Source organism: Staphylococcus sp. GDB9P120P (genome assembly GCF_017893435.1).
GTDB classification, from domain to species: Bacteria; Bacillota; Bacilli; order Staphylococcales; family Staphylococcaceae; genus Staphylococcus; species Staphylococcus cohnii.
On the sequence record NZ_JAESNB010000002.1, the window covers coordinates 652,428 to 710,098 of the forward strand.

Consider the following 57,671-nt stretch of genomic DNA (forward strand, 5'->3'; position numbering starts at 1 on the left):
TGTAGGGGCAGCAGGTGTATTGCTAATGGTTGGTACGTTTCAATCTTTAGATATTAAGGTGAATGCCATTGATCTTGTATTAGCGTCATTACCTATAGCTGTTATTGTCTTTTTCATTGTGTGGATAAATAATATCAGATTTGATAAATATTTAGATCGGAAATACGGTAAAAAGCAGGTGGATAGACATGAGTGAGCAAACATTAAATCAAATTTTAGAACTATTTTACATATTAATTGGTTTACAATTACTTTATACCGCATATCGCGTGTTAAAAGCATCAACAAATAGCAAAAAATATGGTACAGCTTTATTTTGGATTTTATTAGCCATTTTATTTATTGCGGGTCCATATATCCCCAATGTTATCAACGGTATATTTATCATAGTTATGGGTATACTGACACTTTGTAAACAAGTGGTTATTAAAAATATTATAGATGTTAACGAAGAGCAAGGTAATGATGGTTCACAAAAATATGGGAATAAATTATTTATACCAGCTATTGTTTTAGCTGTAGCGGCGATTATCGTTTCTAACTGGACGCCACTAGGTGGGGCAATAGGTTTAGGTGTTTCTTCGATATTAGGCTTACTTGCCGCATATATCGTCATTAAGCCAAATGGTAAATATATACTTTACGATAGCGACCGTCTAACACAACAAATTGGAACAGTTGGTATATTGCCACAATTTCTTGCTGCGCTAGGTGTACTTTTTACAGTAAGTGGTGTGGGTGACGTCATTTCGAAAGGCATATCTTCTTTTTTACCAGAGGGCAATCATCTTATAGGTGCAGCTGCATATGTCATTGGCATGGTACTTTTTACAATGTTAATGGGTAATGCATTTGCTGCATTTACAGTTATCACGGCGAGTATCGGTATCCCATTTGTTATCGCTCAAGGTGGGGACCCTGTTATAGCTGGTGCGCTTGCTATGACTGGTGGATTTTGTGGTACGTTATTGACACCTATGGCAGCTAATTTTAATACTTTACCAGTTGCGTTATTAGAAATGAAAAGAGAATTCGGCGTGATCAAAGCCCAAGCGCCAATTGCACTTATATTAATTTTGGTACATATAGGATTAATGTATGTTTGGGCGTTTTAAAGCATAAAAAGTATGTCTTAAATAAAATGAAAAGGGGATGTTAATGATGAAAATTTTAGTAACAGGATTTGATCCTTTTGGTGGAGAGAAGATTAATCCAGCACTGGAAGCCGTTAAATTATTGCCGAATGAAATTGAATCACATCAGATTGTGAAGTTAGAAATACCTACAGTTTTTAATAAAAGCAAAGAAACTATAGTTAATAAATTAAAACAAGAACAGTATGATGTTGTATTAGCAATTGGACAAGCTGGTGGAAGATTTGAATTGACGCCAGAACGTGTAGGCATAAATATTGATGATGCACGTATACCTGATAATGAGGGTAATCAGCCGATAGATGAAGTTATTCAATCATCAGGTGATGCAGCTTATTTTTCAAACTTACCAGTTAAACGCATGACAGAAGCAATTAAGTCTGCAGGTGTACCAGCGAGGTTGTCTAATACAGCAGGTACCTTTGTATGTAATCATATTTTGTATCAACTTGGATTTTTACAAGCAACACAATTTCCAAACATTAAATTTGGTTTTATACATGTGCCTTTTATTCCGCAACAAGTAACAGATAAACCTGAAAAACCATCTATGTCTATTCAAACTATTGCAGAAGGTTTGGAAGCTGCGCTCAAAGCGATTATAGAATCAGATGAGGACATCAAAATTGCTTTAGGTGAAACACATTAAGTTACTTATAGAATAGTGCATTGAAATGAAAAAGCAGTGACATGCTATGATGATAGCTGGTATCACTGCTTTTTTAGCGCATAAAACTGTGCTTATGTTTCATTGATTTTTTAATAATCATGCTCATTTCTTGAATAATTCATACGAACTTCATAATAAGTTTTTCCGAAATAAGTAGCTTGTTTATCATTGCTCATTTTAAATCCAATTTGTTCATAAAAATGGATTGCATTTTTATTTTCTTCGACTACCCATAGGGTTACATTATCAGGATAAGATAATTCCAAAGCGCGCTGTGTAAGTGCATAACCAATCATATGACGCTGATAATCTTCCAGTAAATAAAGTGCGAATATTTCGCTCCAGTCGTCAGAAGAAGATGAGGATTCTGTTTTACCATAAGATATGAAACCTACTACTTCGTTTTCAACAAGCGCAACTAATGTTGGAACATCGTGTAAATAAGACTTCCTGATAAACTGCACTTTGTCTAGGTTTTCTAAGTAATTATTTTTTGATAAATGATCATAAGTTTCTAACCAACTTTCATAATGGACAAGTGCTTTACCGTATTTATCTGCTTCAGTTAATGTTCTTATCGTAAATTCCATACATCTTCCCCCTTTGTTTATCAAATTGTAAATATTATAGCATCTAATTATGCGTAAAAGAAATTTTTGAATTCAAATCAGGTAAATGAAAGTTTTACAAAATTCAATATAACGACATGACTAATTGTTTAGTTCAGTGTTAGCTTTATCGAGAGAATGCTCTAATTTTAAAGCTTCTTGTTTTGCTTGTTTAGAGTAATATGAATGGGCAAAATGCATTTGTAAAATTAAAAATAACCCACTAAATGTCCAATATAAACCAAGTGCTGCTGCAGAATGTAAGGATATGTAAGTTATAAAAATAGGTGACAATATCATCATTATATAATATGTTTTGCGCTGATTTTTAGGGTAATGCATTGCATTTACAAGAGGTTGTATGAAATAAATAACAGCTGCAATTAATGATATCCATAGATCTGGTTTTGTTAAATTGAACCATAAAAAATGGGGGAATTGATCTATTCCACCACTGCTAGGAAATTTAAGTGTCACGATTAAACCAAATAATATAGGCAATTGTATTAAAATTGGTAAACAACCGATAACACTATTAATTGGATTAATATCATAACGTTTATAAATAGTCATCAAAGCCTTATTAGCTTCACGCTTTTCTTCCTGTGTTTGTGCATCACTTACGCGTTGTTTTATATTATCAATTTGTGGTTGTACTATTTTTGTTTTTTCTCTCATCAGATGCATGTTTTTAACTTGTATTAACATAAACGGCATCAAAATAAGGCGAATCGTCAGTACAATCGTGATGATTGCTAAGCCATAATTATTACCAAATAACTGTCCTAAACCATGCAAAAACATATCAATAGGTTTTACAAATATATAATAAAATAAGCCATTTCTATCCTCTTGTTTTGAATAATCACAAGCAGTTAAAATTAAAGGTAGAAATATTAAAACAATCCATTTTTTATTCATGTATTATTTCCTCCTGCTCGAATTGTGAACAATGTAACTTTAACATATTGCATACAATGTTTAAATATTATTTAATTTGTTTTAAAAAACATTTATATGAAGCGTATACATGCATTAAGACAAATCATTTATTGAGTGATATTTAAATGAATACAAGCTGAACATTTAATGAATAAATTGAAGTTATGTCATAATGAAATTGTTAAAAGAGAAGAGGAAAGTGATAAATATGTTAATAGGCATGATTTCAGATTTACATATCGATAGACATAATAAGCTGACGCCTAAAGATTATGAGCAAGCACTAGTTGCAGTTATTAAGCAACAAAAAATTGAATTATTACTTATTGCCGGTGACGTTTCAAATCATTATAAATTAACGCAATCATTTGTGAAGGAAATCGAGATGCAAACAAAGATAAAAGTACTCTTTATACCAGGAAATCATGACTTTTGGTCAATGGATACTGACGCGACTTCTTCTGAGATTTTAGATACTTATATCGAAATGGATAATTGCTTAATTGATGAACCGTATGTCATTAATGATGAGTGGGCGATTGTAGGTAATACAGGCTGGTATGACTATACTTATGCGCATTCTAAATTCTCTTTAGAACGCATTGCGCGCAGGAAGTATTATGGTGCAACATGGCAAGATAAAGTGAAAATAGATTGGGAGATTGAAGACAAAAAATTGTCAATGATAGCTGCCAAACAGGCGATGAAAGATATTGAAAAAGTAAAAGACAAAAAAATTATATTAATGACACATATCGTGACACATCGTAAATTTGCGGTACCAATGCCACATAGAATATTTGATTATTTTAATGCATTTATAGGTACTTCAGATTTTGATGAAATTTATACGCGATATGATATTAAATATAGTATTATGGGGCATGTTCATTTTCGAAATGCTTTTGAAGAAAATGGAGTGACATATATTTGTCCGTGTCTAGGTTATCAACGAGAGTGGCGTACACCATATATAGAACAGGAAATTAACCATGCGTTACATAAAATAGAAATTAATTAATCACTCTTGAAAATGAATACTCATGCGCCCAGGTGCATTATAACTGTTTTCTAATTTCTGTTTTTTAATTTTTATAATTTGATATTTATTTGGAAAAACAGCAGGTAGAACAATTGATTTTCCTAAATTAGACCATAATGGATCGATATAATAATAATGCTTGTCATCATAACCAATAAGCACTGTAACATGAATATTTGATACTAGTTGATGATGTGTATTATCAATTTTAAATGTTTTGCTAAAAGGTTTTTGTCCTAAAACAGTGTGATAAATGATGACAGGTTGGTCTTTATCAATGATGTCACATAATGCATTTAGTGATTTTCCAGTACTATTAACAATACGTTTATCATACGTTTGTAAATAAGGTACTAAGGCAGTAGGGAAAATTGTTTGATGGTGACCCCATTTCACCCATAAGTGATGACCTACATAGCCTTTGTATGGATTATTCGCATGTTTAGGCCAGTGTTTCATGATATGTGTTGCTGGTATATTGTGATTATTGAATTGTAATATCATTGCACTTGCAATGCCTTCGCATCCCATAATCATGGGAATCGGAAATAATTGACTGATTGGTTTAACGGATAATATTTTTTTGTTCATAGGTAGAGACTCCTGTATCAATTAGTAAGAAAGATTAACATTAATTAATACGTTTATTATATATCTATATCAGTTTAAGTACCTACAAAGATGCTTGAATTATAGTTAATATTAGATATAATTTTATGAAATTGGTTATAATGTGCGAAAGGGGTTGAAAACATGGATTATAGAATAGAAACATTATCTGAAAGACCAGTACCAGTTGTAGGGGTAAAAAAGAAATATGCAACTGGACAAAAAGCACAAGAAAATATTTTTAAGTTTTGGATGGAATTTGAAGCAATGGGCTACAAAGATCGCTTGATATCACAAAGCAATCAATATCTAGAGGGGTTATTAGGTGTTTGTTTACCTAAAGAAAATGGTGAAATGCATTATTTAATAGGTGTGACAAGTGATGAACAGCAAAGTGAGTGGGAACAAGTTGATTTAGTAGAGGGTAGATATTTAGTATTTGATGCTAAAGGCCCTGTTCCGGAATCGATTAAACAAGCAATGCAAACTATTCATAGAAATATCTTACATACTTTAGATTATGAATTGCGGAGTGCTCTTTTTTTGAATTATATAAACCAGGTGAACTACATTCAAACGACTATATCACTGAAATTTGGTTCCCAATAAAATAGTAAAGAATAAATTTTAAAACTAAAATATAAAAAATATCGCTAGTAATGCATAAACGTCCATCTCTATAACAATTCAAATAGGAATGGACGTTTTTTGCGTTTATAGAATTTTATAAATCGATAAGCTGAAGCAACCTAAGATAAAGAAACCTCTAAATGTATGCTTGGACACGCATTTAGAGGCTTCTATATTAGGGGAGAATTCAAGTTCATACACTACTTATTCATTTGTTAGTATTGATAACGGTATGAATTGTATTTTTTAACAGTGATTCATGTTATTCGCTTATTTATAAGAATAGACTTTAACACGATTTCTAACACAATGATTAGTACAGCAGTAATAATCAAAATAATTGTATATGGTAAGATGCTGTATTCACCTTGTAATCCCACTAATGGTGACATGATACCACCAAGTATAAATTGAAATAGACCTAGTAAACTTGAGGCATTGCCACTACCGCCAGTACGAGATTCCATCGCTAATGCAAAACTTAATGGTCCGATACCAGTTACAGGGCATACATTTAAAAAGAATGCGATAACTAATACCCATAATGGTAAATGAAGCATTAATGTCACAATAATTAGCACAACGCCCATTAATTGAATGATTGTTAAAATAATTAGCAAAAAGTATCTATTCATATATGCGACAAGTTTGGCTGTAAGTTGACTCATAATAATAAGACCAATACCGTTAAAGGCAAACAAATAACTAAATTGTTGAGGTGTCATGTCATAAATTTTTTGCGTAATGAACGGTGCCGCAGATGAGAAACTAAATAGCATTACGTAAGTTAAACCTTGTAAAATCATTGGAATAATAAATGCAGGTCTTTTTAATAAATGAGCAAAATCTTTAAAAATAACTTTAAAATTGAGTTTAGCTCGATTTGGTGTATGCGTTTCTTCTAAATAGCGGATTGATAAAAATAAAATAATAACACTTACGATTGTCAAAATTACAAATATTGCTTTCCAATTAGATATCGTTAATGCATAGCCGCCTATGATTGGTGCAATAATGGTAATGATTCCGTTGATTACGAGTAAAGATGCTAGTCCTTTAGCTAACGCTTTACCTTCATGTTGATCTCCCATAGTAGCTTTAGCAATTACTATAGCACCTCCGCCAGTTAAACCTTGAACTAGACGCAAAGTGAGTAATATACTCATGGAAGCAGTGAAAACCGCCAGTAAAGAAGCTAGTGCATAGATTGAAATGATAAATAATGCCACTTTTTTGCGTCCATATGCGTCTGACAAAGGACCGAAAATAAATTGACCAATAGCAAGACCAATCATTGCAAACGATAAAGTAAGCTGTGATTCAGATACAGATGTATTAAAGTCATGTTGCACATTGGGTAATGATGGCACATACATATCTATGGTTAAAGGGCCAAATGTAGTCATGATACCCAACACAATAATGACCATAGTTGGTAGTTGGCGGTTTGAAATCTTGTCCATGTGTGAAACTCCTTTAAAATTCTCTCTAATGTTTAATTATAAACATGTTATCTCGTTTTGTAATTACAAATGAAACTAATATGTTAATTACCATGTATTTTAGAAAAATAGAGCAATTAAATTTAGCTACTTTTAATTATTTATATAATACAAAACATACATATATATGATAAAGTATTATACTAGATATAGCGCATTAATTATATGTTTTTTGATAGTAATCATATAAAATTATATGGGATTTTACTAAGGAGTAAAAAATGAATTTAACTAAAACACACTATGAAGTGATTAAATTTGTGATTGTAGGCGGTATGAATACTTTAAATTATTACATTGTCTATCTTTGTTTATTGAAGTTATTAGAAGTGAATTATTTAGTTAGTCATATCAGTGGATTTATCATTAGTTTTGTCATTTCTTACTATTTAAATTGTTACTTTGTTTATAAAGTGACACCAACTTGGCGTAAATTCTTAAAGTTTCCATTAACTCAAGTTGTCAATATGGGCATGCAAACGTTATTATTGTATATTTTTGTACAATGGTTTGGTATATCAACTGTGATAGCACCTTTTGCAGGGCTTATCATTACAATACCTATAACATTTGTCCTTTCTAAATATATCCTAAGAGATTAGTAAAATTTTTAATAAACCCACATTTTAAATATATTTATTTTATGAGAGCAAGTTTCAGAATCAAAAATATGATTTGATTCAAACTTGGTCTCTTATTTTTGCTCAATTTTATAATTAATATTAGGATTGGCTAAAAAAATAATTAGTTTATTTATATTAAATAATTTTTGAATAAAAATCGTTGTAAATATGTTTGTGATGAGTCATAATAAGTATTCAATCATACTGAAGGTGGAAAGTAAGATGAGTCAAAAAGAAAAATTGGAAACAGCGCAAAAAGGTGCTTTTTTAAGTTTAATCGTCTACATCATATTATCGGTGACTAAATTTATCGTAGGGTATTTATATAATTCTGCAGCTGTAAAAGCAGATAGTTTAAATAATATGACGGATATTATTGTTTCTTTGGCAGTAATTATTGGTTTGAAAATTTCTATTAAACCTGCAGATCAAAACCATCCATATGGACATTTGAAATCTGAAAATATTTCATCATTACTCGTGTCATTCATTATAATGTTTGTTGGTATTCAAGTCATTATAGAGAATGTTCCTGAATTATTCACAAATGAACATCATACCCCTAATATTATAAATATTTATGTCAGTGTCATCAGTGGTTTGATTATGCTAGTTGTATTTTATATTAATCAAAGCATTGCTAATCGTACGAAAAGTAGTTCATTGAACTCCGCAGCTAAAGATAATTTGTCAGATGCGTTAGTGAGTTTAGGTACTGCAATTGGTTTAATTTTTACACAATTTGGATTTCCAGTAATTGATACGATATTAGCCATTATATTAGGCTTACTCATTATATATACTGGTTTTGGTATCTTTAAAGAATCAATTTTTACATTAAGTGACGGTTTTAATGAGCAAGAATTAGAAGCTTATAAAAATTATGTGTTAGAAATTGAAGATGTAATCGAAGTACAAAATATTAAAGGTCGTTACCACGGAAGTAGTGTTTTTGTAGATGTAACGATTGTAGTAAAATCAGATTTATCTTTGGAAGAAGCACATCACATCTGCGACAAAGTAGAACAACATATGCACAGCAAAGGCATTTCTTCAGTTTATGTACATCCTGAACCACAGTCAATACAATAAATGCGATGTCGAGAAAGTATATGATTGTGATTATTATCATGGTTTTTATTTATATTAAACTAATAAACTATCAAATGATAACTTGAATTAAGGTATTTAATGAGTATTGATATACAAATATAATATGTTTCAGTTAAAATTTTATTAACTTATTTTAGAATAAAAAAGTCCGAGACATTTTTGTCTCGGACTTTTAAAATATAAAGCAAGTCAGAAGATGGTTGAAAGGCATATATGTTTTAACTCCTTCAAACCATCTATGTTTAATTTAATAATTTATAGCGAAATAGGTTAGCATCGTTTTTAAAAAGTGATTTCTAGCCTATTTTTTATCATACATTTTGGGTTAATGTATAAAATTAGTCTTACCACCAACCATTTGCAATACGGAATTCGATTGCTGCATCAATTGAGCCATAACGATCTTCAGCGTATTGGATCATACCTTTTGTTTGTTCAGTTACAGATCCAGTACCCCAAGCTTCTTTCGTTTGTCCTAAACCTCTATATCCTAATTCATTTACCGCATCTGGATTTCCACTTGATTCTGGCATTACAATGTTATCCCAAAGCGCTTTTGTACCACCAGCAGCAATAAATTCACTATACACGTCATTGTTTGCTTGAGTAGTTTCTGCAGCATCAGCTGTAGAAGTATTTGAAGTTAAACCAACACCAGCTGTAGCGATTGTTACTGATGCGAATGAAGCTAATAATAATTTTTTCATTTGAAAAATCCTCCTAATAATTGTTTGTTTTAAACAGTTTCAAATTGTATTTGTTAATTAGCATGGATGTTTTTAAAATATTTTTGTTTGTCTATCGTATTGCTCCGTTCATCAACGTTTACAACTATAACATCATTTTTTTATAGGTAGGTTACAGAAAAATAAAAATAAAAAGTCATTTATGAATAAATGAATACAATCATTTCAAAATCAAGTGTAAATTGTTATAATTTTAATGTATGGCATGAGAAATTATAGATAAAGTATTGTCGTAACAGGATTTATATCTGTGTATCACTGTAATATTTTTGTAAAAGTAGTGATAATATCATTTTATTCAATGGAAAGAAGGAATATTATGCCAAAACTAATTTTATGCAGACATGGTCAAAGTGTTTGGAATGCTGAAAATCTATTTACAGGTTGGGCTGATGTAGATTTATCAGAACAGGGAAGAACTGAGGCAGTGACGTCGGGAAAAAAATTAAAAGAACAGGGTATAGAGATAGATATCGTCTTTACATCTTTATTGCAACGCGCCATTAAAACTACGTTTCACTTATTAGATGAATCTCAACAGTTATTTATTCCAGTTATTAAATCTTGGCGCTTAAATGAGCGTCATTATGGTGGATTACAAGGTTTAAACAAAGATAAAGCTAGAGAAAAATTTGGTGAAGAACAAGTACATATATGGAGACGTTCATATGATATAGCACCACCTGCGCAAAGTGATGAACAAAGAAAAGATTACTTAAATGATAGAAAATATGAACATTTAGATAGAAGAGTTATGCCTGAATCAGAAAGTTTGAAAGATACTTTAATTAGGGTGATTCCTTATTGGAACGACCAAATCTCACAACAGTTATTAGATGGAAAAACTGTGCTTGTTTCTGCGCATGGTAATTCATTGCGTGCATTAATTAAGTATATAGAAGATGTATCAGATGAAGATATTGTAGGATATGAAATCAAAACAGGGGCACCTTTAATATATGATTTAACGGATGATTTAAAAGTGATAGATAAATATTACTTATAATACTTTTATAACTGTACAAAAAATGAAATGACGTAGTAAAGTAATAAATAACTTAAATAAAATGATGGCTGATTCTGAAATATATAAATGTATATTTTCAGGAATCAGGCCACATCTTAGAAGTGATATGACAAAACCAAAGATAAAAAACATTTGGTTTTGAAGTATTACTTCTATTTTTATTTATTGCGCTTATGTTGTTGGATAATTTTGCGTGCACGCTTGCGTGTTTTGATATTAGGACTATTTAAATTACGGCGTGCTGTTTGTAAATCTAATTTCATGGTGATGACCTCCTTTATCTATAGATATTATGTAAGAAAAAACTTGGAATGTAAATAGTAATTATTACGATTTGTAACATTTTTTAAATCTTACAAAATAAAAGTTTAAAATATAACTAATATTTTAAGTATTTTTAATGATAAATTAAACTAAAATATGTATAATGCAGAAATGCGACTAAAAAGAGTTGATAAATTATAGAATACAGGAGTACAAAAATGGATCAAAAGACGAAAATTATAATGATTTTGATGATGTTGTGTGGTGGGTTTTTTGGATTATTAAATGAAACCTTATTAACAACAGCATTACCAAGCATAATGAAAGATTTTAAAATAGATTACACACAAGTACAATGGCTTACTACAGCCTTTTTATTGACTAATGGTGTAATTATTCCATTGTCAGCAATGATAATTCAAAGATATTCAACAAGAAAAGTATTTTTAACTGCAATATTTATCTTTTTTATAGGGACTTTAATCGCAGGATTTAGTCCAAACTTTTCTGTTTTATTAAGTGCACGAATTGTTCAAGCACTTGGTTCTGGTATTATGATGCCACTGATGATGACAACAATATTAGATATATTTGAACCTCATGAAAGAGGTAAATATATGGGGACATTTGGTTTGGTTATTGGTTTAGCACCGGCAATTGGACCGACACTATCAGGTTATTTAGTAGAGTATTTAGATTGGCGTTCATTATTCCATGTGGTTGCGCCAATTGCTGCACTTACTTTTATAGGTGCGCTTAAATTCGTCAAGAATGTCGGTACTAATCGAAAGACACGTATTGATATTTTATCAATTATCTTATCCGTGTTCGGTTTTGGTGGTTTGCTTTATGGTACAAGTTCAATTTCCCGTGATGGCTGGAACGATCCAATCGTATTGACTACTGTTATAGGTGGCATTATTTTAGTTGCGGCTTTTATTTTCCGTCAAACACGTTTAGAAAATCCACTCCTTGATTTTTCAGTGTTCAAAGATAGTCAATTTGCTGTAGGTATTATCATAATGGCTTTTACTATGATTTCAATGATTGGTTCTGAAACAGTGTTACCAATGTTTGTACAGAATATTATGAATGACTCAGCACTCCAATCAGGATTAATTTTATTACCTGGAGCTATCGTAATGGGGATTATGTCAGTGATTTCAGGTTTACTCTATGAGAAATATGGCGCTAAAATATTAGCATTTATTGGAATGTTTATTGTAGTTGTAACAACTTCTTATTTTGTAATCATGGATGAACATACCTCACCAGCGATATTAGCAACAGTATATGCCATTCGTATGATTGGTATCGCACTTGGTTTGATGCCATTAATGACACATACAATGAATCAGCTAGCACCGGAAATGAATGCACACGGTTCTTCGATGACAAACACTATACAACAAATATCTGCATCTATTGGTACAGCAGGTTTGATCACAATTATGAGTCAAGTTGCCAAGAATTACACACCAAATATGTCTGATTTTAAAGATATGAGTCAAAAACAAATGACAGCAGAAATTCAGCATCAAGCATTGCTAAGTGGATATCATGGTGCTTTTTGGTTTGCAGTCATCATATCTATTATCAGTTTAGTAAGTGTATTTATGTTGAAAAGCAAAAAACAACTTAAATTAGAGGAAGAAAATGCTAAATAATTAAAATTGAACATCATGTTAAGTCATGCGAAATTTTCTTGTAAAAGATATTAATATTATGATACTTTGATATCAATATAATAATAATGAATGGAGCGTATGTATTATAGAACACTCGATGCATTTAAATAACGAACCTTTTCAATTAATGAAAAACGAAGTAAAGACTATTGAAGTTAGATTGAATGATGAAAAAAGACAAGAAATTAAAAGTGGCGATTATATTGTATTCAAAAATATAAAGACTGAAGAAACATTAAAAGTGCAAGTTAAGGAAATTGTAGTGTTTTCATCGTTTCAGTCACTGATGAATCAATATACTAATGAAGAAATTGGCGCGAAAACAGACGATCAACTTTCTCAAAAATTAGCAGCTATATATCAAATTTATTCACAAACTGATGAACTTAATTACGGTGCATTAGCAATCAAAGTGGCACTAATATGATGAAAATGAAATTAATTGATTTATAGTTAGGATAAAGTTGTAGCATTGATGAAAATTTAATTTGCATACGGTAAATATGACACTTTCGTTAAATTCATTTATTAATGAATTTTTCGGAAGTGTTTTTATATAAATATAAAAATAATGTTATTGTTCTAGTACATCAAAGATTTTCGTTGTAAGATAAGAGTTATGGTTGAATAATATTAGATATGATAAGTAATATTAGGAGTGTAAATATGAAAAAATTAATGATGATGGTGTTCATTTCTATAATCATTATAGCTGGGTGTAGTAGTGGGAAATATGCTGATGAGATTGACAAAGCAGTGAATCAACAGAAAAAACAACAAAAGCTTTTAGCTGATAAGCAAAAGGGTGATGTGGAATCTAAGTTTGATAAAAAGAATGCGAATATCTATGTTTATGACAAAGGAAAATATGTGACTATTGCTTATAAACCATTAAAAGATGATGATGAAGTTCATTTTTATACATATAAAATAACTGATGATAAAGCACATTACTTAAAAAACTTTAATTCAAAATCATATTCACATGCCCATGATGCGGATTATAAAGAAGAAAATATGAACCTAGAAGAATAAAACAAGATAAGAAGGTGTGTTTTTAACAAATGAAGAAACGTTGGATAAGTTTGTTATTAATGGCAGTATTAATTTTTGTTTCCGCTTGTTCGAATGACAATCAAAATGTACATCAAGATGACAAATATGGAAAAGATGGCAAGATTAAAATTATTGAATACGGTGATTTTAAGTGCCCATATTGTAAAAAAGTAGAAGAAAATATTATGCCTAAATTAAAAAAAGAATATATTGATACGAAAAAAGTAGATTATCAGTTTGTTAATATGGCATTTTTAGGAAAGGATTCGATTATAGGTTCAAGGGCAGGTCATGCAGTAAAACAATATGCCCCTAAACAATATTTAAATTTCCAAAAATTAATGTTTAAGCAACAGCCGAAATCAGAGGAAAATTGGATCACCGAACAACTCGTTGATCAACAAATAAACCAATTGGAAATTTCAAATGATAAAAAAGAAAAGATAAAAACAAGCTATAAAACTAAAGAAAGTAAATCGTGGAAAGCAGCCGAACAAGATCATAAACAATATAAAGAAAACCATATTGAAACAGCGCCCACAGTTTTTATAGCAGGAAAAAAAGTAGAAGATCCATATAAATATAAGAATTATAAAAAAATACTTGAAGAAAGTTAACTTTCAAGGCATAGAGACAAAGTATAATATCATAAGCTCGTCACTGAATTTCTGAAAAAAACAGTGACGGGCTTTTTTAGTTAATAAAAAAAAGGATATCTTAACTTCTTAAATCGAAATAATTACGAAAAACCTGAAATAAGTATTGCGTATTTCAAAAAGTACGGTTATAATTTTAAATCGTAATCATTACTATTTGAGGAGGAGTAAGAATGAAAAAATCAATATACATACTGTCATTTGTCATTGTATTAGCGTTAATCGTTATTGGTTGTAGTGCTACAAAGTCAAACGAATCAAAAGGTAACGACAAGATAAAAATTAATACCACTGTATTTCCATTAAAATCGTTTGCCAATCAAATAGGCGGAAAGTATGTTTCAGTTAAATCTATTTATCCTAGTGGTGCAGATTTACATACATATGAACCAACACAAAAAGATATAATGAATGCGAGTAAAGCAGATATGTTCCTGTATACAGGTGACGATTTAGATCCTATTGCTAAAAAAGTGGCAGCAACAATTAAAAAGGATAATAAAAAGTTATCATTAGGAGATGAAATTGATAAAAGCGAATTATTAACTGATCAGCACGACGAAGAACATGAGGAACATGAACATCATCATGGACATCATCACGGAGGTTATGACCCTCATGTATGGTTAGACCCTAAATTTAACCAAGTATTTGCAAAAGAGATTAAAGATAAATTAATAAAGCAAGATCCTAAACACAAATCTTATTATGAAAAGAATTATAAAAAATTGAAAGAAGATTTGATGTCAATAGATCAAAAAATGAAAAACATTACTGAAGATAAGCAAGGCAATACCGTATATATATCACATGAATCTATTGGTTATCTTTCAGAAAGATATGGATTTGTCCAAAAAGGTATACAAAATATGAATGCTGAAGATCCGTCCCAAAAAGCATTAGCAAAAATTGTGAAAGAAATTAATGATTCAGGGGCCAAATTCATTTTGTATGAAGCAAATGTTTCTAATAAAGTCACTGATACGATTCGTAAAGAAACAAAAGCAAAACCGTTGAAGTTTAATAATATGGAGTCGTTATCAAAAGAACAAGCACAAGATAAAACATTGACATATCAATCCCTAATGGAAAAAAATATAAAACATCTTGATATGGCATTAAATGACAATATTAAAACAGATGATGAAAAAACGCATAACAAGCATGAAAAGGCAATCGCTGATGGCTATTTTAAAGATAATCAAGTGAAAGATAGAAAATTAACTGATTATCAAGGACATTGGCAATCAGTTTATCCATTTTTAAAAGATGGTACTTTAGATGACGTCATGAAACACAAAGCAAACGAAGATAATCAAATGACTGAAAAAGAATATAAAGATTATTATCAAAAAGGATATCAGACAAATATTAGTAATATTAATATTACACAGGATACGATTACTTTTAAAAAGGATGACAAAACATTAAAAGGTCAATACAAATACGATGGTAAAGATATCTTGAAATATGAAAAAGGTAATAGAGGCGTCAGATATTCATTTAAATTAGTAGGTGGAAATAAAGAGTTACCAAAATATGTACAATTTAGCGATCATAATATAGCACCTAAAAAAGCAGAACATTTCCATATATTTATGGGAGATAATAAACAAAAAGTATTGAAAGAATTAGATCATTGGCCAACATATTATCCAAAAGATTTAACTAAAGAACAAATAAAAAAAGAAATGTTGGCACATTAAAAGTTGAATCCATGTATTGTTTTAAATGATATAAATATTTTACATCGAAATGAGTAAAATTTTGTTTTACGGGAATATTTTTCATAGAAACACAAATATGAGCTTTTTCATTGATATATAAAATATACCTGATATAATAAATGTATCAATAGAAAGTTACAAATTTGGAGGTATGAATTTTTATGACAAAGTTTAATTTTGATCCAGCACATTCAGTAGTAGAATTTTCAGTTAAACACCTAGTGATTTCAAATATAAGAGGTAGATTTAATGACTTCGAAGCATCACTTGAAGGTGATTTAAATGATTTAAGCACAATTAAAGGTGGATTAACAATCAAAGCAGATTCAATTGACACTCGAGTTGGTGATCGTGATAACCACTTAAGAAGTGCTGATTTCTTAGATGTTGAAAACTATCCTGAAATTAAATTTGATGTAACAAAAGTAGATGGAAAATCAGTTACTGGTAATTTAACAATTAAAGATGTAACAGAAGAAGAAACTTTTGAATTATCATATGAAGGTCAAAGTAAGAACCCATTAAATGGTGCTACAACAGCAGGTTTCATTGCTAATGGTACAATTAACCGTGAAAAATATGGTGTTACGTTTAACCAACCACTTGAAACTGGTGGCGTAATGATTGGTAAGGATATAAACTTCCAAGTAAGCCTTGAATTTGCGTTAGAAGATTAATAATAAAAGCTATAAAAAAGGTCCAAGACATATAATTGTCTTGGGCCTTTTTCTAGTTATATAAAATTTAAAATATTTTTATGTGGGTATATAGTATTAAAAAGGGGGATTACAGTGGCAACAATGTTACCCAAAATAGGTCGTCCAGCAACGAATGCATTAGCATCGATTGGCATAAATTCTTTAGAACAATTATCAAAATATGAACGAACTACGATACTAGATACTCATGGCGTAGGACCTAAAGCGATAGGTATATTAGAGAATGCGTTGACAGAAGCAGGTCTATCATTTAAAAATGAAACAGCTTCAGAATTTCCATTTGAAATGGTTGGAGATTTAGGGTGTGATAATGCGCCCAAACGACGAATCATGTTAGATTTTCTAATAGGATCTGCATTAGCTGATAAAAACAAGTTATCACAAACAGTTGTGTCAAATTTTAAATGGCAAGTGCCCGGTGCTTTTGAATTGAACAGTTTAGATGAATTTTATAATGAAATTGAAGCACATAAAGTAGACATTAAAAGAATAGAAGTGACGCATAATTTAACACATGGAAAGTTTGGTGCAATGCATGGCACTCAGTTAAATAGTGATGGCACAGAAGTTTACTTCGCGGATTTTATTGAGTTTGAAAGCAATCGTAAAAATGCCAAAATTAAAACAGTTACATCTTATGTAATTATGAATGATGAATAAAAAGGAGCGTTTTAAGTGAGTATAGAAGTGAATGAAAACAAAATTATATTTAAAAGAGATTTTGAAGCAACTGTAGAAGAAATATTTAAAGCATATACTGAACAATCTTTATTTGAAAAATGGTTCCACCCTCAAGGCGCAACAACTGAAGTGTTCGAATTTAATATTGTGACTGGAGGTCAAGCGTTTTTTGCAATATATACTGACCAAGGTACGAGTTATACATTAACAAAGTATAATGAAGTAAAAGCACCTTATTTGATTGATTATAACGATTACTTTACTGATAAAGAAGGTAATATTGATAAAAATATGGCAAGTATGCGTAATGTGATTCAATTAGAACAAATAGATGAAGACTCAACGCGTATTATTTCTACTGCGGAACTGCCAGATCCTAAATCAGCACAACAACTACTTGATATGGGTGTAGAAGCGGGTATGAATAGCACATTTGATAATTTAGAAACGCTTTTAAAGAACAAAAAGTCATAGATATGTAAGAATTGAAACACTTGCACACTTTAGCTTTTAGTTATAATAAAAGTGAAGAGAGGTGAGTGTATTGAATAAACGCTATATTAAAGTATTAAGTTTATATACGATAAGTACGCTTGTACCAGCTATGATCTTAAATGAAAAATGTTTGAGTAGCAGTATATTTAAATGGTTATTACGTACTTTAACGGGCTATGGTATTTTTGCATATGGCCTACACATTTTAACAAAATTCAAAAAACAACAGTGAGCAGTGCGCTTAAGCTATCAGAATCGATGTTCAAATAAAAGCGTTAATCCACTATGAACTGCGCCTAAATATTTGGAGTAAAATAAAGACACTTTCGTTGAATTCATTTTAAAAAGAATTTATACGAAAGTGTTTTTTTATGTAAAATAGACGTATAACCTATTAAATTTGAATAAAAAACAATATAATTAATCTATAATTTTGTGATCCAAACATTTTAAAGGGAAGGGTGTCGATGTTGATAGAGAATAATAAAGCCATAAAAGATACATATATGTCAGATGAAACAATTAAAAACATTAATAATCAAGTTCAAATGAAGGATGTCATGTTTAACCAAACACCCGGACGTTATGCATTAAAATCAATCATGTCTGGATTTTTATTAGCCATTGTGACTGTTTTTATGCTTGCAATAAAAACACAATTTGTTGGTGCAAATGAAGGACTAATTAACTTATTAGGTGCCATTTCATTCAGTTTGGCCTTGGTATTGATCGTATTGACACATTCAGAATTATTAACGAGTAATTTTATGTATTTGACAGTTGGATGGTACTATAAGCTAATTGGCATGAATAAGGCTTTGATCATCATGTTAGTATGTTTCTTTTTTAATATTATTGGAGGATTTATTTTATTTGGTTTAATGAAATTTACTCCTATAATGACAACGGAAATGGTGACCAGTTTAACAACGCTTGTAAATGGTAAGACCATAGATTCGACATGGTATGCAGTATTAGTAAAAGCCATTTTCTGTAATTTTTTTATAAACATTGGTATTTACGTATCAATTCAATTTAAAGATAGTTTATCTAAAGCTTTTTTCATTGCATGTGGTGTTATTGTCTTTGTATTTATGGGCTATGAACACGTAGTATTTAATGCAGGTTTATATGCTGGTATGGTCTTTTATAATTTTGATGCTGTCGTGTGGGTGCATGTATTAAAAAATATTGTCTTTGCTTTTATAGGTAACTATATTGGTGGAGGTATATTTGTAGGATTAGTTTATGCTTATTTAAACGGCAAACGTGATAGTTTGCGAAACTAATATTAAGATAAAGTAAAAGACAATTCGGTTTCTACTATGAAATCAAATTGTCTTTTATTTTTATATATAAAACAAAAAAATTGACTCATTTATCAAGAAACCATATTGTATTACTGTAAATAATCTTTTAAATTTAATCAAATAATGCTATAAAAGATACGCTGAGGAGTGACAAAATGTCTGATTATAATATTAGAATCGCTGAAATAGATGATGCTGAAGCATTGCAAAAATTAATGTATGAAGCCTTTACACCTTTAAGAGAATTAGGTATTGATTGGCCATCCGTCAACGCTAGTGTTGAAATGGTCGAAAAGAATTTACAAACTGGTACGACTTTTGTCTTGGAAAATAACGCAGAAATCATTTCGACAATAACTGTACGTTATCCATGGGAGACGCAACGACGCATTTCTATTTACCCATTTGTATGGTGGTTTGCTACGAAACCATCATATGATGGACAAGGATTGGGTGGCAAGTTATTAAAATATGTTGAAGAAACATATCTTAGAGACACACTTAAGGTACCTGCCGTTACGCTAGGTACATCTGCGCGTAAGCATCCATGGCTATTAGATATATACAAAAGAAGGGGTTATGAAGTATACGCAGAACATGAAAGTAACGATGGTGATTTAGGTGTTATTATGAGAAAAGTATTAATTCCAGAACGTTTTGATGAAGAAGTATTAGGACAACCACCATTTTAGTTGATTATATATAAAATAGGGAATTCCTTTAGGTTATATCTAAGGGAATTCCCTATTTTTATAGTTTTATGTGAAAATATTCACAAAAACTAATGGAAATATATTACAATGCAAGGGTAAAGGGAGGGCGTCATTATGGGAGAAAATGTTCTCGTTGTACATGGTATGAGACGAGGTGTTCAGAATAAAGCTTTGAAATATTTTATATCTCAACTTTTTAAAAATAGTAATATCAACTATCAAATCGCATTTTTAGAAAGTGATACGAACGATTTCTATAACGTGATTTCGACTTTAGTAAAGCAAGGTAAATTTGAATTTAATATTGTACCGTTATTATTATTTTCAGCAAAACATTATTTAAAAGATATCCCAGAAATCTTACAGCATATTAAAGAAATGTTTCCACATATGAGATACCGTATTACACCACCACTAAGTACGCATCCTCATTTAATTAACATTATTGACGAAAAAATTAATGCGGCAATGTTCAATAGACCATCAATAAATAAAGTGATTTTTATTGCACATGGTAGTGAAAACTATGAACAACCTATTGTTCAACTTAAGCAACTAATTCAGCAATGTAATATTGTAAATAAATCAATTGATATGTTGACGCTATATGGTGAATATAATTATCAAAAAATATTGCCTAAGATATTAGAAGAAACACAGAACATATTGATTGTTCCTATCTTTTTATATGATGGTTATTTAGTTAATAAAATGAAAAGTAAAATTTCAAAAATGCGTATGGCGAATCATATTGAATATACTGAATCATTAAATTTTCATCCAATATTAGAAATGATAATCAAGGATCAAATTACACAATTGGAGGTGTATCGCAATGTATCCAGTCCAACTTAATTTAGCGAATAAACATCTTGTAATTATAGGTGGAGGTAAGGTTGCCTATCGAAAATTCCAACAGTTAAAGACTGAATCAATAGCTTCATTAACTATCGTAAGTCAGACATTTTTGCCAGAGTTTTTTCAAGCCAAACAATCAAATTTGAAATTAATAACAAAATGTTATGACCGAAATGATATTGAAAAGGCAGATATTATTATTATTGCTACGAATGACCCACATGTTAATAACCAAATAAAAAAGGATTCACGACCAACACAGCTTGTTAATCACACAGGAGATAAAACACAATCAGATTTTTATAATATGCCTGAAATTCAATATAAAAATATAAATATTTTATTCAGGTCAGATGGCAATGATTATAACAAAGTTAAAAAAATATCTCATGCAGTGGAAAATTTTTTGATAGAGGTATATAAGGAGGATTATCATGTCTAAAAAAAGGTTAGTTATGATTGGAAATGGAATGGCAGGTCTACGAACGATAGAAGAAATATTAGAAAGAGATACTGAACGTTATGAATTTACGATTATCGGTAAGGAACCTTATCCTAATTACAATAGAATTATGCTTTCGAATATTTTACAGAAAAAAATGACTGTTGATGAAACGATTATGAATAGTTATGAATGGTATGAGTCATATGGTATTAAGCTTATTGTAAATGATCCTGTCGTATCAGTGAATCGTGAGAACAATGAAATTGTAACAGAAAAAGGAAAGCATCTTAACTATGATATTTGTATTTTTGCAACAGGTTCAAGTGCATTTGTGTTACCAATACCGGGAGCTCAATTTAATAGTGTAATAGGTTGGAGAACAATAGAAGATACTGAACGCATGATTGAGATTGCACAGACTAAAAAACATGCCATCGTTATAGGTGGTGGATTATTAGGTTTAGAATGTGCACGTGGACTGATGGATCAAGGTATGGACGTAACTGTAATTCACCTTGCAAAATGGTTGATGGAAATGCAGTTAGATAAAAAAGCTGGTGAATTGCTTAAAGCAGATTTAGAAAAACAAGGTATGCACTTTAGGATGCAAGCACGTACTGAAGAAATCTTAGGTGAACAAGATGTAACAGGCATCAAATTGTCAGACGGTTCGATTTTAAAAGCAGACTTAGTGGTTATGGCTGTAGGTATTCGTCCATACACGCAAGTGGCACAAGCATCTGGACTTGAAGTCAATAAGGGGATCGTTGTAAATGATTTTATGCAGACAAGTGATAAGCATGTTTATGCAGTAGGAGAATGTGCTGAACATAAAGGGAAAACTTATGGGTTAGTAGCACCATTGTATGAACAAGGCAAAGTACTTGCAGATTATTTAACTGATAATCCTACTGAAGGATACCAAGGTTCTACTACATTTACGTCATTAAAAGTTTCGGGATGCGATTTATATAGTGCTGGTCTGATACATGAGAGTGATGAAGTAAAAGGTGTCGCAATCTTTGATAGCATGCATAAACATTATAAAAAAGTATTTCTTAAAGAAGGTCATATCGTTGGTGCGGTGTTATATGGGGATATAGAAGAAGGTTCTAGATTTTTTAATATGATGAAGAAAAAAGAAACCATACAAGACTACACGATCGCATCATTGCTGCACAAAGGTGGAGAATCAAGTGGTTTTGATGTCGCAGAAATGGCTGATGACGAAACTATTTGTGGCTGTAATGGTGTAAATAAAGGCACTATTGTTGAAGCGATAAAGCAAAATGGTTTAACGCGTATTGACGAAGTGACACAACTAACAAAAGCTGGTAATTCTTGTGGGAAATGTAAGGGACAAATAGGGCAAATCCTTGAACATACACTGGGTGATGATTTTATTGCAGCTAAACCTACAGGCATATGTGCATGTACAGATTTAACACGAGATCAAATTGTAACTCAAATTAGAGCGAAATCACTTAAAACTTCTAAAGAAGTTCGTCATGTTCTAAACTTTAAGGATAAAAATGGTTGTCCTAAATGTCGTCCTGCCATTAATTATTATCTTAATATGATTTATCCGTTCGAACATATTGATGAAATTGAATCAAGATTTGCGAATGAACGTTATCATGCTAATATCCAAAATGATGGCACCTTCTCTGTCATTCCTCAAATGAGAGGTGGCGTAACTGATGCAGAGCAACTTATAAAACTAGGTGAAGTAGCTAAAAAATATAACGTACCCCTAGTCAAAGTGACTGGTTCACAACGTATTGGATTTTATGGCATTGAGAAAGAATTATTGCCACAAATCTGGTCAGAATTGGGTATGCGTTCAGCATCAGCATATGGTAAAAAGACTCGATCCGTGAAGAGTTGTGTTGGTAAAGCTTTTTGTAGATTTGGAACACAAAATACGACAAGATTAGGAATCCGTTTAGAAGAAACATTTGAATATATTGATACACCACACAAGTTTAAGATGGGAGTTTCAGGATGTCCTAGAAGCTGTGTCGAATCAGGTGTTAAAGATTTTGGTGTTATTGGAGTAGAAAATGGATATCAAATTTATATTGGTGGTAACGGCGGTACAGAAGTTACAATTGGACAATATTTAACAACTGTAGAAACTGAAGCGGAAGTATTAAAACTTTGTGGCGCATTGATGCAATATTATAGAGAAACAGGTAACTATGCAGAACGTACTGCACCATGGTTAAATCGATTAGGATTTGAACATGTGAGTAGTATTTTGTTTGATAAAGCAAAACAAGATGTACTTTATGCACGAATTTTAGAAGCTAAATGCGCAGTGGAAAAAGAGCCATGGTCTGAGATTGTAAATAGTAAAAAAGAACAAAAAATATTTGAAGTGGAGAAGGTGTAAAATATGAGCGCTAAAAATAGGATTAAAGTAACGTCAATAGACACACTTACACCATTAGTCGGTAAAAAAATTAAATTACACAATAAAGAAATTGGTATTTTTTTAACGGAAGAAGGTAGTATTCATGCCATTCAAAATCGATGTCCTCACAAAGATGGTCCACTTTCAGAAGGGACAATGAGTGGTGATTATGTTTTTTGTCCATTACATGATCAAAAAATAGACTTGAATAGTGGTTTAGTACAAGCGCCAGATGAAGGTTGCGTTGAGGTGTTCAGAACAGAGGTACAGGATGGGGATGTGTATGTATGGGTTTGAATAAGGTTGGAAAAGTATACCTTATCGGTGCGGGTCCCGGCAATCCGGAATTATTAACGAGAAAAGCTGAACGTTTAATTCGAAAAGCAGATGTTATATTATATGATCGCCTTGTGAATCCATTTATCATTCAGATGGTTAGTCCAGGTGTAGAAATAATTGATGTTGGAAAAAAACCTTACCATAAACATATTCAACAAGAGGAAATCAATAAATTGCTTGTTGATGCAGCTTATTCACATCACTGCGTTGTACGGTTGAAGGGCGGAGATCCAGCTATTTTTGGAAGAACACATGAAGAAGTCTCAGCGCTAAATAAACAGAACATTGAGTGCGAAATCGTACCAGGTATTACTTCTGCTAGTGCAGCTGTTGCAAGCATGAAACAAGGGCTTACCGCTCGTCAGATTGCTACACATGTTACTTATACGACAGGACATTTTTGTAAAATGCATACTGATAAAGTAGAATTGGACAAATTATTATCAGGAGGCACATTAGCCATTTATATGGGTATTAGAAATTTAAAAACGATTATGCATGAAATATATCAACAAACCAAGAAAGATTATCCAGTTGTAGTGATATATAATGTATCTACTTATAAAGAGAAATTAATCCAAGGTACAGTAACAACGATTGACCAATTGATTGAAACACAAAGTTGTTCGTTTATGCCAGGTGTCGTTTTGGTAGGAGATTTAATGGCTGAATTACCTTGTGTTACTAGTTTAAGTCAGTCTCAAACTAAAAGCTATTTGATTACTGGTGAACATCAATCAGCTTTAGAAAAGGCATTATCGCTCTATAGTGAAGGTCATTTTTGTTTGATTGATGTTATAGATACATCTATTTATCATAAAACACAGATTGAATTTATGAACGATATTAAAGAACAATATTTATTTGATGAACATATTAAATTAATGTAATAATTTAATTTGCTGTACTAGAAAGTTTTTTCTTAATATGATTCAGAATCATTGATATCTTGACTATATAATGAGACTCGAACCATAATTTTAAGCAGCACGCCAATACCTTTAAAATTTTAATATTTTTATAAATAAAGGAACTAATCCGTTAAATATTTTTAATGGATTAGTTCTTTTTTGTATTAACAAAAATCTACCATAAACTGTGGCATATTACATATTTAAAATGAATTTTAGAAATAATTAGGGCTTTTTGATATTCAATTAGGTAAATCCCTAATATATAGAAAGGTTTAATAAACGTACAATTTAAGTAAGAAATGAAAAGTAATTACGACAAAGATGTTCATAGAATATATTTCTTATTTGTAATGATGTTGAGAGGATGTATAAAATGAAGAAATTTGGTATGAAATTTTTTAAACCAACTGAAAAATTCAATGGTAATTGGTCAGTGCTTGAAAGTAAAAGTAGAGAATGGGAAAAGATGTATCGCGAACGTTGGAGTCATGACAAAGTAGTGAGAACAACACATGGTGTTAACTGTACAGGGTCTTGTTCATGGAAAGTGTTTGTTAAAAATGGAGTGATTACTTGGGAAAATCAACAAATTGATTATCCAAGTTGTGGCCCAGATATGCCTGAATTTGAGCCGAGAGGTTGTCCGCGTGGTGCGTCATTTTCTTGGTATGAATACAGTCCCTTGAGAATTCGATATCCATATATTCGTGGTAAGTTATGGGAACTATGGATAGATGCATTAGAAAAGCATGATGACAATACTGTTGCAGCATGGGCATCTATAGTAGAAGACGAAGAAAAAGCTAAGATATACAAACAGGCTCGAGGAAAGGGTGGGCTTGTAAGAACGAACTGGAAAGATGTTTCCAAACTAATTTCGGCTCAAATTATATATACGATTAAAAAATTTGGTCCTGATAGAATAGCAGGATTCACACCAATTCCTGCTATGTCTATGCTGAGTTATGCTTCTGGTGCCCGTTTCATTAGCTTATTGGGAGGAGAAATGCTCAGTTTCTATGATTGGTACGCAGATTTACCACCAGCATCTCCGCAGATTTGGGGAGAACAAACAGACGTACCAGAATCAAGTGATTGGTATAATGCTTCATACATTATGATGTGGGGATCTAACGTGCCATTAACTAGAACACCAGATGCTCATTTTATGACAGAAGTACGTTATAAAGGTACGAAAGTCATTTCTGTTGCGCCTGATTATGCAGAAAATGTAAAGTTTGCAGATCATTGGTTGGCACCACATCCTGGGACAGATGCAGCAGTTGCGCAAGCAATGACACATGTGATTTTGCAAGAATATTATGTGAATCAGCCTAACGCTTATTTTATCAACTATTCTAAACAATATACAGATATGCCATTCATTATTATGTTAGATGAGGATGCTAATGGTTTGAAAGCAGGTCGCTTTTTAAGAGCAGAAGATTTAGGGGTAGATACACCAAATGGTGACTGGAAACCTGTTATTTTCGATAAAATACAACAACATTTAACCGTCCCTAATGGGACAATGGGTCAACGCTGGGAAGAAGGTAAACAATGGAATCTTAAACTAGAAGATGAACAAGGATTTAAAGTTGATCCAGCGCTAAGCCTTGCAGAAGATGAATATGAAATCAAACAAATTCAATTTCCTTATTTCAATAATGAAGGGAATGGCGTTTTTGAAAGACCTATTGCTGCTAAGAAAATTGAATTAGCTAACGGTGAACAAAAATATGTTGCGACTGTGTATGATTTGATGACGAGTCAATATGGTATACGACGTTTTGAACATAAATTAGAAGCACAAGGATACAACGATGCGTCCTCGTATTATACACCTGCTTGGCAAGAAAAAGTGACAAGTGTGAATGCCAATGTGGTGGTACAAGTTGCCAGAGAATTTGCACAGAATGCTATCGATACACAAGGTAAATCAATGATTATTATGGGTGCAGGCATAAATCATTGGTTTAACTCAGATACGATATATCGCGCTATTTTGAATCTTGTATTACTCTGCGGATGCCAAGGTGTTAATGGTGGCGGTTGGGCGCACTACGTAGGTCAAGAGAAATGTAGACCAATTGAAGGATGGAATACCATAGCTTTTGCTAAAGATTGGCAAGGACCACCACGCTTACAAAATGGTACAAGCTGGTTTTATTTTGCTACGGATCAATGGAAATATGAAGAATCAAACGTAGATAGTATTAAGTCACCTTTAGCAGAAAATATCAAGCATCAACATCCTGCAGATTATAACGTATTAGCAGCCAAATTAGGTTGGCTACCATCTTATCCACAATTTGATAAAAATAGTTTGTTATTTGGAGAAGAAGCAAAAGATGATGGCGCATTTAATAACGATGAAATTTTAAAACGAGCAATAGCATCTGTAAAATCAAGAGAAACTAAATTTGCAATTGAAGACCCAGACGCTAAGGAAAATCATCCAAAAACTTTGTTTTTATGGCGCTCTAATTTAATTTCAAGCTCAGCAAAAGGGCAAGAATATTTTATGAAACATTTACTAGGTGCTAAATCTGGTTTGATGGCCGAAGCAAATGAAGATACAAAACCAGAAGAAATCAAATGGAGAGATGATACAGAAGGCAAACTAGATTTACTCGTATCATTGGATTTCAGAATGACTTCTACTCCGTTATATTCGGATATTATCTTGCCTGCAGCAACTTGGTATGAAAAACACGATTTATCTTCGACAGATATGCATCCTTTTGTACATCCGTTTAATCCAGCCATTGATCCTTTATGGGAGTCTCGTTCAGATTGGGATATCTTTAAAACATTAAGTAAAACCTTATCCGAAACTGCTAAAACACACTTAAACGGCCTCTATAAAGATATTGTAACTACACCGCTAGCACATGATACTTCACAAGAAATCTCTAATGTGAATGGTCAAGTGAAAGATTGGACTAAAAATGAAATAGAGGCAATTCCCGGAAAGACTATGCCAGGATTTGCTGTGGTTGATAGGGATTATACAAAAATCTACGACAAGTTTGTTACGGTAGGACCTTTATTAGAAAAAGCTGAGATAGGTGCACATGGTGTGAGCTATACTGTGGCAGAGCAATATGAAGAACTTAAAAGCATGGTAGGTACGTGGCATGATGAAGATGAACATTCAATTAGAAATGAGCTTCCTAGAATAGATACCGCAAGACGTGCTGCAGATGTCGTATTAAATCTATCTTCAGCTACAAATGGTAAATTATCACAAAAATCTTATGCAGATTTGGAACGACAAACAGGAATGAAACTTAAAGATATTTCTAGTGAACGTGCATCTGAAAAAATAACATTTTTAAATATTACCGCACAACCGAGGGAAGTTATTCCAACAGCTGTTTTTCCTGGTTCTAATAAAAATGGTCAAAGGTATTCTCCGTTTACTACGAATATAGAACGTTTAGTGCCTTTTAGAACACTAACTGGGAGACAAAGTTATTATATTGATCATGAAATTTTTCAGCAATTTGGTGAAAATCTACCCGTTTATAAGCCGACTTTACCGCCGATGGTTTTTGGTTCACGTGATAAGAAAGTGCAGTTAGACGAAAGTACGCTTGTCTTACGGTACTTAACGCCACACGGTAAATGGAATATTCACTCTACTTATCAAGATAATCAACATATGTTGACATTATTCAGAGGTGGTCCGACGGTATGGATTTCATCTGAGGATGCAGCAGCACATGATATTCAAGATAATGAATGGCTAGAAGTTTATAATCGTAATGGTGTAGTTACAGCTAGAGCTGTAGTATCACATCGTATGCCTAGGGGAACGATGTTTATGTATCATGCTCAGGATAAGCACATTGAGACACCTGGGTCTCAACTGACAGACACACGTGGTGGTTCTCATAATGCACCTACACGCATTCATTTGAAACCAACACAACTTGTTGGAGGTTATGGTCAGATCAGTTATCACTTTAATTATTATGGACCAATAGGAAATCAAAGAGATGTTTATGTCGCAGTGAGAAAACTGAAGGAGGTTGACTGGCTTGAAGATTAAAGCACAAGTTGCAATGGTATTGAATTTAGATAAATGTATAGGATGTCATACGTGCAGTGTGACTTGTAAAAGTACCTGGACAAACCGTCCAGGTGCAGAATATATGTGGTTTAATAATGTTGAAACAAAACCAGGCATTGGTTATCCAAAAAGATGGGAGGACCAAGAACATTACAAAGGTGGCTGGTTTTTAAACAAAAAAGGTAAATTAGAACTAAAGTCTGGTAGTAAATGGTCAAAAATTGCTCTTGGTAAAATTTTCTATAATCCAGATATGCCTGTAATTAAAGATTATTATGAACCATGGACATATAATTATGAACACTTAACTCAGGCTAAAGCAGGAAATCATTTACCAGTAGCAAAAGCACATTCCATTATTTCTGGTGATAAATTAGATTTAAAGTGGGGGCCAAATTGGGAAGATGATTTGGCAGGTGGTCATGTTACAGGGCCTGAAGACCCAAATATTCAACGTATTGAAGAGGACATTAAGTTTAAATTCGATCAAACTTTTATGATGTATTTACCAAGATTATGTGAGCATTGTTTGAATCCAAGCTGTGTTGCCTCATGTCCCTCAGGAGCGATGTATAAACGCGACGAAGATGGCATTGTGTTAGTTGACCAAGAAGCGTGTAGAGGTTGGAGGTACTGCATGACAGGTTGTCCATACAAAAAAGTATACTTTAATTGGAAGACAAATAAAGCAGAGAAATGTACTTTTTGTTTCCCAAGAATTGAAGCGGGATTACCGACAGTATGTTCTGAAACATGTACTGGACGTATGAGATATTTGGGTGTTCTGTTATATGACGCGGATAGAGTTGAAGAAGCTGCTACAGCCGAAAACGAACAAGATTTATATGAAAAACAGTTAGATTTATTTTTAAATCCATATGATGAAAGTGTCATTGAACAAGCACAAAAAGATGGTGTATCTATGGAATGGATAGAAGCAGCTCAAAATTCACCTATATATAAATTAGCCATTGAATATAAACTTGCATTTCCGTTACATCCAGAATATCGTACAATGCCTATGGTATGGTATTGCCCACCTTTGAGTCCAATCATGAGTTATTTCGAAGGTAAAACCGCTATAGATGCTAATAGAAATCCAGATATGATATTCCCTGCAATAGAAGAAATGCGTTTGCCAATACAGTATTTAGCTAGCTTATTTACTGCTGGAAAGACAGAACCGGTCAAAGCAGCATTGCAAAAAATGGCTATGATGCGAAGCTATATGAGGGCTCAAGTGACAAATAAACCTTTTGATGAAGATAAATTAGCGAGATTGAGTCTGACTGAACGTCAAACAAAAGATATGTATCGTTTATTAGCAATTGCAAAACATGAAGACAGATTTGTAATTCCAACTTCGCATAAGGAAGCGTATATGGATACGTATCGTGCACAAGGTAGTCAAGGCTACGGTGGAGAGTATTTTGGTGCAAATTGTGAAGGATGTGGGGTTCCAGTAGGAACGACTTCTGAAAAGTCAGGGCAAGCAATATACAATGATAATTTCTATGGAGGGATATTCCGTGATTAACATAGAACAGTTTAAATCATTTCAAGAAACACTGGGATATTTTGCGCAACAATTGGAATTTCCAAAAAAGATGACTTTGCATTCTAATATTTTTGAAAGCATCATTCATAATCAACACCCAGCTTATAAGGATCTTATGACATATCGTCAGCAGGTACATGAGTATACATTTTTAGAATTTCAACAATTATATTCTAATACATTTGATTTTAATAAAAATGCCCCCTTGTATATGACTTATAACAAATTTGATACACAAAAAGAACGAGGACAATTATTAGCGAAATTGAAAGTTTTATATGAAATGTTTGGACTTAAAATGGCAGACAATGAACTATCTGATTTTTTACCATTGATGCTAGAGTTTTTATATGTTGCACAATGGCAAAATGATCCAAGAGCAAAAGGAAACATTGAATTTGTCATCATGATTATTGAAGACGGTACTTATGCTATGGCAAATCATTTAGCAGAACGAAATAGTCCTTATTATTATTTAATTAAAGCGTTAAGAGAGACATTAAAAGTATGTATTGAGCCAACAAATGAGGTGAAAGCGAATGTTTAACCAATTTTTATGGGTCATATTCCCTTATTTATGTGTTGCAATATTTTTCCTAGGACATATTGCAAGATTTAAATTCGATAAATTTTCATGGACTGCAAAATCAAGTGAATTCATAGAGAAAAAAAGATTACAATGGGGAAGTTTAATGTTTCACCTGGGAATTATTCCAGTAGCAATGGGACATTTTGTTGGTTTAGTCATACCTGCTTCTTGGTTACGAACGTTAGGTGTTAATGACCACTTATATCACATTGGTGCAGTGTATATTGGTAGCATATTTGGTATAATAACATTGATAGGTATGCTGTTGTTAACCACACGACGCATTACACAGAAAAACATTAGAAAACTAAGCTCAGCCTCAGATATTATTGTGAATTTTTTATTGTTAATCATTGTTTGCATGGGTTGTTATGCGACTTTAGTGACCAATGCAGTTACACCAGATTTTGATTATCGGACATCAATATCTATTTGGTTTAGAGATTTATTTGTCTTTTCACCTGACGCAACATTAATGGCTAATGTACCTATAACATTTAAAATTCACGTGTTGTTAGGCTTTACCATTATGGCATTGTGGCCATTTACGCGACTGGTTCACGTGTGGAGCGTACCGTTAACATATGTGAGTAGAAGTTATATCATTTATCGTAAACATAAGGTGTGAAAGGAGGTCATGCATTGGGTTCATTGCCTTTAAATAAAAAAATTGATTATCAAGCAGCTTTAAATTTAATACGTACAAGAGAAGGTTTTGACTTTGCAGGTTTAGCATTTTATGAGCAAGAAAATCAAGTATCACCGATTAAATGGCATTATGTTTCTGGCAATTTAAATAATAGATATAAGTTAATAGTCTTAAGAAAAGGTAAAGGACTCGCGGGCAATGTTATGAAAACGGGTAAACGCATGATCATTGAAGATGTAAATCAAATTTTATTACCCTCAGAAAAACATAAATATCCTATTGTTTTAACTGAATTACTAACTGCCATGGTGGCTATACCTTTGTGGTATAACAGACAAGTTTACGGTGTTTTGTTATTAGGTCAGAGGGATGGAAATCCATTACCTTTAGCACATGGTGACATTTCGATAGCTGATGTTTTAGGAATTTTTAAAGAAGAAGATTAGGTGATGATCGTGCAAGTAAATCAAATGGAAGATATGACTGAATTATTATTGCAGTATTTCAATAATACAAGAGAAAAAATAGTGTTTGTTGATAATAAGGGGAAAGTTATTGCTAAGAATCAAGCTGCAAAAGATATCATTTCCAATGATGAGGACTATCGAGATATGACTAATGTGATTTGTAATCGATGTGATGGATATACTAATGAGTTTGATTTACAATCTTGCAAAAATTGTTTTCTTGAAGCAGAAGAAGTTGGTAATACAAGCTTTCAAGTATTTATGAAAACTAATCGAGGTACGATTGAACCATTTACTGCAACGTATCAAACGATTGATCCGGTAAATGATATCAAAGTATTTACATTGCAAAATGTATCTCCACAAATTGAACGTCATGATAAGATGTATCAACGTAAAATGATGCAAAAAACAATTTCTGCTCAAGAAAATGAAAGAAAACGTATTTCAAGAGAGCTACATGATAGCGTTGTTCAAGAAATGCTGAATATTGATGTTGAGTTAAGGTTGTTAAAGTATCAGCAAGAAATACAAGATTTAGTTGCTGATTCGAAACACATAGAAGGACTTATGTCCAAACTCATTGATGATATACGTAACCTTTCTGTTGAATTGAGGCCTTCATCTTTGGATGATTTAGGATTAGATGCAGCATTCAAAACATATTTCAAACAAGTTGAATCTAATTACGGCATGGAGATTATTTATCATTCAAGTCTAGATGCACAACGCTTTGACAATGAAATAGAAACGGTTGTTTATCGAGTAGTACAAGAAGCATTATTTAATGCAATTAAGTATGCCAATGTGGACAAAGTTGAAATTGACTTACATTATAATCGTAATAGGTTAATAGCTGAAGTCGTTGATAGAGGCATAGGATTTATTAAAACTGATCAGCCACAAGGTACTGGATTAGGTATTTATGGTATGTATGAACGCGCAGAATTAGTAAATGCTGAAGTAAATGTCGATAGTCAAATTGGAAGAGGTACGATAGTGACTTTAGAAGTTCCAATTTAAGGGAGTAAGGAGAATAAATTTTGAGAATAGTTATTGCAGATGATCATGCTGTTGTCAGAACAGGATTTTCTATGATTCTAAATTACCAAGATGATATGGAAGTTGTCGGTACAGCTGCTGATGGCTTAGAAGCTTATCAAAAAGTAATGGAACATAAACCTGATGTATTAATTATGGATTTGAGTATGCCTCCAGGAGAGTCAGGACTGATTGCTACTAGTAAAATAGCAGAAAGTTTTCCTGAAACAAAAATCTTAATATTAACAATGTACGATGACGAAGAGTACTTATTTCATGTATTAAAAAATGGCGCAAAAGGTTATATCTTGAAAAACGCGCCAGATGAACAACTCATTTTAGCAATAAGAACTGTATATCAGGGTGAAACATATGTAGATATGAAATTAACGACTTCTTTAGTGAATGAATTTATTAGTAATAGTTCCAAAGACGAAACGGCTACATCAGACCCTTTTAAAATTTTATCTAAAAGAGAAATAGAAATATTGCCTTTAATTGCAAAAGGTTATGGTAATAAAGAGATAGCAGAAAAATTATTTGTATCTGTAAAAACAGTAGAAGCACATAAAACACATATTATGCAAAAATTAGACTTAAAATCAAAACCGGAATTAGTAGAATATGCGATGAAGAAAAAACTTGTGGACTTTTAATCGAGTTACTTCTGACAACAAATAATATGGTAATGTCATAATTTATTAATAAGTCTATGCAAATTTTTACGATATAATGTATTGTTAAACAACAGATAACTGAGGATAAGATATAAATTTCATGCTCAAGATAAAGGACTAATCCATTTGCATATGGATTAGTCCTTTTTATATTAAAATGTAGTGAATTTGAGCGTGTATACTTGTTTGGGATATGATTTACATTGTCTGAGCTTGTAGCCCATCGATCATATTATTCCCAAGGCATCCACACGTTATTAAATCGTTGCAAATCATGTGTTCAGTATAAAAGAAAAATTGATATAGAACAGTATTTTAATGATGAAGTAAAAGTTACTTTGCTCCTCATTTGCATGCCATCTTAGGCATGAATCAAGATGATTGAAAACTCATTTCCGCTTTAAGCTCCTCACATAGTTTCTTCTTTTACACAAATTAAAATTTAAATTGAATTTATTATTGAAAAAAGAATAGGGGAAATTTTAGAGAACTTAAGGGATAATCCTTATGTTTATTATTTCACAAAGATTTTACAATAGCCATATAGCCAGTATTCTACAAATATTAATATTCCAAAAAATTCGTATATTACACCGGTTTTACCTTTCATAATTTAGTCCTTAATACTTCATAATAAATAATATTATTGTAGGCGCTTGTAGAATACTAGGCTTAATTATAAAAAATTAAATGTAGGTGAATGTAATGAACAAAGCTAGTGGTGGATTTCAATTAACTTTACAATCTTTAAGTTTAGTTGTGGGTTTTATGGCGTGGAGCATTATTGCACCGCTAATCCCTTTTATATCTCAAGATATTAATATAACAGGAAATCAGCTTTCAATTATATTAGCCATACCTGTAATATTAGGTTCTGTTTTAAGAGTGCCTTTTGGCTATTTAACGAACATAATAGGCGCTAAATGGGTGTTTTTCTGTAGTTTTATCATTTTATTATTTCCAATTTATTTTTTGAGTCAGGCTCAAGGGACAGGGATGCTCATGGCATCAGGATTCTTTTTAGGCGTTGGAGGTGCGGTGTTTTCTGTTGGTGTAACATCAATCCCTAAATATTTTCCTAAAGAACGCGTTGGTTTAGCAAATGGTATTTATGGCATGGGTAATATCGGAACTGCAATTTCTTCTTTTTTAGCGCCCCCAATCGCATCAATTATTGGATGGCAAACGACGGTCAGAAGTTATTTAGTAGTGATTGCTTTATTTGCTATTTTTATGTTCTTTTTTGGTGATCCGAAAGAGAAAAAAGTAAAAGTGCCTTTAGTTGAACAATCTAAGCGTTTATTTAAAGATTTGAAATTATATTATTTATCACTTTGGTATTTCATTACTTTTGGTGCATTTGTAGCATTTGGTTTGTTTTTGCCGAATTATTTAGTGCAACAATTTGGTATTAGTGAAGTAGATGCAGGTATACGTTCAGGTGTATTCATTGCACTTGCAACATTTTTGAGACCTTTAGGTGGTATATTAGGCGATAAATTTAATGCGGTGATGTTATTAATGATAGATTTTACATTGATGATTGTTGGCGCAATTATTTTAGGATCTTCAAATCATATTTTACTATTTACGATAGGTTGTTTATTAATTAGTGTTTGCGCTGGTTTGGGGAATGGACTTATTTTTAAACTTGTGCCTTTCTATTTCAGTAAAGAGGCAGGGACTGCAAATGGTATTGTTTCTATGATGGGCGGATTGGGTGGATTCTTTCCACCGATTGTTATTTCATATGTCACAATGCTATCAGGTAGCAGTCACTTAGCATTTTTATTATTAGCGTTATTTGGAATCATAGCATTAGTAACAATGGGGCAAATGTTAAAAAAAGTAAGTTAAAACTATAAATTTCACAAAAAAATGAAGTGTTACTTCAGACTGTCGACAAAATCTCCGACTTTGTTGGCAGCTTTTTATACACGCTTTCCGCGGGCACTGCCTTAGCCTGTAGTCTTCGGCTAGTGCTATTCCCGCAGGAGTCGGCATAAATCACTGCCAATATTATAATATATGTAAATTAAGCAGTGGTCGTGATTATTCTGATGAATAAATCAATTGATAAAAGAGATCAATATGAAATGATTTCTATCTCTGAATTAGTCCTTAATAATCATAGATTACGTAAAGTCGATGCGATATTAGATTTAAATTTTGTATATGAACTTGTCGAAGACAAATATTTGAAAAAACTATATAAATAAAAAATAGATAAACCCTTCGCAAATTAATGCGAAAGGTTTATCTACTTTCTGAAGCAACATTTCAAAAATGAAGTGTTGTTTTTCAAATTGATTGTTAATCAATTTGAATGTTAGAAGAGGAAGACTCTTTTTTCTCTTTTTTAGGCAAAGTGACATTTAACATGCCATTTTCATAAGATGCTTTAATGCCGTTTTCATCGACATTATCAAATTGATATTGACGTTTTACATCACTAAAGCTACGTTCTTGATGGATAATGCGTCCATTTTCATCTTCTTTATTATTTTCAAATGACTGTTTACCTTCTATTGTTAAAATATTATCTTCAAACTGTAGATTAATATTTTCTTTTTCCATACCTGGTAACTCTGCTTCCACAATGTAAGCATCTTCTAATTCTTTAACATCTGTTTTAATACTATTAGCACCTGGAAATTGATCAAAAAATTGACGTCCGAAATCTTTAAATAAATTACTAGGATTTACATCGAAAAATGAATTATCGAATGGTTTCATATTGAATGCCATAAAGCATCTCTCCTTATATTATGATTTGTTTTGTTACGATTTAATCAATATTAATTTGTTTTTTTGTATGATGAATAGGTAAAGTAACATTTAATATACCATGGTTCAGCGTAGCTTTAATATTTGGTTCATCTACGTTTTTAAATATAAATTGTCTATTTTGGTTGTTAGAATTGCGCTCTTTAATCAAGTAATTATCTTGGTTTTGAGTTATTGTAGAAGTATTTTTAACACTGATCGTCAATGTCTTTTCATCAAATTGAATATCTATATTGTCTTTACTGTAACCTGGTAGTTCAGCAATGACTTGATATGCATCACTTGATTCATATACATCTACTTTAAAATCATGATGCTCAGTTAATAAATTTTCTAGTATATCTGTAGAAAGATTTTGTGTATTTTGCATCATTTTTCACCTCTCCTTTAACCTTATATTTATATTATAATATATTAGTCAAAGAAAGTCAAAGTCAAACTATAGTATTTAACACTTTATGTGTACAGTTCTACCAAAAGCTGATGATAAAAGGGTGATTATTACTTTTATCATCATTACTTTAAATAAAATAAAAAAATAGAGGCAAGTTTAAGTTTAAATTAGCATAAATAAATTACACACTTTAAACGTAGCTTTACCTCTTAATATATTAAATTTCTTTAGTGAAATGTTTATTTACAAAATTTTGTAGTGTTTCTTTTAAGTGAATGGCTTCATCGATATCCATATCAAATTCACTAAAAACTTTTTTGGACACATGGGATAATGAATCCTGAACTTTTGCACCTTGTTCTGTAAGCGCAATTTGTAAATTACGTTCATCATCAATTTCACGTGTTCTACTAACATAACCTTTTTTTTCTAATTTTTTAAGTAAAGGTGTTAGTGTCCCGGAATCAAGATAAACACGTTGTCCAAGTGTTTTAATGTTTATCTTTTCATTTTTTTTAATGGCGAGCATAACTATATAACCAGTGTATGTTAGGTCATGCTCTTTTAAATATGAAGTATATTTTTTTATAATTTCTTTTGAAGAAACGTAAAATAGAAAGCACAGTTGTTCTTCTAAGTAACTTACTTTGTCCTCCATTTAATCACCCCTTTTGAAATTTAACCTTATTATGAACAAAGTACATTGTCAAGGAACTGTTGTGTCCATATTCATAATATTTTTATAATATATATCATTGTGAATAAGTGGAAATTTAAGAACATTTTGTTACAAAAGGTATTAATACTTTATAATTTATTTGTTATCGTTCATAATACTAATATTATGAATTTTAATAAGTAGTCTAGAAATTTAAGAGTATGAGGATTAACAATAGAGTATTTATTATGATTGTTTTTACTTAAAAGGAGATAAATAATGAAGACGTTTTTGAAAATACTGGGACTATTAATCATTTCGTTAATTTTGGCCGTAGCTTTTTTCTTTGGTTTAAGAACATATCAAGGTCACAAAAATTTAGAATTAGTTGATAATTACATGGATGAAAACCATTTAACTGAGAAAATTAAAACAGAGAAAACATTATATAGTGCTAAAAAAGGGTTATATTATAAAGAAATTAAGTTTAAAGATGATTCGGAACATACTTATGTTGTGCAACCAATTAGTACATATAAAGGTATATTAGTGCAAGGTTTTGATCCAGAAACTAAGAAAAATGTAAAAGATGCAAAACATAATGCTTTTAAAGAGAAATATAAACCTAAAGATTAAATAACTCATTATTTAGTGATGTTATCATTTTATAAACTAAAGCAAATCAATATCATGTTGGCTGATTCCGTATATACATATGGCATCAGCCATTTTTGTATTAAATATATTTTAATGTATGTGTTTTAACATATGCTTTACTATATTAAAACTCAAAAACAATAGCATAGTGTCTTACTTATTATCACATGTGAATTAATGACAGTATAATATAATAATTCATACACAATTGAAGTAAAATGAATATAAAAATTAATAGCGATTGTTGATGTTACTCAAATATAAAATTAGTTAAAAGAGTAGTGATTTTATATCCTATTACAACATTATATCAGGCTTGTAGTAAGGTTTAATAACGCCATATCATAGTCTTTAACTGCAATTTTGTGTATTTGTCAAAATAATTATGTTACTTATATATATATAAAATGAGTAAAAATAAAAATTAAGTGTAATAACAACTATTTTTGCTGAAAAAATTTATATCTATATAAAAATTATTTTGATATAATTAAGCAATGTCAGAAGAAGGGGAGAAACATCATGGCAATTATAAGAAGAATCAGTTTACCAATGCAAGTTATTATCGCGTTGGTATTAGGTGTTATCGTAGGTCTATTACTTTATGGACACGACGAAATTGCAAATTACATTAAGCCTTTTGGCGATGTCTTCTTGAATTTAATAAAAATGATTGTAATTCCAGTTGTTTTTTGTTCACTAGCATTATCTATATCAAATGTAGGTGAATCTAAAACAGTGGGGCGTTACGGTTTTAAAACAATTTTATATTTTGAAATTATAACAACAATAGCTATAGGACTAGGCATACTTTTTGCAAATATATTTAAACCAGGGAAAGGTTTAGATCCAGATAAATTACCCAAAGGTGATATTTCAACATATGAATCATCAGCAAAAGCTGCTGAATCATCTACATATGGAAATCACTTTATCGATACAATTGTAAACATAGTGCCTCAAAATCTTTTTGAGGCATTGACTTCAGGTGAATTACTACCAATCATATTCTTTGCAGTATTCTTTGGTGTTGCTTTATCAGCAATTGGCAAAAAAGCAGAACCTGTGAAAGCTGTTTTAAGTGGTTCATTAGAAGCTGTATTTTGGATGATTAATAAAATATTGAAATTAGCACCTATTGGTGTATTCGCATTTATTTGTACGACAATTATGACTTTTGGTGCTTCAGCATTAATACCGTTATTAAAATTACTATTAGTAGTTATCGGCGCAATGATATTCTTTATTATCGTGGTATTAGGTATTGTAGCAAGATTATGTGGAATTAGTATTTTTTCTATTATTAAAATATTGAAAAATGAACTCGTATTAGCATTTTCAACGTCAAGTTCAGAATCCGTGCTACCAATAATAATGAAAAAAATGGAAAACTTTGGTTCTCCAAAGGACATTACATCATTTGTAGTACCTATTGGATATACATTTAACCTCGATGGATCTGCATTATATCAATCAATAGCTGCTTTATTCGTTGCACAGATGTATGGCATCGATATGTCAATTGGGCAACAAATTATGTTAATGGTTACTTTAATGGTTGCTTCAAAAGGTATGGCAGGTGTACCAGGGGTATCAATTGTAGTACTTATTACAACATTGACAACAATGGGATTACCGGCTGAAGGTTTAGCACTGATTATCGGTGTGGATAGACTATTAGACATGGTACGAACTTGTGTGAATGTATTAGGTAACGCATTATCTACCATTGTTATCGCAAAATGGGAAAATGCGTATGACAAAGAGAAAGGTCAAGCATACCTGAAATCTATATAAACTAAATTGAAATTCTGACATTTTTGCACTGAATAGAAAATAAATCTATTCAGTGCTTTTTTATAAATAATGTTAGATTAGGGTAATAATATAAGACGAAAAAAAGCCCCACAAGCATTTCCTATAAAAGCTTGTGGGACTGAATTTTTATTCGAAGTTACTTATTTTACATACCTTTCATGTCCATATCATGAATCTTCATCATTAGACCATGAGGAATGTCATCGTGATCAACGACTTCCATTTTACTATAAGTGTCTTCACCTTCAGATTTAATTAGTTTTACAAAATCACCCTTTTTAGGGTTGAAACCTGATTTAGAAGGTATTTTGACATTTTCTTCTACTTTATGGTCTTTTTCACTGACTACTTTTTCAGCAGTTGTACTATTCTTCATGTAGCCGAAGTATGTCTCTTTTTGGCCGCCTGAAACCATCATAATAACTAAGATAATAGCTACGATAACCATTACGGCACTAATAACAATTGCAAACATTTTATTTTTCAAAATTAGATTCTCCTTTATATACCCTTTTATTCAGTTATATCTGAAATTTTAGCATAATGCAATTGAAGTATAAGCGATGACAAAACTTTTAAATTAAATTGTGCTAATATGTACTTATTTTTTAAATAACGTGGATGAGCTACATGATTATTTACATGCGGGTGATAAACGAATGTATTTTACTTCATCACGGTCAATATCAAATTCTATAGGTGTGTGAGGATAGGTAGTATGTCGTAATTCTGACTTTGGCATATTTGATCGTTCAATATTTTTTAAAAGCGTTTGTTCAATAAAAATATTATTAAATATAGGTGGTAATGCATAATCTATAAAACCATGTTCTCTATTTAACGTGCGTATAAATAAAATTAATTTTGAAGTAATTGTTTGTTGTTTTAATGTAAACTTTCGCTTGTTTGACATTGTATGTGTATTGGAATTGAATAAAAGTAAATGTGTGCATTGTTTTTCTTTTGCAATTAAATAATTGGGTTGTATTAGTATTGTTTTTCCATAAAATGGCTTTAAGAATTGGAATATATAAACAATGGGTTCATATATTCCATGTTGGTTCATTAACGCAACATCGGATATACTTTTGTCCATTAGTTCATAGCCAACAGCAGAACCATTTTTAATCAATTGTATTGTATGTTGCATAATTTCTGTTATTCCTAAAGGTGCTTTTTGATTATATTGAGTGAAGTGATTTTTAGTAAGTTTTGAATATACACATTTATTGGGTTGTAGCTTAGAGAGTGTGATGAATTTATTATAATAATCACTATAACTTGATACGTTATTGAATTGATGGCTATGCTTTAACAACATTGCGCGTAATTCATTACGTTCTACATCAATAAAATTAAAGTCGAAATTAAATCTATGTAAAAGCGTAAAAGTGTGTTTAAGACTTTGAGTTTGGGTTAATACCCCCTCAACGTTGATTGCTAATTTGATATTTATATTTAAACTTCTAGCTTTGATGTATAAGCGGTTAATATCATTTAACTTTAAGTATTCTGAATCAAAGAGAATCATAAAGTTATACATATTATCATGAGTATAATATTTAGGTTTGAATATTATAAATTGAGAAATAGCCTGTTCTATTTGTTCATATTCTTGCTTGGATTTAATTCTAATAACCACACCCATACAGTTTGAAAAAATTGCGTCGATAAAATTGACAATACCATTTAAATTAAGTGAAGTTGATGCTAGATTACTCACATTATTTATAAGTAAATAGCAGTTTGTAAGATCACTAAAATTAAGTTTTTGGTTTAAATTTGTTTGAATAATATCCATAAGGTTATCAATATGAATAAAGATGGTAGGTTGTTTTGCCAAGTCATTGTACTCTAAGTGATCTAAATTGATAATTTCATTATCAATCGTTTGAGTATGGTTGTTTAAGTGAGTTTTGAAATAGTGTGAGTATCCACTTATATCAGTAGTTAATAACGTAATTGGCTTGTTCTGCATTATATTAAGTTTCTTTCTATACGCAAGCGGTGTTAAACAGAGATATGACTTAAATTGATGCGTATAATTAGCATAATGATTGAAACCCATATTTTCAGAAATAAGATAAATTGTGTTGTTACTATTAATAAGTTCATCAAGTGAAAGCGCAATTTTTAAACTTGTAATATAATGTTTAAAACTAATACCTAAATATTTTTTAAATAAAATTGATATGTATGAACTAGATATATAAAAAATTGAAGAAATTTCTTTGGACATGATATGTTGTGTAATGTGAGTTTGGATATATTCTGATATTTTATTTAAAAGTTCATTTTCACAATGAATTGTTGGTATATATACATGTTCAGATATTTTTTTAGCTTCATGCTCTAAGGTAGAAATAAGCTCAGTTAATTGAGGTAATTCTGTTGAATTTATGGTGTTTAACTTTTCAATCATGCTTAAAATTATTTGCTTTAAATACGCCTGAGCGTTCAATGCTTTTGCATCATAGTAACAATTAAAAAATAATTGGTTAAGCGGGATGATTTGTTGTATTGGTATTTTTAGTTCAACAAGTTGTTCTGCGTGAGTGATACAAAATAGATCACTGTGATTGAAGATAGCGATATTGTTTTCAATCGAAGTTTGTTTACCATTGATATTGATATTCAATTTACTATTTAAAGAAAATAATAGTATGACTTGGTTGATACAACGTTGAGTATCTGTAGTTAAAAAATCGTGGATACATAATGTGGCATGTTCCATTCTATCTAGCAACTCCTGATAACGTATTGTTATATTGACTAAATTACATTATATAATAAATAGTTGTGAATATTAATATATTAAATATAACTATTTTCTTATTTTAAGCCCTAATTCAACTAAGAAAATTAAATTGTGCACATCATTAAATTTAAAGCAGATAAATTAAACGAACTTCTGACACAAAAATTTAAGTATTAAAGAAGGGAATTTATGAAACATATATACTCTAATTATTACAAAATAGACGATAAAATCACTGAACTAAAAAAGGATATTTTAGGTGTCGTTCTACACGATGATGCCGAAAATTATACAGCCCAAAATTATATTGCATGGTTAAATAATCGAATTAAAAAAAATGAATTAGAAAAAGGATGGGCGAGCGTCTACATTGATCAAGACACTTGCTACTGGTTTCACCCGACACAATATACTGAATGGCACTGTGGAAATACATTCGCCAATACGCATTATATTGGTATCGAAAGATGTCAGTCTAAAATAAATGGCGTCTTAACGGATAGTGCATTTATGAAGGTGGAAGAAGTTAGTTTCTGGTTAGCTGCTGCAATTTTAAAGAAATATCAATTACCTGTTAATAGAGAAACAGTGAGAATTCATAAAGAATTTTATGATACTGAGTGTCCAGCTAGATCATGGTTAATTCATTTGCAACAAGCCTCAAACACTTTGTCAAACGTAAATAGGTTAAAAGATTATTTTATCTATAAAATAAAATATTATTATGATGATATTACTAAAGAAGATATGAAGTCTATAGGTTAGTGTCATTAGCAAATTAAAGTAAGTTAGTATTCATTTTTAGATGTCGTTAAAACAATTTGAAAAAACAAAGGACGCTACCATATCAAATGGTAGCGTCCTTTGTTTTAAGCATAATGATCATGCATTCTCATTTTTAATATATGGTGACTTGCGTGTACGTCTTATTTCAAAACTTTTGCTTTCTCCATAGAAATGCGCCCACAAATGAAACGATAACTAATGAAATACCGATTACAATAACCCAAGAGATATAACTATGTTCATCAATAGGTAGTGGTACATTCATACCAAAAAAACTGAATACTAAAGTTGGCAATGTTAAAAAGACGGTAAATAGCGTCAATGTTTTCATTGTATTATTCATTTCATTTGAAAGTAGTGATGCATAAGAAGTAGTAATACTTTCTAATATGTCAGTATATAATCTTGTGGTTTCTAGTGCTTGATTATTTTCTATGACTAAGTCTTCCAGTAAATCTTCATCCTCTTCAAAACGTTTGATTGCAGGCAATCTAAAGAGTTTTTTTACTATAGTTTCATTACCTTTTAAAGCAGCTAAGAAATAAACTAAGCTCTTTTCAACTTCCATTAAATTATATAGTTGCTTGTTTGTCACATTATTTTTTAAATCACGTTCTATACGTAACCTCGTCTTATTTAATAACCTAAGGTTTCTATTATAATGATTTGAAATCGTTAATAATATATTAAGCGCAAATCGGCTATGAAAATGTAAATTTAGATTTTGATGGCTAAATTTTTCAAGAAACTCATTTTCAACATTACATACAGTAAATATTTTCTTATTACCAATTATTATACCTAAAGGAATTGTTATAAATGAGAGTACATTAAGATTTGTATCATTAACAACTGGCAGGTCAAGGATTATAAGGGAATAGCCCGTTTCTTCATCGTATTCAACACGAGAACTTTCCTCAGTATCTAGAGGGTCTCTAATAAAATCTTCAGGTAAATGGTATAAATCTATTAAATGTTCTATTTCTTCCCAATTTGGGTCTACAACATTGATCCATGAAGCATCATCATCTAATGTTGATGCTATTATTTCTTGTGTTTGAGTATGTTTATAAGCAGTGATCACAATACAAATCTTCCCTTCATTAAATTCTTAATTATATTAGCGAAGATTAGAGCGGTTGACAAGTATCTTTCTGCATTAATTTTAATATATGCTAAAGGTAGAAATTTGTGTAATTTATAAATAGCATATTTTAAATCAGCGTAGATATAGGATTTGGAAAGGTTTGCATATTTCAGTGAAATATGATTACAGAAATGTTGAGAAAATCCTTTGCAATTTTAATGATAAATTAACATTAACTTAACAAAAATCAGTTATAATTCACATAGTTTACAAATATTTTAAAGAGGTGTAACGATGGATTCTTCTGTAATGGAGATAATTTTTACCTTTATCGGTGGATTAGGTATTTTTCTATATGGTATTAAACAAATGGGTGACGGTTTGCAAGCCGCAGCTGGTGATAGATTAAGAAGCATTTTAAATACTTTTACAAGTAACCCTTTAATGGGTGTCTTGGCTGGTATGATTGTAACGATATTAATTCAAAGTAGCTCAGGCACAACAGTAATTACTATAGGACTTGTTAGTGCAGGGTTTATGACTATGCGCCAAGCAATTGGAGTAGTTATGGGAGCGAATATTGGTACTACAGTTACTGCATTTATTATAGGTATTGATATCGGTGAATATTCGCTACCAATTTTAGCAATTGGTGCATTTTTAATTTTCTTTATTCAAAAACGTAAAGTGAAAAATGTTGGTATGATTTTATTTGGTTTTGGTGCATTATTCTATGGTTTAGAATTAATGAGTGGTGCGGTTAAACCTTTAGCAAACTTAGATTCGTTCAAGCAAATTATGTTAGATATGTCTTCTAACCCAATATATGGTGTGTTAGCAGGAACATTATTAACAGTTATTATACAAAGTTCAAGTGCTACAATTGGTATTTTACAAGGATTCTTCGCTAATGATTTAATTAGTTTACATGGTGCACTTCCTGTACTTTTAGGTGATAATATTGGTACGACAATCACTGCGGTGCTGGCCAGTCTAGCAGGTTCATTGGCTGCCAAACGTGTTGCAGCTGTCCATGTACTATTCAATGTGATAGGTGCTATTATTTTCTTAATAATTATGCCACTCTATCAACTAGTTATTGAATGGATGCAAGGGGTTATGAATTTAAAACCTGAAATGGTTATTGCATTTGCACATGGTACATTTAATGTGACGAACACAATCATACAATTACCGTTTATTTTCGTCTTAGCATGGATTGTGACGAAGTTAGTACCAGGTGAAGATTTGAATGAAAAATATAAACCAAGAATGTTAGATAAAAATTTAATAAACAGAGCACCTAATATTGCGTTACAAGAAGCACAAGATGAAATTCAAAATATAGGGCGTATGACATTTGATATGTTCAGACATGCTAAGCATTATGACTATAAAACAGAAAAAGATATACTTCAAAAATATGCTGCTGTCGAAAGTATGTATGACAATGTAAGGCAATATTTAACAAAAATCTCAGAGAAGAAGATATCCAAACAAGATGCAGAAAGAATGTCTGTGTTATTCGATGTTAATCGAACTTTTATTAAAGTAGCAAGTTTAACAGAAGCGTATTTATTAGATTTAAAGAAAAAAGAAACAGAATCAATTCAGATATCTGCAAAAGCAGAACAAAGTATTGAAAGGCTATATAACCATGTCGATGCGTCACTTGAAAAAACAATTGACATGTTTAACGTATATGACAGAGTTAAAAAAGATGAAATCGTTCGCTTGAGTAATGATTCGTATGCATTAGAACATGATTTAAGAAAAAAACACATCAAGCGTTTAAGTTCGGGAGAATGTTCTTTAGAAGGCGGCTTACTTTATTTAGATATGATTGCTATCTTAGAACGTATTGGTTACCATTCTAGAAATATTTCAGAATCTATGATTGATATAGACAATATTGAAAATGAAGATGATGAAGTGGAACATACTTTAGGTTGGTCGTATTAAAATATGATTGTAACCACAATTTATGCAAAAATTAATATTATTTAATTAGGCATGTCATAACAAGAATCACTTTTATGACGAGTCTTTCAAATTAGAGCAGGATAATATCACTTTACTAAAGAGTGATATTATCCTGCTCTTTTTTATTAAATAAGAGGTATTTAGATAGCACTTTTCAGTACGATTGATAAATGATTTGTCAAAAGTTTGGAATACAATGGCATATCAAAATGAACACATTTTTAATCCTTAGTAAATCGATAAGGATACTTGACAAAATGATAGAGTGAGCCTAAGATTGTAACTAATATAATTTTCAGAAATCGATTGGGGGATTGTTTATGACATCTATTAGCATACTTGATCAAAGTCCAATAGATCACAATGAAACAGTTAGTGAAGGGATAAATAGAACTGTTGAACTAGCGCAATTAGCAGAAGGCCTGAATTATACAAGATATTTTGTTGCAGAGCATCATAATATACAAGAGGTCGTTGGTACGAGCCCTGAAATATTAGTTACACATTTATTAAACCAAACAAGTCGAATAAATGTTGGTTCTGGTGGGGTTATGTTACAGCATTATAGTCCATTCAAAGTGATTGAACAGTTTCATTTTATGAGCCAAATTGCTCCGGGAAGAGTAGATTTAGGTATAGGCAAAGCACCTGGTGGTTTTCCTTTAGCGACACAAGCTTTGCAAGAAGATATTAAAAATGCACCTATGTCTTTCAATGATAAATTTCATCTTTTAAATCAATTTAATAATGAAAACTTTCCTGAAGAAAATCCGTATTCAAATTTAAAAACAACGATTCGTAATAAAGAGATTGAGAAACCGCATGTTTTTCTTTTGGGAGGAAGTGAACGGTCAGCACGCTTTGCAGCAGAAGAAAAAGTCGGTTTTATTTATGCATATTTTTTGAATTCTAATAATGATCTTTTACACAAAGCAATTCGTACATATAAAGCATTTTATCCTGAAGGGAAAATAATTATAGCCTTAGCTGCTGTTGTATCGAATAGTGAAGCAGAAAGCGCGTTAATTGAAGAGGGACGCACAAATTATGTTTTGCACTTTGATGACGGTCAAAAATTAACGGTGTCAAGCGAACATCAAATAGATGATTTTAAAAAGCAAAGTTCAAGAACCTTTGAAATTGAAGAACAACAAATAGAAGTATTTAATGGTACAGCTGAGTCCATAAAACAACAAATTCATGAATTAGATATAGATGATCAAGTTGATGAATTTATGTTTCATATGCCAGTACAAAACCACTCATTAAGATTAAAAACAGTAGAGCAACTAGCACGTGTATATGAGAAAACGAATTTGAAAGCAGGGGTAAAATGACAAATAAAAAAATAGATTTTGGAATTATGTTGAATGGTCCTGGTAGCCATATGCATGCTTGGAAATCAAATGACGTCCCAAGTGATGCAAGTACAAATTTTGATTTTCAACTTGATATTGCTCGTAAAGCAGAAAAAGCTGGCTTTAGTTTCGTTTTTGTAGCAGACGGATTATATATCAATGAAAAATCAATACCACATTTTTTAGATAGACATGAACCATTAACATTTTTAGCAGCACTTGCGCCAATAACACGTCAAATTGGATTAGTAGGTACGATTTCAACTTCATATAGTGAGCCGTTCACAGTGGCCAGACAACTTTCAACCATTGATAAAATCAGTAAAGGCCGTGCAGGTTGGAATGTAGTAACTTCACCTTTAGCTGGAAGTGCTGACAATTATAGCAAAGGAGACCATCCAGAACATGATATTCGATATGATATTGCTGAAGAACATATCCAGGTAGTACAAGGCTTATGGGATTCATATGAAGATGATGCATTTACATTTGATGTTGAGTCAGGCGAATATGTGGATAAAAGTAAGATGCATACATTAGATTACAAAGGTCAATATTTCCAAGTCAAAGGTCCTTTGAATGCAAGTCGTTCTGAACAAGGTCAACCTGTTATATTTCAAGCTGGAGCTTCTCCTAAGGGACAAGCTTATGCAGCTAAATATGCTGATGCTGTCTTTACACTAGGTGAGTCACTTGAGATTGCGAAAAGTAATTATGACAGTATTAAAAACCAAGCCCAAGCATTTGAGCGTGACCCTGATCATGTTAAAGTTTACCCAATGTTAGCACCAGTCATTGGCAAAGATAAAGACGAAGTAGAAAGACGACTAAATGAGCTTAAATCACTAGCGACAATTGAGGAAGCTTTAGATTACTTAGGAAGATATTATGATCATCATGACTTTAGTCAATATGAGTTAGATGCACCATTTCCAGAATTAGGTGATGTAGGGAAAAATAGTTTTCGTGCTACGACTGATGCGATTGCTGAGCGAGCAAAATCACAAAATTTAACGTTAAGAGAAGTTGCTCTAGAAGAAACAGTAAGACAGTCACCATTTACAGGTACTTATGAAGAAGTAGCAGCATTGATAATTGAATGGTTTGAACAAGGTGCAGCAGATGGCTTTATCTTTGGTCCACATGTTTATGGTGAAATATATGATGAATTTTTAAATGAAGTGTTACCAATATTAGAGTCAAAAGGTTATTATTCAAAATCTTATGAAGGTAGTACATTACGTGATCATCTTGGTATTCCTTTTAAAGAAAATAGATATAGTCGAACAAAAGTAGAGCATAACTAATTTAATTGAATTTTAAGGAGTGAAATAGAATGTCTGAATATAGTGCAACTTCACATCATTCGCAAGTAGATGTTGAACAAGAGCAAATAAAAGAAAAAAGAAAATTCCAATTACCACACGTGTTATTAATGATGTTGATGATGATGATGTTTGCATGTTTATTGACATATATCATTCCGGCTGGCGAATTTGATACTACAAAAAGTGGTGAGATTGTACAAGGAACTTATCATGCTATTTCACAAAATCCAGTTAATCCGTTTTATGCGATTACCTTAATATTAAATGGCGGTATACAATCTGCTCAAACTGTAACTTTACTGTTGTTTGTTGGTGGGGCAATTGGTGGTATGTTGCAATTGGACTCAGTGACGAAGTTAACAAATTATATGATATATAGATTTGAACATGCAGGTGCTTTACCTCTTATTATTGGATTATTTTCTTTAATGGCATTTATAGGATTTTTTGTAGGTGGCGATCAGATGATTGTCTTTGTCACGCTCGGTGTAATTTTAGCGAATAGGTTAAAATTAGATCCAATTATTGCCCTTGGCATGACCTTCCTACCTTTGTATATGGCCTTTTCAGTTTCTCCTTCAGGTATGGCTAAAATTGGTCAAATCGTTTATCCGGAGGTCACTTTATATTCTGGATACGGCGGTAGAGCAATTATGTACATAGTGTTTTTATTGGTCACTTTATTATATGTTATCTGGTATGCGAGAAGGGTTATTAAATCACCCAATAAAAGTTTAATGAACACAACATCTTGGCAACAAAATGATACACAAACAACAACTGCAGAAATTGATTTAAAAGATAGAACAATTAATTGGAGAGATTTGGTTGTAGTAGGATTAGTGATTTTTACACCCATAGTATTAGCGATAGGCAATGGTATGTTAAGTTGGACTGAGAAATATGGCAATGGTGTATTTATAACTGTTTTTGGTATTAGTTTTGTGCTTGCTTATCTAGTCAAAAGTAAACGATCTAGTGAAATGGTGGATGGATTTTTAGCAGGAGCAAAACCAATGTTAGTTGTAGCTTTTGCCATTATCATGGCAAATACTATCAGTGTCATACTTGAAAAGGGTAAAATTTTAAGTACGATTGTCAATGGATTGACGACACAACTTGATGGCTCTTCATCAGGTGTCGTTTCAATATTAATATTTTTAGTAGCAACAGTATTTAACTTTTTAGTACCATCGGGTTCAGGTTTAATGAGTGTGATGATTCCAATATTACAACCTGTTACACATACGCTTGGTGTGAATGATCAAATACTGTTAACTTCACTATCTTTTGGTGGGGGATTAGGCAATTTAATCACACCAACTTTAGGTGCGACAGTTGGTGCGATTGCTATTGCAAAAGCTAATTTTAGTTCTTGGTTTAAGTTTATGGCGCCATTATTTTTAATCTGGATTATCGTAGGTTCAATTGTGTTGTATATCTTCACTACTGTTGGATGGACAGGTGGTATATAAAATGATTGGATAAGTATTTTAAGTAAAAAATAAGCTGTACCAATTAGGTGAGTAATGTTTTTCCTAATTGGTACAGCTTTTTATTTTGTGAAATTTTGTTATTAAACAACAGTTAATTTAAATGGTGTGTGTTGTAACCATTTTTTATTGGGTGCTTCATCTGTTATAACTTCAGAAATGTCAGTGATTTTAGCGAATGATAAAGTAGATGAGATATCAAACTTACTGTGGTCTATCAAAGCAATTACTTTTTCACTTTCTTGAACCATCTGCTTTTTGAGTTGAACTTCAGGTAATGAAAAATCAGTTAAACCATTTTCTAAGGTAAAACCATTTGCAGATAAAAAGAAGTAATCAATATGGTACATTTCTAAAATTTGTGAATCAATGTTTCCGGTAATCGCGTTTGAATCTTGAGAAACAAACCCTCCAACTACGAGCACTGTTAAGTTAGGATTTTCTTTTAAAAGTACTGCATTTTCCAACCCATTTGTAATAATAGTAAGTTCCATGGTAGTTTCAGATATTAATTTTGCAAGTTCATACGTTGTTGAACTTGCGTCTATGAGTATGCATTGTTGTGGTTCTATTTTATTTAGTGCAAACTCACTTATCTTATGTTTTTCACGATGTTTTTGTGTTAAGCGGTAAGAAAAGTTTAACTTTGAAGTCATCGTATCATTTACTTTTGCACCGCCATGTGTGCGTGTAACCTTATTTTCACTTTCTAAAAGTCTTAAATCACTTCGAACTGTTGCTTCTGTCACGCTTAAGTAATCTGAAAGCTGTTTTACAGTAGCTCTTTTATGTGACTTTATATAAGTATATATGTGCTCTCGTCGTTCATCTGCATACATTTTCATATGATTCGCAACCTCCTTATGCTCATGATTTAGTTTAACACAATTTTTTATAAAAATAACAAAACAAAAGCAAAACGGAAATAAACGAAAAAATATTTGAAAGAAATGAAAATATATATTAGAATTGTAGTTATAAATGAAAGCGTTTTCTAATAAAAGAAGGGGTTGTTGAAAATGACAAATAAAAATTATCCAGACAAAATGAATGCAGTTGTAGCATATGCGCCAGGGGATTATAAATATGAAACAGTAGATACACCGATAATTGAGAATTCAAAAGAAATTATTGTAAAAGTTGAAGCATGTGGCATTTGTGCAGGAGATATTAAAGCATATGGTGGCGCACCAAGTTTTTGGGGCGATGAAACACAACCTTCTTATATTAAAGCACCGATGATACCTGGACATGAGTTTATTGCACGTATTGTTGAAAAAGGCGAAGATGTGACTGATTTTGAAATAGGTGATCGTGTTATTTCCGAACAGATTGTACCTTGTTGGGAATGTAGATTTTGTAAGCGTGGCGAGTATTGGATGTGTGAAAAACACGACTTATATGGTTTCCAAAATAATGTAAATGGCGGTATGGCTGAATACATGAAATTCACTAAGGAAGCAATAAATTATAAAGTTCCTGAAGACTTACCGATAGAAAAAGCAATTCTTATTGAACCATATGCTTGTAGTTTACATGCAGTACAACGTGCAAACATCAAATTAGGGGATTTCGTTGTATTATCAGGTGCTGGAACATTGGGTCTAGGTATGATAGGAGCAGCTAAAAAATCAGGAGCTGAAACTCTGGTTGTACTAGATATGAAAGATGACCGTTTAGAATTAGCGAAACAATTTGGTGCAGACATTGTGATGAATCCAGCTAAAGTTGATGTGGTAAAAGAAATCAAAGATATGACGGAAGGTTATGGTTGTGATACTTATATTGAAGCGACAGGTCATCCTAAATCTGTTGAACAAGGTTTAAGTGCCATTAGGAAGTTAGGTAGATTTGTAGAGTTTTCTGTATTTGGCGATCCAGTAACTGTTGACTGGAGCATCATTTCTGATCGTAAAGAACTAGATTTAATGGGAAGTCACTTAGGACCTTATTGTTATCCTCTTGTGATAAATGGTATACAGAATGGCGACTACCCTACTGATGGTGTAGTGACCCATCAATTACCACTTCAAGAATTTGAAGAAGGATTCGAATTAATGAAAAAAGGCGATAAGTCACTGAAAATTGTACTTGTACCTTAAAACAGCGAAATGATAGATAAGCATAGACAGTTAAAAGGAGAGACTATAAATGAAAAAGATGATTAATAATCCTGATAATGTCATAGATGAACTAATGGCTGGATATTTAATTGCTTATCCCGAATATATTAAACGTTCAAACTTACATCAAAGAGCACTAATTGGTAAAAAACGCCACCCCAATCGTAAAGTGAGTGTCTTAATTGGTGGAGGGTCAGGACATGAGCCGGCTTTTATCGGCTATGTTGGCCAAGGTATGGCTGATGGTGTGGCAATAGGTAATATATTTGCTTCACCTTCACCAATTCCTATACAAGCTGTTACCAGAGAAATTCATGATAGTCATGGCGTGTTATATATTTATGGAAACTACGCAGGAGATTTAATGAATTTTGAGATGGCCAGCGAAATGACAGAAGTTGAAGATGATATTGAAACTGCAGTTGTTATAGGAAACGATGATGTCGCTTCAGCGAAGGAAATTGAAGAGAGACGTGGTATAGCAGGTGAATTACTGGTTTATAAAGCAGCAGGCGCTGCTGCAGATTTTGGATACAATTTAGAGGAAGTCCGTCGTATTGCGCAACTGGCTAATGATCACACACGCTCTATGGGTATTGGATTAAGCCCTTGTTATTTACCTCAAACAGGCAAACCAAGTTTTGATCTTGAAGATAATGAGATGGAAATTGGATTAGGACATCATGGTGAACCAGGTATTGAAAAAACGACGATACGTACAGCACAAGAAACCGTCCAAGTGATTATGAAAAATATTTTGAAAGAGGGACTTTATCAACCAGACGACGAAGTAGTTGTCCTAGTAAATGGTTTAGGCGCGACTTCACAAATGGAGTTATATATTATCAATAAAGAAGTTGATGCAATATTAAGTGAAAACAATATTAAGACATATAAATCATATGTGGGTAATTTTATTACATCAATGGAAATGGGTGGTTTCTCAGTGACGTTGATGAAATTGGACGAGACATTAAAGTCATGCATAGATCATCCTGTCGATTGTCCAAACTTTAAGGAAGTCTAGGGGGAATTTATTATGACATTAACAAGTGAAACATATAAATCATTCATCCTAGCGTTAGCTGAGTTGTTTGAAGAACAAAAGGATAACCTATGTGAATTAGATAGAAAAATTGGTGATGGCGATCATGGTGTGACGATGAATATTGGTTATCAAGCTGTAAAAGATACAATTCACAACGAATTACAGGCACAAAATGATATTGCAAAAATTAGTGTTGCTGTGGGTAAAAGTTTTTTAGATGCTGTAGGTTCATCTGTTGGCCCTTTATATGCTTCAGGTTATTTAAAGGCAGCAGTTGCAGTAAAAAATAAAACTGAACTGAATGATACAGACTTATACCAATTTTGGATTGCATTCAGTAAAGGAATTAAGGCTAGAGGTAAAGCTGAAATAGGTGATAAAACGATGATTGATACACTTGAACCATTTTATCTCTCATTAGAATCATCTAAATCTCAAAATATTAATTTCAAGGAAGCATTTGCGCTTGCACTTCTAGAAGCTAAGAAAGGTATGGAAAGCACAAAGGATATTGTTTCTAATAAGGGTCGTTCCAAAAGGCTAGGCTATCGTTCGCAAGGCCATGTAGATCCTGGTGCGATGTCAGCGTATCTGATGTTAAATACATTTAAATCATATGTATAAGCTAAGTGATAAATATATAAGGAGGAGTGAGTTAGCATGAAAATAGCAATAGGTGCAGATCATAATGGTTACAATTTAAAAGAGGCAGTGAAAGCTCATATAGAAAAACTCGGTCATGAAGTAGAAGATTTTGGTTGTCATCATTGTGCAGAAACGGATTATCCAGATGTTGCTGCTGAAGTTGGTAAAAGTATTCAACAAGGGGATAATGAACGTGGCGTTCTTATTTGTGGAACTGGCATCGGCGTGGCAATAACTGCCAACAAATTAAAAGGAATTCGTGCTGCTTTGGCGCATGACTATTATTCTGCAGAGCGTGCCCAGTTAAGTAACAATGCACAAATACTTACAATGGGTGCACAAATAATCGGTATAGAAGTTGCTAAAAAGAATGTTGAAGCTTACTTGAATGTAAGTTGGGAAGGCGGCTCTCAACGAAAAGTAGATAAAATTGTACAAGTTGAGCAAGATGAATTTCAATGAGTTATACTCTAGTTTAATTCATTGGTTTCTTGGTAAGAATATGAGATTTAAAGCCCGTTCATAAAACAAAGGACTAGTCCGTATCAGACAGACGGATTAGTCCTTTGTTATTTTAATAACGATACATTATAAATATTTTTAATAATGGAATATAAACTAATATTTTGTTTTTAATTAATTAAAACAATAATATTTAAATTGTAATTATTTGTCCAAAAAATGACAAAATCAAATTTATATTGTGAATGTATATTTCATTTAATATTATTGATAATATAAACTTTTTGAAAAGGGGGATGAAAGTGCAATTAACATTTAAAATCCATAAGTTTTCTTATGTTATATTTATAATTTCGTTGATAATTGGGGTTGTTATCTTTTCTCAGCAAGTATCAGCACATGCAACTTTAGAAAAAGTCACACCAACGCAAAACAGTGTGGTTGATAACGCACCAAATGAAATAACATTACAATTTAATGAACCAGTCCATGCAAAATATTCAAGTATACAAATCTATGATGATAAAGGTTCTGAAATTACAGAAGTAAAGCCAAGTACAACAGGGTCTTCACAAACATTGACGTTTCCAATTGAAAATTTAAATAAAGGAACACATAGCATTCATTGGCATACAATGTCTGCAGATGGGCATGAAATCAATGATAGTTTTGAATTTTCAGTTGGAAAACAAACAGCAAATGGCATCGACACGGCACCACCATTTTATGAACAAGCAGACTTTTGGTTTGGAGTTACGCGCTTTATATTAGAAGGACTATTGATTACACTTACAGGTTTTTATTTAGTTAACGCCTTAGCTAAAAGACAAAGATTACCTCATTTAAATTTAAAAACGTATACACTGCCAACCGTTTTAATATTGGTTATGACTTCCGTTATCACAGTGTTAATTTATATGATGACTTTATCTTCTGATATTGTGTCAGATGTGTTAAGTCTGCAAAAAACCACCTTATTGCAAACACCATTCATATTAACGATGGTTGCAGTAATCATATTACTATTACTTTTCACTTTGAAAAATATGGCAACAAGTTGGTACATATTTATCCCTAGTCTAATATTAATTACACTTAGTATGTCAGGACATGCTTGGTCTCAGTCTATACCAATATGGTCGATTTTCATCAGAGTAATACACATTGTAGGTATATCATTTTGGTTAGGTGCACTGATTTATTTGACCATTATGGTATTAGGTAAAAAGCAATTTGAAGTAATTCAAATGAGACCTTTTTTATTAAAAGTAAATATTAGCGCTGTCATGTTAATTGTCATATCAGGTGTCCTGATGTCAATAGATCAAACGAATGTCTTGTCACTATGGCAAAACATTCAGACATGGACCGTATTATTACTTGTTAAGGTTCTGCTAACAATTGTGATGATGACGCTAGGATTTTATCAAACAACTAGAGCGCTTGGTAAGCATCGTCAGACAAATAGATATGCATTAATCATAGAATTAAGTATAGGTATCTTACTTATATTAGCAGGTGTAATGATGAGTCAATTAAATATTCCAGGATAGGAGCTTAAAAGATGAAAAAACAATTTATTTTAGCCCTCGTAGTTTGTTTTACTGTTTTAGTATTTTCAAAAAGTGCAGATGCCCATGTGACAATGAACCCTGATACGAGTGAACCAGGTTCTTATGAAAAATATGATGTAAGAGTTCCAGTAGAAAAAGAAGCAAATACAACAAAAATAGAGTTAAAGGTACCTGAGGGTGTAAACGTTGTAGGTGTAGCACCACAGGAAACATTTGACCATAAATTAACTAAAGATGATGATGGTAATATTACAAAAATAACTTGGATAGCTAAAGAAAAAGGTATTGGACCTAATGAATTCGTTGATTTGCCTATACAAGTAGCAAATCCAGATAAAGAAGGCGAATTTAAGTGGGATGCTTATCAAACTTATGATGATGGAGAAACCGTTAAATGGGATGGAGATGAAGACGCGGAAAAACCTTCACCTGTAACTAAAGTATCAAAAAATGCTGATGTTGATTCTGAAAACAGTCAACCTGCTAATGATTCTATCGCTTTATGGGTTGTGTCTATCGTAGCCATTATTTTAGCGCTAATAGCAATTTTTAAAAAATCTCGTAAAGAAAGATAAAGTATAAGTGATTGAGCTAGTAATCAGATTCTGATTACTAGCTTTTTTTGAAGTTTGATGAATTGTCACTGTAATTTAAGAAGATTTATTTTATAATATTTTTAAGGAGGATTTTGAATGCGCAGAATATT

Annotated in this window: 60 protein-coding genes (2 of these 60 cut by a window edge); 47 read left to right on the plus strand and 13 right to left on the minus strand. The window is 31.7% G+C overall.

Going from position 1 to position 57,671, the window contains the following annotated elements; translation table 11 throughout:
• The 3 genes in view from KA856_RS02900 to pcp are tightly spaced (at most 46 nt apart) and all read left to right on the plus strand, a layout consistent with a single transcriptional unit that may run on beyond the window.
• A protein-coding gene (locus tag KA856_RS02900) for a DUF969 domain-containing protein (RefSeq protein ID WP_107384796.1) crosses the window boundary here: on the plus strand, positions 1–196 show its final stretch. The gene continues 509 nt to the left of window position 1, outside the view; the window shows 196 of its 705 coding nt (coding positions 510–705); its start codon lies beyond the left edge, outside the window; its stop codon occupies positions 194–196.
• Positions 189–1,115 (plus strand): DUF979 domain-containing protein, encoded by a 927-nt coding sequence (locus tag KA856_RS02905; protein WP_107384797.1) that lies wholly within the window; start codon positions 189–191, stop codon positions 1,113–1,115. Before KA856_RS02900 ends, KA856_RS02905 begins: the two co-directional genes overlap by 8 nt.
• A gap of 46 nt (positions 1,116–1,161) precedes the next feature.
• Entirely contained in the window at positions 1,162–1,803 is a 642-nt protein-coding gene (gene pcp / locus KA856_RS02910) for a pyroglutamyl-peptidase I (RefSeq protein ID WP_107384798.1), read from the plus strand.
• A 110-nt stretch (positions 1,804–1,913) separates the two neighbouring features.
• Here pcp and KA856_RS02915 read toward each other — a convergent pair whose 3' ends face one another.
• The gene (locus tag KA856_RS02915) at positions 1,914–2,414 is read right to left on the minus strand and encodes a GNAT family N-acetyltransferase (RefSeq protein ID WP_107384799.1); all 501 of its coding nucleotides are present in this window, start codon (positions 2,412–2,414) and stop codon (positions 1,914–1,916) included.
• Positions 2,415–2,534: 120 nt separating this feature from the next.
• Complete coding sequence (gene yidC, locus KA856_RS02920) at positions 2,535–3,353, minus strand: membrane protein insertase YidC (RefSeq protein WP_107384800.1); 819 nt, start codon at positions 3,351–3,353, stop codon at positions 2,535–2,537.
• Between the two features lie 229 nt (positions 3,354–3,582).
• On the opposite strand from yidC, the gene KA856_RS02925 reads away from it, so the two are divergent.
• Positions 3,583–4,395: a metallophosphoesterase gene (locus KA856_RS02925; RefSeq protein WP_107384801.1), complete on the plus strand. Its 813-nt coding sequence runs from the start codon at positions 3,583–3,585 to the stop codon at positions 4,393–4,395.
• Here KA856_RS02925 and KA856_RS02930 read toward each other — a convergent pair whose 3' ends face one another.
• A complete protein-coding gene (locus KA856_RS02930; protein ID WP_107384802.1) occupies positions 4,396–5,007 on the minus strand; it encodes a C39 family peptidase in 612 nt (203 codons plus the stop codon). It abuts the gene before it with no gap.
• Between the two features lie 162 nt (positions 5,008–5,169).
• On the opposite strand from KA856_RS02930, the gene KA856_RS02935 reads away from it, so the two are divergent.
• Positions 5,170–5,634, plus strand: a complete 465-nt coding sequence (locus KA856_RS02935; RefSeq protein ID WP_245336590.1) for a GyrI-like domain-containing protein — start codon at positions 5,170–5,172, stop codon at positions 5,632–5,634.
• Positions 5,635–5,912: 278 nt separating this feature from the next.
• Here KA856_RS02935 and KA856_RS02940 read toward each other — a convergent pair whose 3' ends face one another.
• Positions 5,913–7,118: a putative multidrug effflux MFS transporter TcaB gene (locus KA856_RS02940; protein ID WP_107384804.1), complete on the minus strand. Its 1,206-nt coding sequence runs from the start codon at positions 7,116–7,118 to the stop codon at positions 5,913–5,915.
• Between the two features lie 260 nt (positions 7,119–7,378).
• Between KA856_RS02940 and KA856_RS02945 the strand changes: the two genes are divergently transcribed.
• Entirely contained in the window at positions 7,379–7,759 is a 381-nt protein-coding gene (locus KA856_RS02945; RefSeq protein ID WP_107386458.1) for a GtrA family protein, read from the plus strand.
• A gap of 243 nt (positions 7,760–8,002) precedes the next feature.
• Entirely contained in the window at positions 8,003–8,872 is an 870-nt protein-coding gene (locus KA856_RS02950) for a cation diffusion facilitator family transporter (protein ID WP_107385373.1), read from the plus strand.
• A 365-nt stretch (positions 8,873–9,237) separates the two neighbouring features.
• Here the strand turns inward: KA856_RS02950 and KA856_RS02955 are convergent, their stop codons facing one another.
• Complete coding sequence (locus KA856_RS02955) at positions 9,238–9,600, minus strand: aggregation-promoting factor C-terminal-like domain-containing protein (protein WP_107384366.1); 363 nt, start codon at positions 9,598–9,600, stop codon at positions 9,238–9,240.
• A 358-nt stretch (positions 9,601–9,958) separates the two neighbouring features.
• Between KA856_RS02955 and KA856_RS02960 the strand changes: the two genes are divergently transcribed.
• On the plus strand, positions 9,959–10,645 hold the full coding sequence (locus KA856_RS02960; RefSeq protein ID WP_107384365.1) for a 2,3-diphosphoglycerate-dependent phosphoglycerate mutase: 687 nt from the start codon (positions 9,959–9,961) through the stop codon (positions 10,643–10,645).
• A 179-nt stretch (positions 10,646–10,824) separates the two neighbouring features.
• On the opposite strand, the gene KA856_RS02965 is transcribed toward KA856_RS02960, so the two are convergent.
• Positions 10,825–10,929: a putative metal homeostasis protein gene (locus KA856_RS02965; protein ID WP_017722768.1), complete on the minus strand. Its 105-nt coding sequence runs from the start codon at positions 10,927–10,929 to the stop codon at positions 10,825–10,827.
• 219 nt (positions 10,930–11,148) lie between these two features.
• On the opposite strand from KA856_RS02965, the gene KA856_RS02970 reads away from it, so the two are divergent.
• From KA856_RS02970 to KA856_RS03090, 25 genes are all read left to right on the plus strand, one after another.
• The gene (locus tag KA856_RS02970) at positions 11,149–12,597 is read left to right on the plus strand and encodes an MDR family MFS transporter (protein WP_107384364.1); all 1,449 of its coding nucleotides are present in this window, start codon (positions 11,149–11,151) and stop codon (positions 12,595–12,597) included.
• Between the two features lie 118 nt (positions 12,598–12,715).
• On the plus strand, positions 12,716–13,045 hold the full coding sequence (locus KA856_RS02975; protein ID WP_107384363.1) for an ASCH domain-containing protein: 330 nt from the start codon (positions 12,716–12,718) through the stop codon (positions 13,043–13,045).
• 239 nt (positions 13,046–13,284) lie between these two features.
• Positions 13,285–13,653 (plus strand): cystatin-like fold lipoprotein, encoded by a 369-nt coding sequence (locus tag KA856_RS02980; RefSeq protein ID WP_107384362.1) that lies wholly within the window; start codon positions 13,285–13,287, stop codon positions 13,651–13,653.
• 29 nt (positions 13,654–13,682) lie between these two features.
• Entirely contained in the window at positions 13,683–14,291 is a 609-nt protein-coding gene (locus tag KA856_RS02985) for a DsbA family protein (RefSeq protein ID WP_107384361.1), read from the plus strand.
• 212 nt (positions 14,292–14,503) lie between these two features.
• Positions 14,504–16,036 (plus strand): zinc ABC transporter substrate-binding lipoprotein AdcA, encoded by a 1,533-nt coding sequence (adcA, locus tag KA856_RS02990; RefSeq protein WP_107523503.1) that lies wholly within the window; start codon positions 14,504–14,506, stop codon positions 16,034–16,036.
• Positions 16,037–16,218: 182 nt separating this feature from the next.
• The gene (locus KA856_RS02995; protein WP_107384359.1) at positions 16,219–16,734 is read left to right on the plus strand and encodes a YceI family protein; all 516 of its coding nucleotides are present in this window, start codon (positions 16,219–16,221) and stop codon (positions 16,732–16,734) included.
• A gap of 123 nt (positions 16,735–16,857) precedes the next feature.
• Positions 16,858–17,436, plus strand: a complete 579-nt coding sequence (locus KA856_RS03000) for a helix-hairpin-helix domain-containing protein (RefSeq protein WP_213014036.1) — start codon at positions 16,858–16,860, stop codon at positions 17,434–17,436.
• Between the two features lie 15 nt (positions 17,437–17,451).
• The gene (locus tag KA856_RS03005; RefSeq protein WP_107384357.1) at positions 17,452–17,931 is read left to right on the plus strand and encodes an SRPBCC family protein; all 480 of its coding nucleotides are present in this window, start codon (positions 17,452–17,454) and stop codon (positions 17,929–17,931) included.
• A gap of 70 nt (positions 17,932–18,001) precedes the next feature.
• A complete protein-coding gene (locus KA856_RS03010) occupies positions 18,002–18,184 on the plus strand; it encodes a hypothetical protein (protein WP_107384356.1) in 183 nt (60 codons plus the stop codon).
• Between the two features lie 235 nt (positions 18,185–18,419).
• Complete coding sequence (locus KA856_RS03015; RefSeq protein WP_419110015.1) at positions 18,420–19,241, plus strand: formate/nitrite transporter family protein; 822 nt, start codon at positions 18,420–18,422, stop codon at positions 19,239–19,241.
• Between the two features lie 176 nt (positions 19,242–19,417).
• Positions 19,418–19,954 (plus strand): GNAT family N-acetyltransferase, encoded by a 537-nt coding sequence (locus KA856_RS03020; RefSeq protein WP_107384355.1) that lies wholly within the window; start codon positions 19,418–19,420, stop codon positions 19,952–19,954.
• 135 nt (positions 19,955–20,089) lie between these two features.
• Positions 20,090–20,830 (plus strand): sirohydrochlorin chelatase, encoded by a 741-nt coding sequence (locus KA856_RS03025; protein ID WP_107386395.1) that lies wholly within the window; start codon positions 20,090–20,092, stop codon positions 20,828–20,830.
• Positions 20,811–21,275 carry a precorrin-2 dehydrogenase/sirohydrochlorin ferrochelatase family protein gene (locus KA856_RS03030; RefSeq protein ID WP_107384353.1) on the plus strand — a complete coding sequence of 155 codons (465 nt, stop codon included), beginning with the start codon at positions 20,811–20,813 and terminating at the stop codon, positions 21,273–21,275. Before KA856_RS03025 ends, KA856_RS03030 begins: the two co-directional genes overlap by 20 nt.
• Entirely contained in the window at positions 21,268–23,673 is a 2,406-nt protein-coding gene (nirB, locus tag KA856_RS03035) for a nitrite reductase large subunit NirB (protein ID WP_181187370.1), read from the plus strand. The genes KA856_RS03030 and nirB overlap by 8 nt, the downstream gene beginning before the upstream one ends.
• A gap of 3 nt (positions 23,674–23,676) precedes the next feature.
• A complete protein-coding gene (gene nirD, locus KA856_RS03040) occupies positions 23,677–23,991 on the plus strand; it encodes a nitrite reductase small subunit NirD (RefSeq protein ID WP_107384351.1) in 315 nt (104 codons plus the stop codon).
• Positions 23,982–24,923 carry a uroporphyrinogen-III C-methyltransferase gene (gene cobA / locus KA856_RS03045; RefSeq protein ID WP_107384350.1) on the plus strand — a complete coding sequence of 314 codons (942 nt, stop codon included), beginning with the start codon at positions 23,982–23,984 and terminating at the stop codon, positions 24,921–24,923. Before nirD ends, cobA begins: the two co-directional genes overlap by 10 nt.
• 397 nt (positions 24,924–25,320) lie before the next feature.
• Positions 25,321–29,004, plus strand: coding sequence for a nitrate reductase subunit alpha (locus KA856_RS03050; RefSeq protein ID WP_107385704.1), 3,684 nt, complete (start codon positions 25,321–25,323; stop codon positions 29,002–29,004).
• Positions 28,994–30,562 (plus strand): nitrate reductase subunit beta, encoded by a 1,569-nt coding sequence (gene narH, locus KA856_RS03055; protein WP_107384348.1) that lies wholly within the window; start codon positions 28,994–28,996, stop codon positions 30,560–30,562. The genes KA856_RS03050 and narH overlap by 11 nt, the downstream gene beginning before the upstream one ends.
• Positions 30,555–31,130: a nitrate reductase molybdenum cofactor assembly chaperone gene (narJ, locus tag KA856_RS03060; RefSeq protein ID WP_107384347.1), complete on the plus strand. Its 576-nt coding sequence runs from the start codon at positions 30,555–30,557 to the stop codon at positions 31,128–31,130. The genes narH and narJ overlap by 8 nt, the downstream gene beginning before the upstream one ends.
• Positions 31,123–31,800, plus strand: a complete 678-nt coding sequence (narI, locus tag KA856_RS03065; RefSeq protein ID WP_107384346.1) for a respiratory nitrate reductase subunit gamma — start codon at positions 31,123–31,125, stop codon at positions 31,798–31,800. Before narJ ends, narI begins: the two co-directional genes overlap by 8 nt.
• Before the next feature lie 14 nt (positions 31,801–31,814).
• On the plus strand, positions 31,815–32,267 hold the full coding sequence (nreA, locus tag KA856_RS03070; protein ID WP_107384345.1) for a nitrate respiration regulation accessory nitrate sensor NreA: 453 nt from the start codon (positions 31,815–31,817) through the stop codon (positions 32,265–32,267).
• A 3-nt stretch (positions 32,268–32,270) separates the two neighbouring features.
• Entirely contained in the window at positions 32,271–33,311 is a 1,041-nt protein-coding gene (locus KA856_RS03075) for a sensor histidine kinase (RefSeq protein ID WP_181187372.1), read from the plus strand.
• A gap of 20 nt (positions 33,312–33,331) precedes the next feature.
• Positions 33,332–33,985: a nitrate respiration regulation response regulator NreC gene (gene nreC / locus KA856_RS03080; RefSeq protein ID WP_107384344.1), complete on the plus strand. Its 654-nt coding sequence runs from the start codon at positions 33,332–33,334 to the stop codon at positions 33,983–33,985.
• Positions 33,986–34,711: 726 nt separating this feature from the next.
• Positions 34,712–35,863, plus strand: coding sequence for a nitrate/nitrite transporter (locus KA856_RS03085; RefSeq protein WP_107384343.1), 1,152 nt, complete (start codon positions 34,712–34,714; stop codon positions 35,861–35,863).
• 203 nt (positions 35,864–36,066) lie between these two features.
• On the plus strand, positions 36,067–36,225 hold the full coding sequence (locus KA856_RS03090; RefSeq protein ID WP_210138497.1) for a hypothetical protein: 159 nt from the start codon (positions 36,067–36,069) through the stop codon (positions 36,223–36,225).
• Positions 36,226–36,319: 94 nt separating this feature from the next.
• Here KA856_RS03090 and KA856_RS03095 read toward each other — a convergent pair whose 3' ends face one another.
• The 3 genes from KA856_RS03095 to KA856_RS03105 all read right to left on the minus strand — a co-directional run bounded on the left by KA856_RS03095 (position 36,320) and on the right by KA856_RS03105 (position 37,845).
• Entirely contained in the window at positions 36,320–36,754 is a 435-nt protein-coding gene (locus KA856_RS03095; protein ID WP_107385345.1) for an Hsp20/alpha crystallin family protein, read from the minus strand.
• Positions 36,755–36,794: 40 nt separating this feature from the next.
• Complete coding sequence (locus KA856_RS03100) at positions 36,795–37,166, minus strand: Hsp20 family protein (protein ID WP_107385346.1); 372 nt, start codon at positions 37,164–37,166, stop codon at positions 36,795–36,797.
• A gap of 238 nt (positions 37,167–37,404) precedes the next feature.
• On the minus strand, positions 37,405–37,845 hold the full coding sequence (locus KA856_RS03105) for a MarR family winged helix-turn-helix transcriptional regulator (RefSeq protein WP_107385347.1): 441 nt from the start codon (positions 37,843–37,845) through the stop codon (positions 37,405–37,407).
• A gap of 279 nt (positions 37,846–38,124) precedes the next feature.
• Here KA856_RS03105 and KA856_RS03110 point away from each other — a divergent pair, with 279 nt between their 5' ends.
• Together KA856_RS03110 and KA856_RS03115 are read left to right on the plus strand one after the other, a co-directional pair.
• Complete coding sequence (locus KA856_RS03110) at positions 38,125–38,481, plus strand: DUF3139 domain-containing protein (protein WP_107385348.1); 357 nt, start codon at positions 38,125–38,127, stop codon at positions 38,479–38,481.
• A gap of 543 nt (positions 38,482–39,024) precedes the next feature.
• A complete protein-coding gene (locus KA856_RS03115; RefSeq protein ID WP_019468836.1) occupies positions 39,025–40,299 on the plus strand; it encodes a cation:dicarboxylate symporter family transporter in 1,275 nt (424 codons plus the stop codon).
• A gap of 166 nt (positions 40,300–40,465) precedes the next feature.
• Here KA856_RS03115 and KA856_RS03120 read toward each other — a convergent pair whose 3' ends face one another.
• Positions 40,466–40,807 (minus strand): DUF4889 domain-containing protein, encoded by a 342-nt coding sequence (locus KA856_RS03120; protein ID WP_107384834.1) that lies wholly within the window; start codon positions 40,805–40,807, stop codon positions 40,466–40,468.
• 147 nt (positions 40,808–40,954) lie between these two features.
• Entirely contained in the window at positions 40,955–43,054 is a 2,100-nt protein-coding gene (gene rsp / locus KA856_RS03125; protein WP_210129255.1) for an AraC family transcriptional regulator Rsp, read from the minus strand.
• Positions 43,055–43,267: 213 nt separating this feature from the next.
• Between rsp and KA856_RS03130 the strand changes: the two genes are divergently transcribed.
• Positions 43,268–43,843, plus strand: a complete 576-nt coding sequence (locus tag KA856_RS03130; RefSeq protein ID WP_107385703.1) for a peptidoglycan recognition protein family protein — start codon at positions 43,268–43,270, stop codon at positions 43,841–43,843.
• 166 nt (positions 43,844–44,009) lie between these two features.
• Here KA856_RS03130 and KA856_RS03135 read toward each other — a convergent pair whose 3' ends face one another.
• Positions 44,010–44,948, minus strand: a complete 939-nt coding sequence (locus KA856_RS03135; protein WP_210138498.1) for a magnesium transporter CorA family protein — start codon at positions 44,946–44,948, stop codon at positions 44,010–44,012.
• 297 nt (positions 44,949–45,245) lie between these two features.
• On the opposite strand from KA856_RS03135, the gene KA856_RS03140 reads away from it, so the two are divergent.
• From KA856_RS03140 to KA856_RS03155, 4 genes are all read left to right on the plus strand, one after another.
• The gene (locus KA856_RS03140) at positions 45,246–46,913 is read left to right on the plus strand and encodes a Na/Pi cotransporter family protein (protein ID WP_107384831.1); all 1,668 of its coding nucleotides are present in this window, start codon (positions 45,246–45,248) and stop codon (positions 46,911–46,913) included.
• 341 nt (positions 46,914–47,254) lie between these two features.
• Positions 47,255–48,271, plus strand: coding sequence for an MsnO8 family LLM class oxidoreductase (locus KA856_RS03145; protein ID WP_107384830.1), 1,017 nt, complete (start codon positions 47,255–47,257; stop codon positions 48,269–48,271).
• Positions 48,268–49,599, plus strand: a complete 1,332-nt coding sequence (locus tag KA856_RS03150) for an LLM class flavin-dependent oxidoreductase (protein WP_107384829.1) — start codon at positions 48,268–48,270, stop codon at positions 49,597–49,599. The genes KA856_RS03145 and KA856_RS03150 overlap by 4 nt, the downstream gene beginning before the upstream one ends.
• Before the next feature lie 29 nt (positions 49,600–49,628).
• The gene (locus tag KA856_RS03155; protein WP_107384828.1) at positions 49,629–51,095 is read left to right on the plus strand and encodes a Na+/H+ antiporter NhaC family protein; all 1,467 of its coding nucleotides are present in this window, start codon (positions 49,629–49,631) and stop codon (positions 51,093–51,095) included.
• Positions 51,096–51,196: 101 nt separating this feature from the next.
• On the opposite strand, the gene KA856_RS03160 is transcribed toward KA856_RS03155, so the two are convergent.
• Complete coding sequence (locus tag KA856_RS03160) at positions 51,197–51,958, minus strand: DeoR/GlpR family DNA-binding transcription regulator (RefSeq protein WP_107384827.1); 762 nt, start codon at positions 51,956–51,958, stop codon at positions 51,197–51,199.
• Positions 51,959–52,132: 174 nt separating this feature from the next.
• On the opposite strand from KA856_RS03160, the gene KA856_RS03165 reads away from it, so the two are divergent.
• The 7 genes from KA856_RS03165 to KA856_RS03195 all read left to right on the plus strand — a co-directional run.
• Positions 52,133–53,215, plus strand: coding sequence for an MDR/zinc-dependent alcohol dehydrogenase-like family protein (locus KA856_RS03165; protein ID WP_107385701.1), 1,083 nt, complete (start codon positions 52,133–52,135; stop codon positions 53,213–53,215).
• Positions 53,216–53,264: 49 nt separating this feature from the next.
• Positions 53,265–54,263 carry a dihydroxyacetone kinase subunit DhaK gene (locus KA856_RS03170; RefSeq protein WP_107384825.1) on the plus strand — a complete coding sequence of 333 codons (999 nt, stop codon included), beginning with the start codon at positions 53,265–53,267 and terminating at the stop codon, positions 54,261–54,263.
• Between the two features lie 12 nt (positions 54,264–54,275).
• Positions 54,276–54,908 (plus strand): dihydroxyacetone kinase subunit DhaL, encoded by a 633-nt coding sequence (dhaL, locus tag KA856_RS03175; protein ID WP_107384824.1) that lies wholly within the window; start codon positions 54,276–54,278, stop codon positions 54,906–54,908.
• 36 nt (positions 54,909–54,944) lie between these two features.
• Positions 54,945–55,391: a ribose 5-phosphate isomerase B gene (rpiB, locus tag KA856_RS03180; RefSeq protein ID WP_107384823.1), complete on the plus strand. Its 447-nt coding sequence runs from the start codon at positions 54,945–54,947 to the stop codon at positions 55,389–55,391.
• Between the two features lie 296 nt (positions 55,392–55,687).
• Complete coding sequence (locus KA856_RS03185) at positions 55,688–56,944, plus strand: copper resistance CopC/CopD family protein (protein ID WP_219912727.1); 1,257 nt, start codon at positions 55,688–55,690, stop codon at positions 56,942–56,944.
• 11 nt (positions 56,945–56,955) lie between these two features.
• Entirely contained in the window at positions 56,956–57,540 is a 585-nt protein-coding gene (locus tag KA856_RS03190) for a YcnI family copper-binding membrane protein (protein ID WP_107384990.1), read from the plus strand.
• A gap of 117 nt (positions 57,541–57,657) precedes the next feature.
• A protein-coding gene (locus KA856_RS03195) for a DUF2871 domain-containing protein (RefSeq protein ID WP_107384989.1) crosses the window boundary here: on the plus strand, positions 57,658–57,671 show its 5' end (the start). It continues 400 nt past the right edge of the window; only the first 14 of its 414 coding nucleotides appear in the window; its start codon is at positions 57,658–57,660; its stop codon lies off the right edge, out of view.

What these genes read in the sequence shown, in the direction of transcription:
- KA856_RS02995 (WP_107384359.1), top strand. Translation starts at nt 16,219, where the DNA reads ATGACAAAGTTTAATTTTGATCCAGCACATTCAGTAGTAGAATTTTCA.
- KA856_RS02930 (WP_107384802.1), bottom strand. Translation starts at nt 5,007, where the DNA reads ATGAACAAAAAAATATTATCCGTTAAACCAATCAGTCAATTATTTCCG.
- KA856_RS03165 (WP_107385701.1), top strand. Translation starts at nt 52,133, where the DNA reads ATGACAAATAAAAATTATCCAGACAAAATGAATGCAGTTGTAGCATAT.
- yidC (WP_107384800.1), bottom strand. Translation starts at nt 3,353, where the DNA reads ATGAATAAAAAATGGATTGTTTTAATATTTCTACCTTTAATTTTAACT.
- KA856_RS02985 (WP_107384361.1), top strand. Translation starts at nt 13,683, where the DNA reads ATGAAGAAACGTTGGATAAGTTTGTTATTAATGGCAGTATTAATTTTT.
- pcp (WP_107384798.1), top strand. Translation starts at nt 1,162, where the DNA reads ATGAAAATTTTAGTAACAGGATTTGATCCTTTTGGTGGAGAGAAGATT.
- nirD (WP_107384351.1), top strand. Translation starts at nt 23,677, where the DNA reads ATGAGCGCTAAAAATAGGATTAAAGTAACGTCAATAGACACACTTACA.
- KA856_RS03145 (WP_107384830.1), top strand. Translation starts at nt 47,255, where the DNA reads ATGACATCTATTAGCATACTTGATCAAAGTCCAATAGATCACAATGAA.
- KA856_RS03130 (WP_107385703.1), top strand. Translation starts at nt 43,268, where the DNA reads ATGAAACATATATACTCTAATTATTACAAAATAGACGATAAAATCACT.
- KA856_RS02945 (WP_107386458.1), top strand. Translation starts at nt 7,379, where the DNA reads ATGAATTTAACTAAAACACACTATGAAGTGATTAAATTTGTGATTGTA.
- KA856_RS03050 (WP_107385704.1), top strand. Translation starts at nt 25,321, where the DNA reads ATGAAGAAATTTGGTATGAAATTTTTTAAACCAACTGAAAAATTCAAT.
- KA856_RS02915 (WP_107384799.1), bottom strand. Translation starts at nt 2,414, where the DNA reads ATGGAATTTACGATAAGAACATTAACTGAAGCAGATAAATACGGTAAA.
- KA856_RS03015 (WP_419110015.1), top strand. Translation starts at nt 18,420, where the DNA reads ATGTTGATAGAGAATAATAAAGCCATAAAAGATACATATATGTCAGAT.
- KA856_RS02935 (WP_245336590.1), top strand. Translation starts at nt 5,170, where the DNA reads ATGGATTATAGAATAGAAACATTATCTGAAAGACCAGTACCAGTTGTA.
- KA856_RS02965 (WP_017722768.1), bottom strand. Translation starts at nt 10,929, where the DNA reads ATGAAATTAGATTTACAAACAGCACGCCGTAATTTAAATAGTCCTAAT.
- KA856_RS02970 (WP_107384364.1), top strand. Translation starts at nt 11,149, where the DNA reads ATGGATCAAAAGACGAAAATTATAATGATTTTGATGATGTTGTGTGGT.
- KA856_RS02940 (WP_107384804.1), bottom strand. Translation starts at nt 7,118, where the DNA reads ATGGACAAGATTTCAAACCGCCAACTACCAACTATGGTCATTATTGTG.
- cobA (WP_107384350.1), top strand. Translation starts at nt 23,982, where the DNA reads ATGGGTTTGAATAAGGTTGGAAAAGTATACCTTATCGGTGCGGGTCCC.
- KA856_RS03170 (WP_107384825.1), top strand. Translation starts at nt 53,265, where the DNA reads ATGAAAAAGATGATTAATAATCCTGATAATGTCATAGATGAACTAATG.
- KA856_RS03185 (WP_219912727.1), top strand. Translation starts at nt 55,688, where the DNA reads ATGAAAGTGCAATTAACATTTAAAATCCATAAGTTTTCTTATGTTATA.
- narI (WP_107384346.1), top strand. Translation starts at nt 31,123, where the DNA reads ATGTTTAACCAATTTTTATGGGTCATATTCCCTTATTTATGTGTTGCA.
- KA856_RS03155 (WP_107384828.1), top strand. Translation starts at nt 49,629, where the DNA reads ATGTCTGAATATAGTGCAACTTCACATCATTCGCAAGTAGATGTTGAA.
- KA856_RS03095 (WP_107385345.1), bottom strand. Translation starts at nt 36,754, where the DNA reads ATGGCATTCAATATGAAACCATTCGATAATTCATTTTTCGATGTAAAT.
- KA856_RS03140 (WP_107384831.1), top strand. Translation starts at nt 45,246, where the DNA reads ATGGATTCTTCTGTAATGGAGATAATTTTTACCTTTATCGGTGGATTA.
- KA856_RS02905 (WP_107384797.1), top strand. Translation starts at nt 189, where the DNA reads ATGAGTGAGCAAACATTAAATCAAATTTTAGAACTATTTTACATATTA.
- adcA (WP_107523503.1), top strand. Translation starts at nt 14,504, where the DNA reads ATGAAAAAATCAATATACATACTGTCATTTGTCATTGTATTAGCGTTA.
- KA856_RS03090 (WP_210138497.1), top strand. Translation starts at nt 36,067, where the DNA reads ATGAATAAATCAATTGATAAAAGAGATCAATATGAAATGATTTCTATC.
- KA856_RS03085 (WP_107384343.1), top strand. Translation starts at nt 34,712, where the DNA reads ATGAACAAAGCTAGTGGTGGATTTCAATTAACTTTACAATCTTTAAGT.
- KA856_RS02980 (WP_107384362.1), top strand. Translation starts at nt 13,285, where the DNA reads ATGAAAAAATTAATGATGATGGTGTTCATTTCTATAATCATTATAGCT.
- KA856_RS03160 (WP_107384827.1), bottom strand. Translation starts at nt 51,958, where the DNA reads ATGAAAATGTATGCAGATGAACGACGAGAGCACATATATACTTATATA.
- KA856_RS03000 (WP_213014036.1), top strand. Translation starts at nt 16,858, where the DNA reads ATGTTACCCAAAATAGGTCGTCCAGCAACGAATGCATTAGCATCGATT.
- KA856_RS02950 (WP_107385373.1), top strand. Translation starts at nt 8,003, where the DNA reads ATGAGTCAAAAAGAAAAATTGGAAACAGCGCAAAAAGGTGCTTTTTTA.
- KA856_RS03100 (WP_107385346.1), bottom strand. Translation starts at nt 37,166, where the DNA reads ATGATGCAAAATACACAAAATCTTTCTACAGATATACTAGAAAATTTA.
- KA856_RS03110 (WP_107385348.1), top strand. Translation starts at nt 38,125, where the DNA reads ATGAAGACGTTTTTGAAAATACTGGGACTATTAATCATTTCGTTAATT.
- KA856_RS02960 (WP_107384365.1), top strand. Translation starts at nt 9,959, where the DNA reads ATGCCAAAACTAATTTTATGCAGACATGGTCAAAGTGTTTGGAATGCT.
- rsp (WP_210129255.1), bottom strand. Translation starts at nt 43,054, where the DNA reads ATGGAACATGCCACATTATGTATCCACGATTTTTTAACTACAGATACT.
- KA856_RS03150 (WP_107384829.1), top strand. Translation starts at nt 48,268, where the DNA reads ATGACAAATAAAAAAATAGATTTTGGAATTATGTTGAATGGTCCTGGT.
- nirB (WP_181187370.1), top strand. Translation starts at nt 21,268, where the DNA reads ATGTCTAAAAAAAGGTTAGTTATGATTGGAAATGGAATGGCAGGTCTA.
- KA856_RS02955 (WP_107384366.1), bottom strand. Translation starts at nt 9,600, where the DNA reads ATGAAAAAATTATTATTAGCTTCATTCGCATCAGTAACAATCGCTACA.
- KA856_RS03115 (WP_019468836.1), top strand. Translation starts at nt 39,025, where the DNA reads ATGGCAATTATAAGAAGAATCAGTTTACCAATGCAAGTTATTATCGCG.
- KA856_RS03030 (WP_107384353.1), top strand. Translation starts at nt 20,811, where the DNA reads ATGTATCCAGTCCAACTTAATTTAGCGAATAAACATCTTGTAATTATA.
- KA856_RS03190 (WP_107384990.1), top strand. Translation starts at nt 56,956, where the DNA reads ATGAAAAAACAATTTATTTTAGCCCTCGTAGTTTGTTTTACTGTTTTA.
- KA856_RS02925 (WP_107384801.1), top strand. Translation starts at nt 3,583, where the DNA reads ATGTTAATAGGCATGATTTCAGATTTACATATCGATAGACATAATAAG.
- rpiB (WP_107384823.1), top strand. Translation starts at nt 54,945, where the DNA reads ATGAAAATAGCAATAGGTGCAGATCATAATGGTTACAATTTAAAAGAG.
- KA856_RS03075 (WP_181187372.1), top strand. Translation starts at nt 32,271, where the DNA reads ATGATCGTGCAAGTAAATCAAATGGAAGATATGACTGAATTATTATTG.
- KA856_RS03025 (WP_107386395.1), top strand. Translation starts at nt 20,090, where the DNA reads ATGGGAGAAAATGTTCTCGTTGTACATGGTATGAGACGAGGTGTTCAG.
- KA856_RS03020 (WP_107384355.1), top strand. Translation starts at nt 19,418, where the DNA reads ATGTCTGATTATAATATTAGAATCGCTGAAATAGATGATGCTGAAGCA.
- KA856_RS02975 (WP_107384363.1), top strand. Translation starts at nt 12,716, where the DNA reads ATGCATTTAAATAACGAACCTTTTCAATTAATGAAAAACGAAGTAAAG.
- KA856_RS03105 (WP_107385347.1), bottom strand. Translation starts at nt 37,845, where the DNA reads ATGGAGGACAAAGTAAGTTACTTAGAAGAACAACTGTGCTTTCTATTT.
- dhaL (WP_107384824.1), top strand. Translation starts at nt 54,276, where the DNA reads ATGACATTAACAAGTGAAACATATAAATCATTCATCCTAGCGTTAGCT.